The following is a 42,965-nucleotide window of genomic DNA, read 5'->3' on the forward strand; positions in this document are numbered from 1 at the left end:
CTTGAACGCACACCTGGCCGACAGGCTCGAGGCGTTTGGCAATGTCGTCATTCGTCGCAGCTTGAGCGCTGACAGCCCAGAGGGCCAGTACGGTTGCTGGTGCAGCCAGCATTTTCATAATTAGGTTCACGCGTTCACCCTCAATGGTGGCTATTCACGCCTGCGGCCACGGTTCGCAGGCGGGCGCAAGTATAGCGGGTAGCCCGCCACACTGAAACAACCCCATGATTAAAGGGGTCTTGTTGCGCATCGGTAAAACAGCTTGGGTGCCTTTGCCGTAGTGGCCTGGCGCCTCTTGGTTTAAAAGTTTGCCGGCGTGGCTGCGCTGATTAGTCGCGCAGGCAAGTCGAACGGATTACGGAAACGATGCGGCTTGGTACTTTCAAAGTAGTAGCTGTCGCCGGCTTCGAGAATAAAAGTTTCAAGGCCCACCACCAATTCCAGACGACCCTCCACCAGAATCCCGGTTTCCTCGCCTTCATGGGTGAGCATTTCTTCGCCGGTATCAGCGCCCGGCGGGTAGATTTCGTTGAGGAAGGCGATGGCGCGACTGGGGTGCGCGCGGCCGACCAGTTTCATGGTCACGGCGCCGTCGGAAATGTCGATCAGCTCGTTGGCCTTGTAGACGATCTGGGTCGGAACTTCCTGCAGGATTTCTTCGGAAAAGAACTCGACCATGGACATGGGAATGCCGCCCAGCACCTTTCTCAGCGAACTGATCGAAGGGCTGACGCTGTTCTTTTCGATCATCGAAATGGTGCTGTTGGTGACGCCCGCGCGTTTGGCGAGTTCACGCTGGGAAAGCCCTTTGAGCTTGCGGATCGATTGCAGTCGTTCACCGACGTCCAAGGCGCGAGCCTCCTGATGTTGTAAGAATATTGAGCGTTATCATGGCGACAGCGTTCAGTATTTACAACACTTGGCCCCCGCAGCGGCGTCAACCCTCGGAATAGAGCCTTGGCACTCGACGCAGGTTGCAGAAGATCTGGTACGGGATGGTGTCGGCCCACTTCGCCACTTCACTGGCGAGGATATTTTTCCCCCAGAGCTCAACAGTCGAACCGAGACCGGCTTCCGGCACATCGGTAAGATCGATGCAAAGCATGTCCATCGACACGCGACCGATAATGCGACTGCGTTTACCGGCCACCAAAACCGGGGTGCCGGTCGGCGCCTGACGCGGGTAGCCGTCGGCGTAACCCATGGCGACCACGCCGATGCGCATCGGTTTGTCGGTGATGAATTTGGCGCCGTAGCCCACCGGCTCACCGGCCGGCAATTCGCGCACGCTGATGACTTTCGATTCCAGGGTCATCACCGGTTGCAAACGATCGGCAACAGCATTGGCTTCTTCGAACGGGGTCGCGCCGTAGAGCATGATGCCCGGACGCACCCAATCACTATGAATCTGCGGCCAGCCAAGCACAGCGGGCGAGTTGCGCAGACTGACTTCAGCCGCCAGCCCCTGACGCGCCGCTTCAAATACCGCGACTTGCTCGATGCTGCTCTGCGCGTGCAGTTCATCGGCGCGGGCGAAGTGGCTCATCAACACAATTTTCGCCACTTTGCCGCTGGCCAGCAGACGCTGATAAGCCGCCGGATAATCCTTTGGATGCAACCCGACGCGGTGCATGCCCGAATCGAGCTTCAGCCACACGGTGATCGGTTTGCTCAGCGCGGCCTGCTCGATCGCTTCGAGCTGCCAGAGCGAGTGCACCACCGTCCAGAAATCATGCTCGACGATCAGCGCCAGCTCATCAGCTTCAAAAAAGCCTTCAAGCAACAACACCGGCGCACGAATGCCAGCGGCGCGCAGCTCCAAAGCCTCTTCGATGCAAGCCACGGCAAAACCGTCGGCCTCGGCTTCCAGCGCCTGGGCGCAGCGCACCGCGCCATGTCCGTACGCATCGGCCTTGATCACCGCCAGCGCCTTGGCGCCGGTGACTTCGCGGGCAATTCGGTAGTTGTGGCGCAGGGCTTCTAGGTCGATCAGGGCACGGGCAGGACGCATGGCGGCAGACTTCTAGGCGGTCATGGGAATAAAAACCGGCGCCGACTGACGACGTGAACCGCCAACAGCGCCGGGAGAGGGATCTTTACAACAGTTACGGCAGCGCGGCGACGATAGAGATCTCTACCAGAATGCTCGGCTTGGCCATTTTCGCCTCAACGGTCGCGCGGGCCGGGGCGGCGCCTTTTGGCAGCCACTGATCCCACACCGAGTTCATCCCGGCGAAGTGCTCATCGATGCCGTTCAGGTAAATCGTTGCCGACAACAGGTGTTGCTTATCGGTGCCGGCCAGATCAAGCAAGCGTTCGATATTGGCCAGAACGTCGCGGGTCTGCTGTTCAATCCCGGCATTGAAGTCGTCGCCGACCTGCCCGGCCAAATACACGGTGCCGTTGTGGCTGACGATCTGACTCATGCGCTCATTGGTGAGCTGGCGCTGGATTGACATGTTTTGCGGACTCCTGAATTTTGTTGCCGTAACGGGAAATATCGAGGCCTTCGGCACTGATCTGCGGCTTTTTCTTCGCCATCAGGTCGGCCAGCAAGCGACCGGAACCGCATGCCATGGTCCAACCGAGCGTGCCGTGACCGGTGTTGAGGAACAGATTCTTGAACGGCGTGGCGCCAACGATCGGCGTGCCATCCGGCGTGGTCGGACGCAGACCGGTCCAGAAACTCGCTTCGGCCAGATTACCGCCCTGAGGATAAAGGTCGTTGACGATCATCTCCAGGGTTTCGCGGCGGCGCGGGTTCAGCGACAGGTCAAAACCGGCGATCTCGGCCATGCCGCCGACGCGGATGCGGTTGTCGAAACGGGTGATCGCGACCTTGTAGGTCTCGTCGAGAATAGTCGAAGTCGGCGCCATCGCCGGGTTGGTGATCGGCACGGTCAGCGAGTAACCCTTGAGCGGATACACCGGGGCTTTGATGCCCAGCGGCTTGAGCAGTTGCGGCGAGTAGCTGCCAAGCGCCAGCACGTAGCGGTCGGCGGTTTCCAGCTTACCGTCGATCCACACGCCGTTGATGCGATCACCGGCGTAGTCGAGTTTCTGGATGTCCTGGCCGAAGCGGAATTCCACACCCAGTTTCACCGCCATTTCGGCGAGGCGCGTGGTGAACATCTGGCAGTCGCCAGTCTGATCGTTCGGCAGGCGCAGGGCACCGGCGAGGATGTCAGTGACACCCGCCAGCGCTGGCTCGACGCGGGCAATGCCGGCGCGGTCGAGGACTTCAAACGGCACGCCGGATTCTTTCAGCACGGCGATGTCTTTGGCGGCGCCATCAAGCTGAGCCTGAGTGCGGAACAACTGAGTCGTACCGAGGCTGCGGCCTTCGTAGGCGATGCCGGTTTCGGCGCGCAATTCGTCGAGGCAGTCGCGGCTGTACTCGGACAGACGCACCATGCGCTCCTTGTTCACCGCGTAACGGTTGGCGGTGCAGTTGCGCAGCATCTGCGCCATCCACAGGTACTGGTCGATGTCGGCGGTGGCTTTGATCGCGAGAGGGGCGTGGCGTTGCAGCAGCCACTTGATCGCTTTCAGCGGTACGCCCGGCGCGGCCCACGGCGAGGCGTAGCCCGGCGAGACCTGGCCGGCGTTGGCGAAGCTGGTCTCCATGGCCGCAGCCGGCTGCCGGTCGACCACCACTACTTCGAACCCGGCACGGGCCAGATAGTAAGCACTGGCGGTACCGATGACGCCGCTACCCAAGACCATTACGCGCATTTTTGTATCCCTCATCGCGGCGGGGCCGCGTACGTCTGTTGTTAGAGCAATGATGCGCGCAGTTTAAAAAAGAAATGCCAGTGCTTTTCACTATATAAGCGCCTATATTTGGCGACAATTCTCGGCAAAAACCCTTTTCACGGAGGCGCATCCCCTATGCGTACCAACACTCAGACCAAACGTGAGCTGGACAAGATCGACCGCAACATCTTGCGGATCCTGCAGGCGGACGGGCGGATTTCCTTTACCGAACTGGGCGAAAAGGTCGGGCTCTCGACCACGCCGTGCACCGAGCGCGTGCGGCGTCTGGAGCGCGAAGGGATCATCATGGGCTACAACGCCCGGCTCAATCCGCAGCACTTGAAGGGTAGCTTGCTGGTGTTCGTCGAGATCAGCCTCGACTACAAATCCGGCGACACGTTCGAGGAGTTCCGCCGCGCGGTGCTGAAGTTGCCGCACGTGCTGGAATGCCATTTGGTGTCAGGGGATTTCGACTATCTGGTGAAGGCGCGGATTTCCGAGATGGCCTCGTACCGCAAGCTGCTGGGCGACATTCTGCTGAAGCTGCCGCATGTGCGGGAGTCGAAGAGTTACATCGTGATGGAAGAGGTTAAGGAGAGCTTGAGCCTGCCGATTCCAGATTGAGCACCGCGACGATCGTTCCCACGCTCTGCGTGGGAATGCCTCTTCGGACGCTCCGCGTTCGGCATTTGGGACGCAGAGCGTCCCGGGCTGCATTCCCACGCAGAGCGTGGGAACGATCATGATGCATTTCTCTGTAGGAGCTGCCGAAGGCTGCGATCTTTTAAACCAGCACCTGCCGATTCGCCGTCATGTACTCGAATATCTGCTTCTCCACCCGTGGATGAATCAGCTCCACCGGCCGCCGCTCATTCGGGCAAGGCAAAGTCTTGGTCGTACCAAACAACCGGCAGATCAACGGCCGCTCTTCATACACCGTGCAGCCATTCGGCCCCAGGTGCACGCAGTTCAGCTCTTCCATCGCCGCATCCTGCTCAGCGCGGGTCTTGCGCGGCAGACGAGCCATTTCTTCCGGCGAGGTGGTCACCGGCCCACAGCAATCGTGGCAGCCGGGCACGCACTCGAACGAGGGAATCTGCTGGCGCAAGGTGCGGACTGTCTGGCTGTTGCAGCTCATCGAAACGGTAACCAAGGTGAAATAGGCGGCAATTGTGCCGCAAAAGCCGTGATCCAGACACCGCAGGCCGACCAGTGTTGCCCCCGTTCGGGCGTGCGGCTTATGCTCCGTCAAATTTTCTCGACACCCCCGCCTCAGGATGACGCCCATGACCGCCCGCGCCCACACCTCCGCGAGCCAACCTCACGTTGCCTCTTACTACGCCGCCAGCAGCTTGCCGCAGCCGGATCATCCGCTGCTGCAAGGCGACGTGGTGGCCGACGTCTGCGTGGTCGGCGGCGGTTTTTCCGGGTTGAACACGGCGCTGGAACTGGCTGAACGCGGACTCAGCGTGGTGTTGCTGGAAGCGCACAAGATCGGCTGGGGCGCCAGCGGTCGTAACGGCGGGCAGTTGATTCGCGGCGTCGGCCACGGTCTCGATCAGTTCGCCAACGTCGTCGGCAGCGACGGCGTGCGCGAAATGAAACTGATGGGCCTGGAAGCGGTGGAAATCGTCCGCCAGCGCGTCGAGCGTTTTCAGATCGCCTGCGACCTGACCTGGGGCTACTGCGACCTCGCCAACAAACCATCCGACCTCGAAGGTTTTGCCGAAGACGCCGAAGAGTTGCGCGGCCTCGGTTATCCCTACGAAACCCGTTTGCTGCAAGCCAACGAGATGCACACGGTGGTCGGCTCCAAGCGCTATGTCGGTGGTTTGATCGACATGGGTTCAGGGCATCTGCATCCACTCAACCTGGCGTTGGGCGAAGCAGCGGCGGCGCAGCAATTGGGTGTGAAACTGTTTGAACACTCGGCAGTGACCCGTATCGATTACGGCCCGGAAGTCAAAGTCCACACCGCCCAAGGTTCGGTGCGGGCGAAGACGCTGGTGCTCGGCTGCAACGCTTATCTGAATGATCTGAATCCGCAACTCAGCGGCAAGGTTCTGCCCGCCGGCAGCTACATCATTGCCACCGAACCGTTGAGCGAAGAGCAGGCGCACAACCTGCTGCCGCAGAACATGGCGGTCTGTGACCAGCGAGTGGCGCTGGATTACTACCGACTCTCGGCGGATCGTCGCTTGCTGTTCGGCGGTGCCTGCCATTACTCGGGGCGTGATCCGAAAGACATCGCGGCGTATATGCAGCCGAAGATGCTCGAAGTGTTCCCGCAACTGGCGGGCGTGAAGATTGATTATCAGTGGGGCGGGATGATCGGCATCGGCGCCAACCGTCTGCCGCAGATTGGCCGACTCAATGACCAGCCGAACGTGTATTACGCCCAGGCCTATTCCGGACACGGGGTGAATGCCACGCACCTGGCGGGCAAGTTGCTGGCTGAAGCGATCAGTGGGCAGCACGGCGGTGGCTTTGATCTGTTTGCCAAAGTGCCGCACATCACCTTCCCGGGTGGCAAGCATTTGCGCTCGCCGTTGTTGGCGTTGGGGATGTTGTGGCATCGCCTAAAAGAGTTGGTCTGAACCACCCCCTGTTGATCGTTCCCACGCTCTGCGTGGGAATGCATCCAGTGACGCTCCGCGTCACAGCGGACGCAGAGCGTCCGGGGCGGCGTTCCCACGCAGAGCGTGGGAACGATCGGTGTCGTTCAGATCTGCCAGAACGGCTTCAACCCCTCCTCCTGCGCCTGCTCACGCGTCAACCCGATGTCCTTGAGCTGATCCGCCGTCAGGTTCAGCAACGCCCTGCGCGTGTGCAGGCGATGCCACATCAGACCCCAGCGGCTCAGGCCGGACGGTGCGTTACGCATGATCTCATTGCGCGCACGTTCCTTCTGCCCTGCCGCCAGTTCCTGACTGTGTAACGTCAGCCGCACATCGCTCAAGCCGTTCATTTTTGTCGCTCCTGTTTACTTGGGTAGCCAGAGATTCCATGATGCGCGGGCGAGCAAAACCATTACAGATTCAAAGCGACTGTATTAACTCCATACAGATTTACCGCTTTGCAGACTGAATTGACGATTTTTCTCGCATCTGTACTGGTCTTCCGAATCACCTGCACCGAGGCAGCGCAATGACCCTCTACGTAAACCTCGCCGAATTGCTCGGCACGCGCATCGAACAAGGCTTCTATCGCCCCGGCGACCGCTTGCCGTCGGTGCGCGCCTTGAGCGTCGAACACGGGGTCAGTCTGAGCACGGTGCAGCAGGCCTATCGCATGCTCGAAGACAGTGGTCTGGCCACGCCGAAACCCAAGTCTGGCTACTTTGTGCCGGTCGGTCGCGAGCTGCCGGAGTTGCCCGCCGTCGGCCGTCCGGCGCAGCGGCCAGTGGAAATTTCGCAGTGGGATCAGGTGCTGGAATTGATTCGCGCCGTGCCGCGCAAGGACGTCGTGCAACTCGGTCGCGGCATGCCCGACATCAGCACGCCGACCATGAAACCGTTGTTGCGCGGCCTCGCCCGCATCAGCCGTCGCCAGGACATGCCCGGTCTGTATTACGACAACATCCACGGCACCCTCGAACTGCGCGAACAGATTGCCCGGTTGATGCTCGATTCCGGCTGCCAGTTGAGCGCCAGCGACCTGGTCGTGACTACCGGTTGCCACGAAGCTTTGTCCACCAGCATTCACGCGATCTGCGAGCCGGGCGACATCGTCGCGGTGGATTCGCCGAGCTTCCACGGCGCCATGCAGACCCTCAAAGGTCTGGGCATGAAAGCCCTGGAAATCCCCACCGACCCGCTCACCGGCATCAGCCTTGAAGCGCTGGAACTGGCGCTCGAACAATGGCCGATCAAAGCCATCCAGCTCACCCCGAACTGCAACAACCCGCTCGGCTACATCATGCCGGAGTCGCGCAAACGCGCGCTGCTCACCCTCGCCCAACGCTTTGACGTGGCGATCATCGAAGACGATGTCTATGGCGAACTGGCCTACACCTACCCACGTCCGCGCACGATCAAATCCTTCGACGAAGACGGTCGCGTGCTGCTCTGCAGTTCGTTTTCCAAGACTCTCGCGCCGGGGCTGCGCATCGGTTGGGTCGCGCCGGGGCGATACCTCGAGCGCGTGCTGCACATGAAATACATCAGCACCGGATCGACCGCGCCGCAGCCGCAGATCGCCATTGCCGAATTTCTCAAATCCGGCCATTTCGAACCACATTTGCGGCGGATGCGCTCGCAATACCAGCGCAATCGCGACGTGATGATCGATTGGGTGACGCGCTATTTCCCCGCCGGCACTCGCGCCAGCCGTCCACAGGGCAGCTTCATGTTGTGGGTCGAATTGCCGGAAGGTTTCGACACACTGAAACTGAATCGTGCGCTGCTTGATCAAGGCGTACAGATTGCCGTCGGCAGCATCTTTTCCGCCTCGGGCAAGTACCGCAATTGCCTGCGCATGAACTACGCGGCCAAACCGACAGCGCTGATTGAAGAGGCGGTGCGCAAGGTCGGTGCGGCGGCGATCAAACTGCTTGCCGAGTCCGAGCTCAGTCCAGTCTGAACACGCCTTCGCCGTCCAGTCGGGTCAGATCCGCGACCCGACTGGCCTCGTTGCTGATTTGCCCCTCAACCTCGAACTCGACCTCCAGACGCCTGCCGCTCGCCAGCAGCGGCAGAAGACGCTCGCTGGGCCGCAACACGTCGTGCTCCCCGGCCCTTTGCGTGACAACACCGTCGACGCGCACCGCCATCACCTTGAGCCGCAACGTGCCAATGCCGAAGCGATAACGCTCGGCGTCAGCCCCCGGCGCATCGAAGCGCAATGTCAGCGGTGACGCCTGCTCGCAGATAACCTGCACTTGCACCCGGCGACTGCCAAAACTCAGTTCATTGGCACCGGCACTTTGCTGCAACAACGCGCCCCGGTCGGTCAGGCCAAAATCAAACGCAGGCGGACTGACTCGCACCTCGCATGCTTGGCCCTGCGCCCACGCCGCCGTGCAGCACAGCCACAGCATTGCCACGCTCGAAACGTTGAAAACAGTCATCGGATAATTCCTCAATCATGCCTCGCTGCAACGCGCGGACGCAGATTCGTAAAGCTCATCGGGATCGGCTTCTTCAGCCAGTTCGAAGGTCAGATGACAGCGCGAGCCATCGGCCTTTTGCACATGTAGCGCAGCGTCCGCCTGAATGTCGGAAAGAAAAATCCGTCCGTCATCGAGCACGCTGGTGACGTAGCGGCCTAGCTCATCAAACACGCCAAAACCCTTGCCGACGACTTGATCATCGGCCGTGTGTGCGTGCAGTAAAACGCGCCGGGACGTAACCATGTGAAACTCCAGCCGCTGCACCGAGCCGCGCGCCGCTGCGATCTCGCGGTAGCCGTTGAGCACGTCGACATTGCGCGCCAGGCTCGCGGTGTCGATCTCCACCCGCGTGTTGCGATAGGCCGGCACGCTGGCCACCACCGCGCGCCCGGCGGCGTCCGTCCACACCGGCCCGTAAGGCGTGCGCAACTTGACCCCGGCGGCATCTCCGGCCTTGAGCAAGGCAAAGGTCTCGCGCACGGTGTAGGGCGATAAGGTCAGGCCTTCGCTGTGCAACGCGACGCCGCCGCGCGCGCCGAAGTCGTAACCGGTCGAACCGGAGCCGCGCTGCGAATAACCCAGATCAACCTGGGTGTAACGCGGCAGGAGGTTGAGCCGGCCACTGACATCCGCCTCGCCGTTTTCCGGGCGCTCGACCGTGGCGCTGTAGGCCACGGCGTCGTTGATCTGCTGATTCAGACGCAAGCCGCTGCGGGTGCCGCTGAGGTCGTCCTTGCGGACAAAACTGCGCAGCGCGCCGCTGCGACCCATCGGCACGCTGATCGTCAGATAGGTCGCAAAACCACGGCTGTCATGCGCCGAACCGCCCATGTCACGCTCAAGACTCAACGACACGCTGGTGCGCTGAAACATCCGTGACCACGAGGCGCTGAGACGCGAACTGGTGTCGTCTTCAAAATCGGTGAAGCGTGAAAATCCACCGGAAAACGAGCCCAGCAATAGGCTCGCGCCGCTGAGTCCAAGGGTCATCTGGTTGCGAATGCGTTGATCCGGTTGATCGGTGTCGCGATTCCACGTGGTATCGGACAACGTGCGAAAACCCTGCACTTGCTGAGTGACCGACAGGTTCGCCGAGACGCGCTCGGTCAGCGCCGTGCTCAGGCTGAACTGGAACTGCGCGCCCAACTGATCTTCACGACGGGCGCGGGACACCACCTGACGCAGTCCCAGCGCTGTGCGCGGCAACAACGGAATTTGCAGCGCCATCCCGGCCGATTGATAGTCGCTGCCGAGCATCGCGCCCGCCGTCAGTTGCTTGCCGGCGGCCAAACGCCAATCCTTGCTCGCCGCGACGAAATCAGGTGCGTCGCGATCATCGCGGGCATAGCGACGAACACGTCCCGCCGTCACCGCGAAACCCGGCTGGCGGCCCGGTGCCAAACCAGCAAGGCTGTCGCCGGGAACGATAAAACTACGCTGCTGGCCATCCTCTTCGTACACGGTGACTTCCAGATCCAGACTCTGGCTGAGCAGCGGCAACCCCACCAGCGAAAACGGCCCCGGCGGCACCAGCGTGGTGTAGATCAGCGCGCCGTTCTGCCGAACCTCGACCCGAGCGGCAGAATAAGCGATGCCCTCGACGTGGGCGCCTTCACTGTCCGCTGCCAGCTCCCCCAACGCGGCTTCAGGCTGCAATTGCACACCGGTGAAAGCCTCGCCGGCAAACAATGGCGAGGCCATGTTGAGCTGACCGAGTTGCAGGTTGGTTTGCAGCGACTCGAAGGTGCGCGAAGCGTAGGCATACAGATGCTCGGTCTGGCTGCTGCCATCGAACGCCGCGTAAGACTGACGGCTGCGCAGCGCCCAGTCGTTGATGTTCAAACCCAGCTCGGTGTTGAGGCTGCGGTAATGTGTGGTCTGGCCAACGTATTCGTTGCCCAGCACCAGCGCGTCGTAGTTGAACAGCGCAGCGCTACCACCGTGCGCGTAGTTGCGACGCGCCGTAGCCGTCGGCGCCACGAGCCCGGTGGGCAGCAGCAGATCGATCTGTTCCTTGCCCGGATCAAGCCGCGCGATCACGCCGTCGAAGCTGTCGACAAAGCGCTTGCACTCCAGGTTCGGCAGCGCCTCGACGCGCATGTTTGCCTGTTCGAGCAACGTCTCGGTGGTGCACAACTCGCCCTGCTCGTCGAACGTCGCCAGCACCCGTCCCTTGGGCACGCCGTTGACGCTGAGCAGCAGCGAATGCGTCCCCTGCTGAAAGCGCGGCGCGTCCTGAAAGTATTCCGCCAGTTGCAGATCGAGCCCACGGGCGCGCAACACGTACGGGTCGAAGGTGACCGAATCGGCCAAGCTGTTTGCCGACGCCAACAGGCTGAGCAGCGCAAGGCTGTGACGGTAATTCATTCACCGGTCACCAGTGGCGCATCGAAATTGCCGGCAGCGAAACCGTACATCGTCGCCGGGTACAGACGCACTTGAGTCGCCGTCGTGGGCAGCGGCGATGCGGACGTCAGGCGCAGCAGTTCGCCGGGCAAAATGTAGCTGCGGCCCAGATCCACCGAAGCATCGCCGGGCAGCAGATTGACGGTATTGGCCAGCCGCACCACGTAAGGGCTGGGATTGCTGACCTGCAGTTGGGTGTCCTGCACTGACCACTTCAGCAGCGTCCATGGCTGGCGTTCGATGGGCAGATTCTTCGGGCGCAGAATCGCGGGAATGTTCTGTTTTACGGTAAGGCTGACCCGCGCGTTGCTGCCCTTTTCCAGCGGCTGAATGCCTTCGAAAATCACCCGTTTCAGGCGCTCGGTTTGCAGCGGCTCAGCGCTGCGCAGAATGAATCGCACCAGTTGCGTGCCACCGCTTTCCACCCGAGCTACTGGCGGGGTCAGCAGCAACAGCAGCTCGGTGTCTTCCGGGACATTTTCAATGCTCGTGTGCAAGAGAGCCGGGAGCGGTTCAGTGTTGGTGATGTTGATACTGGCTTCACCAGTGGACTCTTCGAGAATCAGGATCGGCGTTTGCGGCACCATGCCGGCGGCGTCGGCCACGGATGTTGCGCTCGATAGAAGCAGCACCGCCATCAGGGCGGTGGTTGAAAAACGTTGAATTTGAGGCATGACGATTCCCTGGCGCCCCATTTTTCGCACCGTCGGCGCAAGGGCCCATCGTTGAAACACAAACGTAAAAAGGTGCGCCTGTGGCGCAGAAAAACGACGCACCGCAAGGACTGCGGCGCGTGTTTGATCAGGTCGAGAGTGTGCTCACGACATCCCTGGACTCAGAGGTAAACCAGCTCGAACGTCGCGGAGCCGTCCAGAGTGATGTCCGAGCCTGTAGGCAGCGCATTCGCCGGGCCGACGACTGGAACCAGTGTCATTGGAAGGGTGTGGATGCGGCCGTTGCTTGGGCCTTCAGCAATGCTACGTCCCCAGGAATAATGCAGATAACCACCGCTGGAAGCGTTTTTGCCGACAAGCGTCGAACTCGGCTGATTCCAGGTTGGCCCACCAATTCCGCCACCTTGTTGGTACATGAGGCTCATCGCTGCGCTGTCCACCGTTGGCGTGCCATGACGCAAGCCGTAACCACCAATTTTCACCCCACTGGCGGCGCCCATTCCGTAGATGTACATGTCTTCTGCACGGCCATCGATGGTGATGCCTTGTAACTGCGTCGCCGCCTGGTTGTCGTGCACTTTCACGGCGACCGGCACCTGCCCATTGCAGGTCATGCTCAGGGTGATGTTTTTCAGTCCCAGCTCTGTTTGTACATCGGCGTTCAGATCCGCCGCCGAAATCTTGCCCAGATCGACAATGCTGCCGCCAGCAAAACTCGGCGTGCACGCCGTAGGAATAATCGTGCCGCTAACCGTGAGGCTGGCACTTTCTGCGAGGGCAAGAGCAGGCAACAACGTAGCCACCACCGTGGCGCTGATGAAAAGCTTTTTCATGAGAAATTCTCGTTCCGTAAGAATTAAAAGGACGACAGCAAGTAGTGCTTTGTCTGGCGGAAAATAGCGAAATTTCCTGCCTGACAACGCCTAGCCATTATTGCGATTTGCCCCGATTTTCGATGTAAGACGAAGTTACAAAGCACCCAGAGAAAATTCGCCTGAGGCCGTAGCTGACAGGAGTAGGAGAAATGCCCTACTTCAAAAATTCTCTTTTCCTGCCCGTCGGCCATTGCCTACACAGCGCTCAACCCGGGCGGTTCCCCACGGCAGATTTTTCCTGAATCAAACGCCGCCGATGACGGTCATAACCCGTGCCATACTCCGATCCCTACTCACACGCGGAATGATCCGACTTGCGATCCAGCCCTCTCCTGCTTCTGATCTTCGTGTTGTCGCTCGCCGGCTGCGCCAGTGTCGATGTGCAACGCGAACCCAGCCAGGCCTTGCCGGCCAGCAGCTCGGCGTTTGGCCGTTCGATTCAGGCTCAGGCCGCGCCGTATGAAGGCCGCTCCGGCTTCCGCCTGCTGTCCAACAGCACCGAATCTTTCACTGCCCGCGCCGAGCTGATCCGCCACGCGCAGGTCAGCCTCGATTTGCAGTACTACATCGTCCACGACGGCGTCAGCACACGAATGCTCGTCGAGGAATTGCTCAAGGCTGCCGACCGTGGCGTGCGCGTACGCATCCTGCTCGACGACACCACCAGCGATGGTCTCGACCAGATCATCGCCACGCTGGCGGCGCATCCGCAGATCCAGATACGCCTGTTCAACCCGCTGCATCTGGGCCGCAGTACCGGCGTCACCCGCGCGGCCGGGCGCCTGTTCAACCTGTCGCTGCAACACCGGCGCATGCACAACAAACTGTGGCTGGCGGACAACAGCGCGGCCATCGTCGGCGGGCGCAATCTGGGCGATGAGTATTTCGATGCCGAGCCGAACCTGAATTTCACCGACATCGACATGCTCAGCATGGGGCCGGTTGCAGAGCAGCTCGGGCACAGTTTCGACCAGTACTGGAACAGCGCGCTGAGCAAGCCGATCGATGAATTTCTCTCCAGCAAACCGTCGGCCAAGGACTTGCAGAACACCCGCACGCGCCTGGAAGAATCGCTGGAAGAAACCCGCCAACAGAATCACGCGCTGTATCAGCAGTTGATGACTTTCACCACCGAGCCGCGCATGGACATCTGGCGCAACGAACTGATCTGGGCGTGGAATCAGGCGTTGTGGGACGCGCCGAGCAAGGTATTGGCCAAGGACGAGCCGGATCCGCACTTGCTGCTGACTACGCAACTGGCGCCGGAACTGAAGAACGTCAGCAAAGAGCTGATCATGATTTCGGCGTACTTTGTGCCGGGGCAACCGGGGCTGGTCTATCTGACCGGGCGCGCCGATGCCGGCGTCTCCGTGAGCCTGCTGACCAACTCACTGGAAGCCACCGACGTGCCGGCGGTGCATGGCGGTTACGCGCCGTATCGCAAGGCGCTGCTGGAACACGGTGTGAAACTATATGAGTTGCGCCGCCAGCCTGGGGATAACGATGGCAGCGGCCCGCATGTGTTTTACAGCAAGTCGTTCCGCGGCTCGGATTCGAGTTTGCACAGTAAGGCGATGATTTTTGATCGACAGAAATCGTTTATCGGGTCGTTCAACTTTGATCCGCGCTCGGTGTTGTGGAACACCGAGGTCGGGGTGTTGGTGGACAGTCCAGAGCTGGCTGAGCATGTGCGTGAGTTGGCGTTGCAGGGTATGGCGCCGGCGTTGAGTTATCAGGCGAAATTGCAGGACGGGAACATCGTCTGGGTCACCGAGGACAATGGCCAGATGCATACGCTGACCAAGGAGCCGGGGAGCTGGTGGCGACGGTTTAATGCGTGGTTCAGCACCAGCGTCGGCCTGGAACGCATGCTTTAAAAAGCAAAAGATCGCAGCCTTCGGCAGCTCCTACAGTTTGAAATGCATTCCCCTGTAGGAGCTGCCGAAGGCTGCGATCTTTTGATCTACGCAGGCTCGGTCACCGGGCCGAATGCCCCTTGGCGCAATAGCAAAATCACCAACCCAAACGCGCCGATCGCCATCAACAGCGGCAACGCATGCCCGCTGATCCACTGGCTACCCGCCCCCGCCGCCAACGGCCCGATCAAACAACCCACGCCCCACAGCTGCGCGATATGCGCATTCGCCCGCACCAGCGCATCGTCGCGATAACGCTCGCCAATCAAGATCAGCGACAGCGTAAACAACCCGCCAGCACTGGCACCAAACAGCACCCACAGCGGCCAGATCAGCAGCGTATCGAGCAACAGCGGAATCGCCAGACTCGACAACATCAACACCACCGCGCAACCCGCGAACAGCGTGCGCCGCGACAGGTAATCGGCCAATGCGCCAATCGGCAGTTGCAACAGCGCATCACCGACCACCACGGTGCTGACCATCGCCAAAGCGATCTCGGCGGTGAAGCCTTGTTGCAGGCAATACACCGGCAACAACGTCAAAATCATCGCCTCGAACGCTGCGAACAACGATACCGCCCAGGCAATCGCCGGCAGCTCACGCGCAAATCCCCATAGGTCGCGGAACGTCACGCTGCTCGCTTCACTGCTTGGCGCACCACTACGGCCCAGCAACAGCAGCGGCGAAACCAGCAGCAGGCCGACGCCAACCCAGAAACCGTAATCATCTTCGGTGCCGAGCGCGCCCAGCAGCAGCGGGCCAGACAACTGGCTCAACGCATAGCTGCTGCCATACAGCGCCACCAAGCGACCACGCCAGTTCTCGACCACCAGTTGATTGATCCAGCTCTCGCCGAGGATGAACACGATGGTCAGAATCACGCCGATCATCAGGCGCAGCACCAACCAGATCGGATAGCTCGGCAGCAGCGCCAGCAAGCCGATCGACAACGCGCCCGCCCACAAGCACAGGCGCATCAGGTTGGCCGTGCCGAAGCGCGCCGCCAGATGACTGGAAATCTTCGCGCCGAGCAACACGCCAATTGCCGGCATCGCTGCCATCACGCCAATGGCGAAGGCGCCGTAACCCCAGCCCTCCAGACGCAACGACACCAGCGGCATGCTGACCCCCAGGGCCAGGCCGACACTCAAGACAGACGCCAACACGGCGAAATACGTCGCCCAACGCATGTTCCACGCTCCTGTGGATTATTTTTATGTGCACCACAAAACCACTGTGGGAGCGAGCCTTTGTGGCGAGGGGATTTATCCCCGTTGGATCGCGTAGCGGCCCCAAAACCTGCAAGCGCGATGTATCAGGTACATCGCGTGCAACGATTTTGCGACTGCTTCGCAGCCGAACGGGGATAAATCCCCTCGCCACAAAAGCCCGCTCCCACAGGGGATTTCTGTTTGGCAGGAAGCCCGCTCTCACAGAGGGTCTCTGTTTCGTCAGGTAGCCCGGCGTGACCGGGCTTCCGTTAACGGCTTACAGCTTGATCCACGTCGCCTTCAGCTCGGTGTATTTGTCGAACGCATGCAGCGACTTGTCGCGGCCATTGCCCGACTGCTTGAAGCCACCAAACGGTGCAGTCATGTCGCCGCCGTCGTATTGGTTGACCCACACGCTACCGGCGCGCAGCGCTTTGGCGGTCAGGTGCGCCTTGGAGATGTCTTGCGTCCACACCGCAGCGGCCAGGCCATACGGCGTGTCGTTGGCGATCTGGATGGCTTCTTCAGCGGTATCGAAAGCGATAACCGACAGCACTGGCCCGAAGATTTCTTCCTGAGCGATCTTCATCGCGTTGCTCACGCCGTCGAAAATCGTTGGCTCAACGTAAGTGCCGCCGGTTTCCTGAAGAATGCGCTTGCCGCCGGCGACCAGTTTGGCGCCATCGGTGTGACCGGATTCGATGTACGACAGCACGGTGTTCATCTGCTGCGTGTCGACCAGCGCACCAACGTTGGTGGCCGGATCCAGCGGATTGCCCGGCTTCCAGGTTTTCAGTGCCTCGATCACCATCGGCAGGAATGTGTCCTTGATCGAACGCTCGACCAGCAGACGCGAACCGGCAGTGCAGACTTCGCCCTGGTTGAAGGCGATGGCACTGGCAGCGGATTCAGCTGCAGCTTGCAGATCCGGCGCATCGGCAAAGACGATGTTCGGGCTCTTGCCACCGGCTTCGAGCCAGACGCGCTTCATGTTCGATTCGCCGGAGTAGATCATCAATTGCTTGGCGATCTTGGTCGAACCGGTGAACACCAGCGTGTCGACATCGTTATGCAGGGCCAGCGCCTTGCCAACGGTGTGACCGTAGCCCGGCAGCACGTTGAGCACGCCTTTCGGAATGCCGGCTTCAACGGCCAGCGCGGCGATGCGGATGGCGGTCAGCGGGGATTTTTCCGACGGCTTGAGGATCACCGAGTTACCGGTCGACAGCGCCGGGCCGAGCTTCCAGCAGGCCATCATCAGCGGGAAGTTCCACGGCACGATGGCGCCGACCACACCGACGGGCTCGCGGGTTACCAGACCGAGCTGATCGTGCGGCGTCGCTGCCACTTCGTCGTAAATCTTGTCGATCGCTTCACCGCTCCAGCTCAGCGCTTGCGCCGCGCCCGGAACGTCGATGTACAGCGAATCGCTGATCGGCTTGCCCATGTCGAGGGTTTCGAGCAGGGCCAGTTCTTCGGCATGCTGCTTGAGCAGGCCGGCGAAACGGATCATGGTGGCTTTGCGTTTGGTTGGCGCCAGGCGCGACCAGACGCCGGAATTGAAGGTGGCGCGGGCGTTTTCCACGGCGCGCTGGGCGTCGGCGGCGTCACAGCTGGCGATCTTGCCAAGCAGACGGCCATCGACCGGGCTGATGCACTCGAAGGTCTCGCCGGAGACGGCGTCGGTGTATTCGCCATTGAGATAGGCGCGGCCTTCGATTTTCAGGTCGCGGGCGCGTTGTTCCCAGTCGGCACGAGTCAGGGTGGTCATTTCGAGTGTCCTCCGCTTATTGAATACGAGCGCCGCGCGATCTTCGCCAGCGCCCTCAAGAATTCTGCCCGGCCAGCCGGTTTTTCGGCCAGAGGCACCCGCCACCCTAAACCAGCGGCCGGGGTTGTTTCAATATATTTGACATAAGGTGGCCATACGGCCTTGCGGTGTTGATTTTAATCAACATAGACTTTGGCCCTTTCCAGCCAATCGCGCCGTATTCACAGGGGATAACAACAATGAACATCCAGAACGTCGTCGACATCAGCCTGACCAGCAGCGAAGCCGAACGCTATCGCCCGGATCCGGCGAAAGTGCTCAAGGGTGATCCGGAACAAGCTGTGTTCCATCAGTACGACAGTCCGTGTGGGCAGATGGGCGTTGGCGTGTGGGAAGGTGCGGTTGGGCAGTGGACGGTGAATTACACCGAGCACGAATACTGCGAGATTTTGCAGGGTGTGTCGGTGCTGCGTGACAGCGATGGCAATGCCAAGACGTTGCGGGTTGGCGACCGATTTGTGATCCCGGCGGGGTTTCGTGGCACTTGGGAAGTGCTGGAGGCTTGCCGCAAGATTTATGTGATTTTCGAACAGAAGGCTTGATCCATACCCCTCCCCTGTAGGAGCTGCCGAAGGCTGCGATCTTTTGATCTTATTTTTAAGGATCAAGGTCAAAAGATCGCAGCCTTCGGCAGCTCCTACACAGACAGCCTGCAAATATTCGAGGCAACAAAAAAGGCCCGCATCGTGAGATACGGGCCTTTTTTGTAAGTCGGGAAAAATCAATTACTTGATTTTGCCTTCCTTGTAGATCACGTGCTTGCGAACAACCGGATCATATTTCTTGATCTCGATTTTGTCCGGGGTAGTACGCTTGTTCTTGTCGGTAGTGTAGAAGTGACCAGTACCGGCGCTCGAGATCAAACGAATCAATTCACGCATGATTAGCTCCCTTAAATCTTGCCATCGCGGCGAAGTTCGGCGAGCACGACAGTGATGCCACGCTTGTCGATGATACGCATGCCTTTGGCAGATACGCGCAGACGCACAAAACGTTTCTCTTCTTCAACCCAGAAGCGGTGATGCTGCAGGTTCGGCAGGAAACGACGACGGGTTTTGTTGTTTGCGTGGGAAATGTTATTCCCAGTCACCGGACCCTTACCGGTAACTTGACATACTCTCGACATGCCTCAGCCCTCTAAAACCACATGCCCAACCCGGCATGGGTTGGCCGCTTAATCTCTCAGTCATTTGGCGCCAGGCGCCGCGTTTCTTTAGAGGTCTTACCGGCTACACCTACAGTGAAGGAACCGGGCCCCTAGAAAAGAGCGCTGCTTTATACCAGAAAGACCGGGGTGCAACAACTTTCCGTGTGCAATCAATCCACAAAAAGGCGCTTTTTCGACCTGCGAACGCTTTGGATAAAGGCCGGCACCGGTTTTTACCACTCGTCGAAGAAAATCGTCTGCACACGGCTTTCAGACTTTTTGCGCAGCGCCGTGGTCTGAAAAACCGCCATCACTGTGCCCTTAAAATGCAAAAAGGGGATAGTCATTTGTAATCCAGCCCTCTAGGGTAGGCCTTTTCCAGACTGCACTTGCAGATGGGCCTTCGATCTGTAAAAGGAAACCGACCATGCGCCTCGCTGCCCTACCCCTGTTGCTCGCCCCGCTCCTGCTGAGCCCTCTGGCCCAGGCCGCCGCGCTGAGCGTCTGCACCGAGGCCAGCCCGGAAGGGTTCGACGTGGTGCAATACAACTCGCTGACCACCACCAACGCCTCGGCCGACGTGCTGATGAACCGTCTGGTGGATTTCGACACCGCCAGCGGCAAAGTCGTGCCGAGCCTGGCCGACAGCTGGGAAGTCAGCACCGATGGCCTGACGTATGTGTTCAAACTGCATCCGCAGGTGAAATTTCACACGACCGACTACTTCAAACCCAGCCGCGAGCTGACCGCTGAAGACGTCAAATTCAGCTTCGACCGCATGCTCGACCCGGCCAACCCTTGGCACAAAGTCGCCCAGAGCGGTTTCCCGCACGCGCAGTCGATGCAACTGCCGGCGCTGATCAAGAAGATCGACGCCCTCGATCCGCTAACCGTGCGCTTCACTCTTGATCACCCGGACTCGACGTTCCTGGCGACCCTGAGCATGGGCTTCGCCTCGATCTATTCCGCTGAATACGCCGACAAACTGATGAAGGCCGGCGCGACGGACAAGCTCAATAGCCAGCCGATCGGCACCGGCCCGTTCGTGTTCAATCGTTTCCAGAAAGACGCGGCGATCCGCTACAAGGCCAACCCGGACTACTTCGGTGGCAAGCCTGCGGTCGATCCGCTGATCTTCGCCATCACCCCGGACGCCAACGTGCGCCTGCAAAAGCTGCGACGCAATGAATGCCAGATCGCCCTGTCGCCGAAACCACTCGACGTACAAGCCGCGCTGAAAGAGCCGACGTTAAAAGTCGAAAAAACTGACGCGTTCATGACCGCTTTCGTTGGCATCAACAGTCAGCATCCGCCGCTCGACAAGCCGGAAGTGCGTCAGGCGATCAACCTCGCGTTCGACAAGGCCAACTACATCAAGGCTGTGTTTGAAGACACCGCCGAAGCGGCCAACGGCCCTTACCCGCCGAATACCTGGAGCTACGCAAAGAGCCTGCCGGGCTATCCTCATGACATCGCCAAAGCCAAGGCGCTGATGGCCAAGGCTGGTTTGAAGGATGGTTTCCAGACCACTATCTGGACACGTCCGTCGGGCAGCCTGCTCAATCCGAATCCAAGCCTCGGCGCACAGATGTTGCAGTCGGATCTGGCAGAGATCGGTATTCAGGCGGAAATCCGCGTGATCGAGTGGGGCGAGCTGATTCGTCGCGCCAAGGCTGGCGAGCATGATCTGTTGTTCATGGGCTGGGCGGGCGATAACGGCGACCCGGATAACTTCCTCACGCCGCAATTTTCCTGCGCGGCGGTCAAGTCGGGCACCAACTTCGCGCGCTACTGCAATGCCGATCTGGACAAGCTGATCAGCGCCGGCAAGACCACCAGCGAACAAGGTGTACGCACCAAGCTGTACGAGCAGGCGCAGGCGCAGATTCAGCAGCAGGCGTTGTGGTTGCCGCTGGCGCACCCGACCGCTTACGCGCTGACGCGCAAAGACGTGCAGGGGTATTCGGTGAGCCCGTTCGGCCGCCAGGACTACTCCAAGGTCAACCTCAAATAACCGATCCCCCTGTAGGAGCTACCGCAGGCTGCGATCTTTTGATTTTGTTTTTTAAGATCAAAAGATCGCAGCCTGCGGCAGCTCCTACAGGGATTGGAAGTTACATCCAGCCACATTCCGCCATCGACAGTGGCTCGCCGTCACCGATGATGAAGTGATCGAGCACCCGCACATCAATCAAATCCAAAGCTTTCTGCAGTCGCTTGGTCAGCAACCGATCTGACTGACTCGGATCCGTGTTCCCCGACGGATGGTTATGGCAGAGGATCACCGCCGCCGCGTTGTTAGCCAACGCACGCTTCACCACTTCCCGGGGATGCACACTGGTGTTGTCGATCGAGCCGCGAAACAAGGCCTCGAAATTCAGCACCTGATGTTTTGAATCGAGAAACAGACAGCCGAACACCTCATGCGGCTCATGCCTCAGCATGGCTTTGAGATAATCACGAACGACCTGTGGATTTTCCAGCGCAGGTTTCTCGCGCGAGCGTTCGGCCAGATGCCGCTTGCCCATTTCTTGCGCCGCTTGCAGCTGCGCGTACTTTGCGGGGCCCAAACCCAATTGTTTGCTGAATGCGTCCTGATCGGCCTCAAGCAACAAACGCAGGCTGCCGAACTGACTCAACAAATGCCGCGCCAGATCCACCGCACTTTTCCCCGGCACGCCGGTACGAAGGAAAATCGCCAGCAGTTCCGCATCCGAAAGACTCGCCGCACCTTGTTCCAACAACCTTTCCCGCGGGCGTTCCGCCGCAGGCCAATCACGAATACTCATAGCACTTCCCTGTCTGTGGGCGCCGCTGTTCCGTAGCGGTCGCTGTGATATCTTAGCCCATCTTTTTTGCGGGCGGATTCACCCTGGGGAGGGGGTTTCGCCACGTATGTCACCCACGAAATGAAAGGCAGACCTATGCAGCGGCTGTATCGGAAACGCATCGTTCTGGGCGTCGGCGGCGGCATCGCGGCCTACAAGAGCGCCGATCTGGTTCGTCGCCTGATCGATCAGGGCGCCGAAGTGCGCGTGGTCATGACCCACGGCGGCGCCGAATTCATCACCCCGCTGACCATGCAGGCGCTGTCCGGCCACCCGGTGCACCTCGACTTGCTCGACCCGGCCGCCGAAGCCGCGATGGGCCACATCGAGCTGGCCAAGTGGGCCGATCTGGTGCTGATCGCCCCGGCCACCGCCGACCTGCTCGCGCGTCTGGCGCAAGGCATTGCCAATGATTTACTGACCACGCTGGTACTCGCCACTGACGCTGTCGTCGCTGTCGCGCCGGCCATGAATCAGGCGATGTGGCGCGATCCGGCGACCCAGGCCAACCTGCAACTCCTTGAAAGCCGTGGCCTGAAGACCTTCGGCCCGGCCTCGGGCAGTCAGGCCTGCGGCGACGTCGGCATGGGCCGGATGATGGAAGCCACCGACCTCGCACAGTGCGCGGCGGACTGCTTCCAGCGCCAGGCACTGACCGGCAAACACGTCGTCATTACCGCCGGCCCGACTCAGGAAAACATCGATCCGGTGCGCTACATCACCAACCACAGCTCCGGAAAAATGGGCTTTGCCCTCGCCGAAGCAGCGGTTGAAGCCGGCGCCCGCGTCACGCTGATCAGCGGCCCGGTGCATTTGCCGACGCCGGATCGCGTCACGCGTATCGACGTGGTCAGCGCCCGCGACATGCTCGCGGCGTGTGAAGCCGCGATCCCGTGCGACGTGTTCATTTCCTCGGCAGCGGTTGCGGACTACCGCCCGGAAGTCATCGCCCCGCAAAAACTCAAGAAAGATCCTACGAGCGGTGATGGCTTCGTCCTGCAAATGGTGCGCAATCCAGACATTCTGGCCACCATCGCGACCCGTCCCGACCGTCCGTTCAGTGTCGGCTTTGCCGCCGAGACCGAACACCTGCTCGACTACGCTGCACGCAAGCTGAAGGACAAGAATCTCGATTTGATCGTCGCCAACGACGTCGCCAACCCGAGCATCGGTTTCAACAGCGAAGAAAACGCCTGCAGCGTGATTGACCGTGAGCTGCACGCCACGGTTTTCGCCCAGACCAGCAAGAGCAAGATCGCTCGCCAACTGGTCACTTTTATCGCCGAACGTCTGAACCAGGTTTAATTTACATGCACGCTTTGCAAGCCAAGATCCTCGACCCACGCATCGGCACCGATTTCCCGCTGCCGCAATACGCCACCCCGGGCTCCGCCGGCCTCGACCTGCGCGCCATGCTGGAGCAGGACATCGTGATCAAGCCGGGTGAAACCGTGCTGATCCCCACCGGTCTGTCGGTTTACATCGGCGACCCGAACCTTGCCGCACTGATTCTGCCGCGCTCGGGCATGGGCCATAAGCACGGCATCGTGCTGGGCAACCTCGTCGGCCTGATCGACTCCGACTACCAGGGCCCGCTGATGGTGTCCTGCTGGAACCGTGGCCAGAGCGATTTCACCATGACCGTCGGCGAACGTCTGGCGCAACTGGTGCTGGTACCGGTGGTACAGGCGCACTTCGAAATGGTTGAAGAGTTCGTCGAAACCGAGCGCGGCACCGGCGGTTTTGGCCATACCGGCACCAAATAACCGAACACATCTCCTGTAGGAGCTGCCGCAGGCTGCGATCTTTTGATCTTGATCTTAAAAAACAAAGTCAAAAGATCGCAGCCTTCGGCAGCTCCTACAGGGGAAAATTTCAGGCAGATCAGCTGATAGGTTTAACACCGTAAATCAAGGTTTTGCCGGCCGAAAGCCACGCCAGCCGAGGCGTCATGGCCCTTTCATACCACGAACTCTCTGTGGAAAACGCCGTCATACCCTTCAGTTTGAGCCTGCCGTCGAACGATTCGTCGGTCTGTCCCGCCACTTTCGAGATGGAGCATTTCCGTAGATGAGCACCCCAGCCAAGATCGCCCCGAAGCTGCCCGACAGCATTTTCCGCGCCTATGACATTCGCGGCACCGTGCCGGAATTCCTCAATGCCGAAACCGCTTACTGGATCGGTCGCGCCATCGGTTCGCAGAGCCTCGCTCAAGGTGAGCCGAATGTGTCCGTCGGTCGCGACGGCCGCTTGTCCGGCCCGGAGCTGGTTGCCGAGCTGATTCGCGGTATCGCCGAAAGCGGCTGCCATGTCAGCGATGTCGGCCTGGTGCCGACGCCGGCGCTGTACTACGCCGCCAACGTGCTGGCCGGCAAGTCGGGCGTGATGCTCACTGGCAGCCACAACCCGTCGAACTACAACGGTTTCAAGATCGTCATCGCCGGCGACACCCTCGCCAACGAACAGATTCAGGTGCTGCATGAGCGCATCAAGACCAACAATCTGAGCAGCGGCACCGGCAGCGTCAGCCAGGTCGAAATCCTCGACCGCTACAACACCGAAATCGTCCAGGACATCAAACTGGCGCGGCGCATGAAAGTCGTGGTCGACTGCGGCAATGGCGCGGCCGGCGTGATCGCCCCGCAACTCATCGAAGCGCTGAACTGCGAAGTCATCCCGCTGTTCTGCGAAGTCGACGGCAACTTCCCGAACCATCACCCGGATCCGGGCAAGCCTGAAAACCTCGTCGACCTGATCGCCAAAGTAAAAGAAACCAACGCCGACATCGGCCTGGCTTTCGACGGCGACGGCGACCGTGTCGGCGTGGTGACCAATACCGGCAGCATCGTTTACCCGGATCGTCTGCTGATGCTGTTCGCCCGTGACGTGGTTGCGCGCAACCCGGACGCGGAAATCATTTTCGACGTCAAATGCACCCGTCGACTGGTACCGCTGATCAAGGAATACGGCGGCCGTCCGCTAATGTGGAAGACCGGTCATTCGTTGATCAAAAAGAAAATGAAACAATCCGGTGCGCTACTGGCCGGTGAAATGAGCGGGCACATCTTCTTCAAGGAGCGCTGGTTCGGTTTCGACGATGGCATCTACAGCGCCGCGCGGCTGCTGGAGATCCTCAGCAAGGAAAAATCTACTGCGGAAGAGCTGTTTGCGACCTTCCCGAACGATATTTCTACGCCGGAAATCAATATCCATGTGACCGAAGAGAGCAAATTCAGCATCATTGATGCACTGCACGACGCACAGTGGGGCGCAGGCGCTGACCTGACCACCATCGACGGCGTGCGAGTCGATTACGCCAAAGGCTGGGGCCTGGTGCGCGCGTCCAACACCACACCGGTGCTGGTGCTGCGCTTCGAGGCCGATGACGAGGCTGAATTGCAACGCATCAAGGATGTGTTCCACGCCCAACTGAAACGCGTTGCACCTGATCTCCAACTACCGTTCTGATCCACCCGGAGCCCTGAATGACCCTCGAACGCGATGCCGCCGCCAACACTGCCAAGGTCCTGTCCGAAGCGCTGCCTTACATCCGACGCTATGTCGGCAAGACCCTGGTGATCAAATACGGCGGCAACGCGATGGAAAGCGAGGAGCTGAAAACCGGCTTCGCCCGCGACATCGTGCTGATGAAAGCCGTGGGCATCAACCCGGTGGTCGTGCACGGCGGCGGCCCGCAGATCGGTGATCTGCTCAAGCGCCTGTCGATCGAAAGCCACTTCGTCGATGGCATGCGCGTCACCGACGCCGCGACCATGGACGTCGTCGAAATGGTCTTGGGCGGTCAGGTCAACAAAAGCATCGTCAACCTGATCAACCGTCACGGCGGCAGCGCCATCGGCCTGACGGGTAAAGACGCCGAGCTGATTCGTGCGAAAAAGCTCACCGTTACCCGCCAGACCCCGGAGATGACCCAGCCGGAAATCATCGACATCGGCCACGTGGGCGAAGTCATCGGCATCAACACCGACTTGCTCAACCTGTTGGTCAAAGGTGATTTCATCCCGGTGATCGCGCCAATCGGCGTCGGCGCCAACGGTGAGTCGTACAACATCAATGCTGACCTGGTGGCTGGCAAAGTCGCCGAAGCGCTGAAAGCTGAAAAGCTGATGCTGCTGACCAACATCGCCGGCCTGATGGACAAGTCGGGCACCGTGCTGACCGGCCTGAGCACGCAGCAGGTCGACGATCTGATTGCCGACGGCACCATCTACGGCGGCATGCTGCCGAAGATCCGTTGCGCGCTGGAAGCGGTTCAGGGCGGCGTCGGTAGCTCGTTGATCATCGACGGTCGTGTGCCGAACGCGATCCTGCTGGAAATCTTCACTGATACCGGTGTGGGTACGCTGATCAGTAATCGCAAGCGTCACTGATTGCTGAAAGGCAAAAGATCGCAGCCTGCGGCAGCTCCTACAAAAAGCGAATTTCGTTTGTATGAAATTTCTGTAGGGGCTGACGAAGACTGCGATCTTTTTTATGCGCGCAAGAAATGTCTGACACAACTCAGCGAAACGTCCGACATTCCAACCGAACAAATCTCCCTAGGATCTTCCCTTCATCCACCGGAGATTTACCCATGCAAAAAGACAGCGTTCCTTACGGCAGTGACATTTCGGCTGGCACCTACGCCTGCGTGGACTGCGGCCGAGAGTATTCGGGCCCGTCGCAATCATCGATGCCGCCCTGCCCTGACTTCACGGAAGCCTCGCACCCGCTCAAGGGCTGGAAAGTCCTCAGCGGCCAAGGCGATGCACCACAGGATCCATACCCGGAAACCAGCGGGAAATAAATCGGAGCGCCTGAGCCATGCAGATCTCGTTCACGATCGACGCCGCCGCTTTCGAGCTGGAACAAAAGGAACCGGTCAAGAAAACCTTGCGCATTGGTGACGCGGAAATCACCCACGCGTTGCAGCGCATTGCCAAGGCCAGCCTGACCGAATACCTGAAAATGCTGGTCGAGGGCGGCATGCCCAGCCGCGCTGACGAGGCCAAGCAGGATCGTCTGCTCTACCTGATTCAGAGCTATTTCGGGCAGACCTTGCCGACTGAATCGCAGATCTCGACGATCTTTCAGCTGACTCAAAGCCAAAGCAAAACCCTGCTGAAAAACACGGTGTCGCGCTTTCGCAATCAGCTCGACGACATCCTCCAGCACAGCATGCGTGCGGTGATCGAGACGGCTGAATACGCGCAAACCGTGTTTCTGGTGGTCATCAGCTCGGACGTGATCCGCGATGAGCTGAACATGTTGATCACGCAGAACGAGCCAACCTTCAAACCCATCACCAAGCGCAAGGGCAGCGCCGGGCAGTTCGAGATCAGCGAGGACAGCCACGCCTTGCTCTGCGCAACGCTGGGCCTGAATGCCGTTCAGTGACATCGTCGCGGTCAGTGGCTTGCTGCTGACCCTGACCACCTTCCTGTTCAACCTGGCGTGGCCGGCGCTCAGTGAAGCGCTGACGCTGGATGAGCACCAGTCGGGGCCGCTGAACAGAAAGCGCAGCAGGGACAAGGTTCGCGAAGCTTTTTTCGGGCGGGCGCTGCCGTTGACGTGCGCATTTGCGGCGCTGTTCTACGTCAACTTTCCGGCTGCGGTGGGGATTATTCGCAGCAGCACACTGGATCTGTGGGATTTTGATGTGGATCGCACGTTGTACGTGATGGTGGTTCTGGCGCTGCTGGCGTTTGCGCTGATCAACGCAGGATTGACCCTGAAACTGCTGAAGAAATGGAGAAACCTGCGCTGAATCGAAACCCCTGTAGGAGCTGCCGAAGGCTGCGATCTTTTGATTCTGTTTTTAAGATCAAAAGATCGCAGCCTCCGGCAGCTCCTACAGAATGATGTCGTATCAGACGCCAAACTGGGCGCGGTACGCTTCCACGGCTGGCAGATGCTGCTTGAGCTGCGGATCATCCGCGAGGAACTCCAGCACCTGATTCAGCGAAACAATGCTGATCACCGGGATACCGAAATCACGCTCGACCTCCTGAATCGCCGACAACTCGCCGTTGCCACGTTCCTGACGGTTCAGCGCGATCAGCACGCCGGCAGCCTTGGCGCCGTCCTGCGAAGCAATGATTTGCATCACTTCACGGATCGCGGTGCCAGCGGTGATCACGTCGTCGATGATCAGCACGTCGCCGGTCAGCGGCGCGCCGACCAGGCTGCCGCCTTCGCCGTGGGCCTTGGCTTCCTTGCGGTTGAAGCACCATGGCAGATCACGGTCGTGATGCTCGGCCAGCGCGACGGCGGTGGTGGCCGCCAGCGGGATGCCTTTGTAGGCCGGGCCGAACAAAACGTCGAAGGGAATGCCGCTTTCGGCGATGGCTGCGGCGTAGAAACGCCCCAGCTGCGCCAGGGCCGAGCCCGAGTTGAACAGGCCGGCGTTGAAGAAGTAAGGACTGGTGCGCCCGGACTTCAGGGTGAACTCACCGAAGCGCAAAACGCCGCGATCGATGGCAAAACGAATGAAATCGCGCTGATACGCTTGCATGAAAAAAACCCCAAATACCACGGATTTAGCTAATTAGCTTGACGCCGTGTATCATACACGCACGCGATTTTTGGGGCCATTTATGCGGATCATCAGTGTGAACGTCAATGGTATTCAGGCGGCAGTCGAGCGCGGTTTGCTCAGTTGGCTGCAAGCTCAGAATGCCGACGTCATCTGCCTGCAGGACACCCGTGCCTCCGCCTTTGAACTGGATGACCCAGCCTTCCAACTGGATGGCTACTTCCTTTATGCCTGCGATGCTGAAGTCCCTGCCCAAGGCGGCGTGGCTTTGTATTCGCGGTTGCAACCGAAGGCTGTCATCAGCGGTCTCGGTTTCGAGACGGCCGACCGCTACGGGCGCTACCTGCAAGCAGATTTCGACAAAGTCAGTATTGCCACCTTGCTGCTCCCTTCGGGGATGAACGGCGATGAGGACTTGAACCAGAAGTTCAAGCTCATGGACGACTTCGGCAAGTACCTGGACAAACAGCGACGCAAACGCCGCGAGTACATTTATTGTGGCTCGCTGTACGTGGCGCAGCAGAAGCTCGACATCAAGAACTGGCGCGACAGCCAGCAATCCCCGGGCTTCCTGGCGCCGGAACGCGCCTGGATGGACGAGATTGTCGGCAACATGGGTTATGTCGATGCCTTGCGCGAAGTCAGCCGTGAAGGCGACCAGTACAGCTGGTGGCCGGATAACGAACAGGCCGAGATGCTCAATCTGGGCTGGCGCTTCGACTACCAGATCCTGACCCCGGGCCTGCGCCGCTTTGTACGCAGCGCACGCCTGCCACGTCAGCCACGGTTTTCGCAGCACGCGCCGCTGATCGTCGACTACGACTGGACGCTGACCATCTAAGCGTCGAATCGCAGTCAAAAAAATGCCCGTATCGCGAGATACGGGCATTTTTTGTGCGCCAGCCTAAAGCGGGCTGAACCTCAGAGCGCAACAAACATCGGCAGGGCCAGGTACAGCTTGATCACGATGACGTTAATGATGTCGATGAAGAACGCACCAACCATCGGCACCACCAGAAACGCCATCTGCGAAGGCCCGTAACGCTGCGTCACCGCCTGCATGTTGGCGATCGCCGTCGGCGTGGCACCGAGACCAAAACCGCAATGCCCTGCGGCCAGCACCGCCGCATCGTAGTTGCGGCCCATCATGCGGAACGTCACGAAAATCGCAAACAGCGCCATGACCAAGGTCTGCACCGCCAGAATGATGAAGATCGGTAACGCCAGCGCCGCCAGATCCCACAGCTTCAGCGACATCAAGGCAATCGCCAAGAACAGCGACAGGCTGACATTGCCCAGCACCGACACTTCCCGCTCGAACACCTGATACAGGCCCAGCGCCGAGAGGCCGTTGCGCAGCAACACACCGACAAACAGCACACAAACAAAGGTCGGCAACTCGAGCGCACTGCCTTGCAGCCAACCGTTCAGCAGATTGCCGACCAGAAGGCTGACCGCGATCAGGGCCAGTGTTTCGATAAACGAAAACGGCGTAATCGAGCGCTCTTTGTTCGGCTGCTCAAAACCCTTGGGCAGCCGTGGTGCTTGCTGATTCTGGCAACCGGGCACCTCAACCCGTTTGATCAACAGGCGAGCCACCGGCCCACCAATCAAACCGCCCAGCACCAGACCAAAAGTCGCCGAGGCGATCGCCAGTTCAGAGGCAGAAGCCAAACCGTATTTCTCACTGAACACCGTGCCCCACGCAGCGCCGGTGCCGTGACCGCCCGCCAGAGTGATCGAACCGGTGAGCAGGCCCATCAGCGGGTCAAGCCCGAGCATTGTCGCGAGGCCGATGCCCATCGCGTTCTGCACCACCAGCAGCCCGGCGACCGCCAACAGAAATATCCCCACCACGCGCCCGCCCTTTCTCAGGCTGGCGAAGTCTGCACTCAAACCAATGGTGGCAAAGAACGCCAACATCAAAGGCGTTTGCAGCGAAGTATCGAAGCGCACTTCAATATCCAGCGTTCGCATTAACAACAGAACCAATGCGACTACCAGACCGCCGGCAACCGGTTCGGGAATATTGTAATTGCGCAGAAATCCAACGCGAGTAACTAAACCACGCCCCAGCAAAAGTACTAAGGAAGCGGCCACGAGTGTTCCGTAAAAATCGAGCTGAATCATTTTGATTATTCTTGGCTATATTCAGGGACGAGCTCTTTTCCTGAGCGCGCGCCGTGAATCGGCTGATTGTCTCAACACTGATTGCTGTGGAATTCAAGAACCTTCGATGGCTTGAATATATCGAAATATTTCAAGAGAAACATAACGCCGGGCAACTTTAACAATCGTCGATTGCCGATGCCAAGGACGGAGCCAGCACCAAGGCAGCGCAGTTGTGACTAAACATGTAAGAGCGAAAAATATATAACTAGATGACTACCATTCATCGGCAATAGATTATTCCTACATCCCAAAGAAACTAATCCCGTTGCATTCATGTAAATGCCCGTAGGTGAAACACGGGCATTTTTATCAATCAGAGAATTGTCTGACTGGAGATGTCTCGGGGCGCGCGCGTCAGGATGTCTGGCGTGTCGCCAATCACCACCGTGTCGTCGATCCGAAAGCCACCCAGCCCCCACTGAAAAATCCCCGGCTCAGCCGAATACACTTCGCCACTCATCAGCGGTCGCGTATTGAACGCCATGTCGTGGGGAAACTCATGGCCGACCAGCCCAAGACCATGGCCCGTGCGATGGATGATCAAGTCCGCCACTCCATGCCGCTCGAAAACCCCTTGAGCCGCCGCATCAATCGCGCAAACCGGATTGCCCGTCACCGCCGCTTCGCACGCCGCTTCATTGGCTTCCCGCGCCGCCTCATACAACTGAACCTGCCGCGCCGATGGCTTGCCGCAAAACCAGGTGCGCTCGTTCTCGATGATCAGACCGTTGATGCGCGGAATAATGATGTTCACTAGACCATGACCCTTTTCGATGCGTGCGCCGCACTGCCGACCATCGCCGTGGGGTGCACAGCTCGCCGGGCCGGACAGGGTGAAAAACTCGATGCACTGCACATCCTCTCCGGGGAATCGATTGGCCGCTTCTTCGACAAACAGTGCCGCCATGCTCATGTCCAGCTCCTGAACCAGCCGTCCGGGGCGGATGTTTTCCCGGTAGCGATCCTGCAACCAATCCGTCAACGCACAGGCTTCGCGCATCAGTTGGATCTCTTCGGCATGCTTGACTAGCCGCAACGTGCGGCACTCTTCGGTCGCGTTTTGCAGCACCAACGATGGCAGCAAAGTACCGACGCGAGCCAACGGCGCCGTGATCGCGTCGACGCCAATGCGCGACCGATGCAGCCCGGCATCGCGCAAAGATTGTGCGACCAGCTCACTCCACTGACTGACCAAGGGCAGGCGATTTTGCACACGCGGATGCTCGGCATAGAAACGCGCATCCTCGATCCAAAGATGCCCGGCTTCTTTGGTGAAACGCCAATGATGCGTCGATAGCTCATGAGCGATCACAAACGGCGCGCCGTTCCTCGGTACGACGCACAGAATTGGCCGTTCCCACGTCTCGACGTCGGTATTGAAGTTGGTCGCAAACTGGAAGAAGTCGGCCTGGGTGAACAGCAAAGCATCAAAGCCTTCGCGATCCATCAGCGAGTACATCAGTTGCAGTCGATAGTCGCGCACAGCGTGTCCGAGGTGTGCCATTGGCTGGCTCCGTGTCGTTGAAGTGCGGACAGTGTTCAACGAGGGCGTTGCAGGCGTCGCGCCGATCCTTGCTCAATTGCCGGTACTTTCTTGCTCACGAGTTTTACCGGGACTGGCGAAAATCCGTCGGGCTGATGCCATAGGCTTTACGAAAGACTCGGGCGAAATGGCTGGAGTCGGCAAACCCGGATTCCAAGGCAATTTCCAAAATAGTCTTGGCGGAGTTTTCCAAAGCGTTGCGCGCCCGTTGCAGGCGCACAACCAGTACATGGGCATGCGGTGAAGTGCCAAAGGCGCGTTTGAATTCACGAGCGAAGTGGAATTCACTCATCGCCGCAATTGCCGCCAACCGGGCAATGCAGAGCTTTTCGCAGGGGTGACGCTCGATGTAGCGCAAGGCATCCATCAGGCCTTGGCTGGCAACTCTTGGCTGGGTGCTCGAAAGCTCATAACTGTTCAATAAATGAGCAATCAATACCTGAACGCTTAGATCCGCCTGCTCACGGGCGCCCCGACTGTTGTCACCGATGGACAGCGCCAATTGCCGGGCCAGCAAATGGGCAACTTTGTCATTTTGATACAACGGCTGATGCGTTCCGCGAAATCCGGCGAAGCTCAATCCTTGCTCCTGCGCCGCAGCGGTCAACGCCGGCATTGGCAAATGCACATGAAGGATGTCGAAAGCGCTACGCGTGTCCCAGCTCGCGGACTGGCTGGGCTGCAGCAATCGCACCTGACCACTGTGAATCTGCCCATCCCACACCTGCCGGCCGCCAACAGCGGCGCGCGACTGCATGGGCGCAAGCATCACGCTGAGCAAAACATGCTCGCGCGGTTCAGTGCGTTCAAAGTGATAGCTGTCTGTGGATGAACGCTGCCAGCGGAACACCGCAGCGCCGGTCGATTGCAGATCCGTCAGCACGGCGGCGGGTTTCATCCGCCATTCCTCGGTCTGCTGCTCGATAGAAGGAAAGACCGGCTGAGCCATTGCGCACTCCGCCCGTCAGGCCCGCGAGCCTACTTGATCAACCGCCAGGTAAACGGATACCGGTACGGATAGCCTTCGTTGGCCTTCACCCCGGCAATGATCGTCAGCACCAGTGCACCGATGCCCAGTATCACGATCAGGACGAAGCCAATGAGCAGCAGCATCAGCAGGAAGCAGATCAACGACGCAATCGCGACAGTGATCTGAAAATTCAGCGCCTCTTTGCCCTGGGCATCGATAAACGGATCCTTTTCACGCTTCATCTGCCAGAGAATCAATGGCCCGATCAGGTTGCCGAACGGAATCCAGATCCCCAGCAAAGCGGACAAGTGACAAAACATCGCCCATTGACGAACCTCCTGGCTCGGTTTGGGCAGCAGCGCTTGCTCGTCACTCATCGCACTCTCCTTGCGGTTAGGAACCTGCTCAGTCAGCCAGTGCGGCCTTCTGCAGTTCGAAAATCTCGTTCATGCCTTGTTTGGCCAGTTCCAGCATGGCGTTAAGGTCTTCCGGCTGGAACGGCGCGCCTTCAGCGGTGCCCTGCACTTCGATGAAACCACCGGTGCTGGTCATCACGACGTTGAGGTCGGTCTCGGCAGCGGAATCTTCAAGATAGTCCAGATCCAGTACCGCTTCGCCCTGATACATGCCGACCGACACCGCGCCGATCATTTGCTTGAGCGGATCGCCGCCTTTCAGGCCGCCGCGCTTCTTGATCACTTTCAGTGCATCAACCAGAGCAACCATGGCGCCGGTGATGGATGCAGTGCGGGTGCCGCCGTCAGCCTGGATCACGTCGCAGTCGACGTACAAGGTGACATCGCCCAGCTTGGACATGTCCAGCGCAGCGCGCAGGGAACGGCCGATCAGACGCTGGATTTCCAGGGTGCGACCGCCCTGCTTGCCACGGCTGGCTTCACGCTGGTTACGCTCGCCGGTGGCGCGCGGCAGCATGCCGTACTCGGCGGTCAACCAACCCTGGCCCTGACCTTTAAGAAAACGCGGCACGCCGTTTTCGACGCTGACGGTGCAGATGACTTTGGTATCACCGAATTCGACCAGCACCGATCCTTCGGCGTGTTTGGTGTAGTTGCGGGTAATGCGGATCGAGCGGAGCTGATCGGCAGCGCGACCACTTGGACGTTTCATAGGAGATACCTGTACTGAGGACGGAAAACTGCCGAGCATTATAGAGCGGTGCACCGCGACTGGGCACGGGTTAAAAATTCGAGCCGACGACCGAAGGCCCTGAAACACGCATTACCGACGGGCTGCAGCCCTTTGTCACACCGTGTGTTTGGGCGCATTCGCCGCACTGCGCTACAATCCTGCGCCTTTGCTGCCAGTCGGCATAAATTCATTGATATCGTGCTTGCGGAACCCAGGTTTCGCGCCGATCTGCATTGCGAGGTTACCGCCATGGTGCACAGCATGACCGCCTTCGCCCGCGTCGAGAAAGCCGGCGTACAGGGCACCCTGAGCTGGGAACTGCGCTCGGTCAACAGTCGCTATCTGGAACCGCACCTGCGCTTGCCGGAAACCTTTCGCGACCTCGAAGGCGCGGTGCGTGAAGCGCTGCGTCAGGGCCTGTCGCGGGGCAAACTGGAATGCACCCTGCGTTTCACCGAAGAAAGCACCGGCAAAGCGCTGCAAATCGACCGCGAGCGCGCCGCGCAACTGGTTGCTGCCGCGGAAACCATCGCGGGTCTGATCAAAAACCCGGCAGCGCTGAACCCGCTGGAAGTCCTGGCCTGGCCTGGCGTGCTGGTCGGCGATGCAACCGATCCGCAGGCGCTGAACGCCGAAGCGCTGGCCCTGTTCAATCAAGGTCTGAAAGAGTTGAAGGCTGGCCGCGAGCGCGAAGGCGCGGAGCTGGCCCGGTTGATCAACGAGCGCCTGACATCGATCGAAGCAGACGTCGTGACCCTGCGTGAACTGGTGCCGCAGATGCTCGCGACCCAACGCCAGAAAGTCCTCGACCGCTTCGCCGACATGAAGGCCGAGCTGGATCCGCAGCGTCTGGAACAGGAAATGGTCATCCTCGCGCAAAAGAGCGACGTGGCCGAAGAACTGGATCGCCTGAGCACCCACATCATCGAAGTGCGCCGGGTGCTCAAGTCCGGCGGTGCAGCCGGGCGTCGCCTGGACTTCCTGATGCAGGAGCTCAACCGCGAAGCCAACACATTGGGCTCCAAGGCCTTTGATCCGCGCAGCACCCAAGCCGCCGTCAACCTCAAGGTGTTGATCGAGCAGATGCGCGAACAAGTGCAGAATATTGAGTAAGGCAACCCCGACATGACCCACAGCACCGGCACCCTGTACATCATTTCCGCCCCTTCGGGCGCGGGCAAGAGCAGTCTGGTCAAGGCTTTGACCGACGCCAACGCGGAGATCCGCGTTTCGGTTTCGCACACCACCCGCGCCATGCGTCCGGGCGAAGTCGACGGCGTGAACTATCACTTCGTGACGCGCGAAGCGTTTGTGAAGATGGGCGAACACGGCGATTTCCTTGAGCGCGCCGAGGTTTTCGGCAACCTCTACGGCACCTCCCAAAGCCATCTGCAGCAAACCCTCGACGCAGGTCACGACCTGATTCTGGAAATCGACTGGCAAGGCGCCGAGCAAGTACGCAAGCTGATGCCGCAGGCGCGCTCGATCTTCATTCTGCCGCCGTCGCTGCAAGCACTGCATTCGCGTTTGACCAACCGTGGTCAGGACAGCGACGAAATCATCGACGGCCGTATGCGTGAAGCGGTCAGCGAGATGAGTCACTACGTCGACTACGACTACCTGATCATCAACGACGATTTCGCCCACGCGCTGGACGATCTGAAGGCGATTTTCCGCGCCAATCAGCTCATTCAGAAGCGTCAGCAACAGCTTCACGGCAAATTGCTGGCCGAATTGCTCGGTTAATCAGCACTTCCCAAAAGGCCTGCAAGCGCTTTACATTGGCACTCGCAGCGCGTTGAAGGGCTTGGTTAAAAAATCAGCGCTTCCCTAATCGCTGGTGATTTTTTAAACTGTTGAGTCCGCTCGCCCAACCGGGCAGCGCGCATATTTGCATTCGCTCCGAGGAATACCATGGCCCGCGTAACCGTTGAAGACTGCCTGAACCACGTGGAAAACCGTTTTGAGCTGGTCATGCTCTCTACCAAACGTGCCCGTCAACTGGCCACCGGCGGCAAAGAGCCACTGGTTCAGTGGGAAAACGACAAGCCTACCGTTGTAGCGCTGCGTGAAATTGCTGAAGGCCTGATGAGCTACGAGTTCATCGCCGAGCAAGAAATCGTCCAGGATGAGCCGCTGTTCGCAGCGTTCGAGGACGAGTCCAACGAGGCCGTCTAAGCCTATGCCTGGTCGACGTAGCACGGCGCGGGATCACAGCTTACGGCAGGAATCATCATGCCGAGCATAGACGCCCTCGCCGATCGCTTATCGACCTACCTCGGCAACGACCAGGTCAACCTGGTCCGCCGAGCGTATTTCTACGCCGAACAAGCCCATGACGGTCAACGCCGTCGCAGCGGCGAGGCGTACGTCACGCATCCTCTTGCCGTGGCCAATATTCTTGCCGACATGCACATGGATCATCAGAGCCTGATGGCCGCGATGCTGCATGACGTGATCGAAGACACCGGTATCGCCAAAGAAGCGCTGCAAGCGCAGTTCGGTGAAACCGTGGCCGAACTGGTCGACGGGGTCAGCAAACTGACCCAGATGAATTTCGAGACCAAGGCCGAAGCCCAAGCCGAAAACTTCCAGAAAATGGCCATGGCCATGGCGCGCGACATTCGCGTGATCCTGGTCAAACTCGCCGACCGCCTGCACAACATGCGCACGCTGGAAGTGCTGTCCGGCGAAAAACGCCGGCGCATCGCCAAGGAAACCCTCGAAATCTACGCGCCCATCGCCAACCGGCTGGGCATGCATGCGATCCGCATCGAATTCGAAGACCTCGGCTTCAAGGCCATGCACCCGATGCGTTCCGCGCGGATCTACCAGGCGGTCAAGCGCGCCCGGGGCAACCGCAAGGAAATCGTCAACAAGATCGAAGAATCCCTTGGCCATTGCCTCGCTATCGACGGCATCCAGGGCGAAGTCAGCGGTCGTCAGAAACATCTCTACGGCATCTACAAGAAAATGCGCGGCAAGCGTCGGGCCTTCAACGAGATCATGGACGTCTACGCGTTCCGGATCATCGTCGACAAGGTCGATACCTGCTATCGCGTGCTAGGCGCTGTACATAATTTGTACAAACCGTTGCCGGGGCGCTTCAAGGATTACATCGCGATCCCTAAAGCCAACGGCTATCAGTCGCTGCATACCACGCTGTTCGGCATGCACGGTGTACCGATCGAGATTCAGATCCGTACCCGCGAAATGGAAGAGATGGCCAACAACGGCATCGCCGCCCATTGGCTGTATAAATCCAGTGGTGACGAGCAGCCGAAAGGCACTCACGCCCGCGCCCGTCAGTGGGTCAAAGGCGTGCTGGAAATGCAGCAACGGGCCGGCAACTCGCTGGAATTCATCGAGAGCGTGAAGATCGACCTGTTCCCGGACGAGGTCTACGTGTTCACGCCGAAAGGCCGGATCATGGAGCTGCCGAAAGGCTCCACGGCGGTCGACTTTGCTTACGCGGTACACACCGACGTCGGCAACAGCTGCATTGCCTGCCGGATCAACCGTCGTCTCGCACCGCTGTCCGAACCGCTGCAAAGCGGCTCCACGGTCGAGATCGTCAGCGCACCCGGCGCTCGTCCAAATCCGGCGTGGCTGAATTTTGTGGTGACCGGCAAGGCGCGTACGCACATCCGCCATGCGCTGAAACTGCAGCGCCGTTCCGAGTCCATCAGCCTCGGCGAACGCCTGCTGAACAAGGTGCTCAACGGTTTCGACAGTTCGCTGGAGAAAGTCCAGGCCGAACGCGTCAAAGCGATGCTCACCGAGTACCGCCTCGAACTGATCGAAGATTTGCTTGAAGACATTGGCCTGGGCAACCGCATGGCCTACGTCGTCGCCCGCCGACTGCTCGGCGAAGGCGAACAGTTGCCAAGCCCGGAAGGCCCGCTGGCGATTCGCGGCACCGAAGGTCTGGTACTCAGCTACGCCAAGTGCTGCACGCCGATCCCGGGCGACCCGATTGTCGGGCACCTGTCGGCGGGCAAAGGCATGGTCGTGCACCTCGACAACTGCCGCAATATCAGCGAAATCCGGCACAACCCGGAAAAATGCATCCAGCTCTCGTGGGCCAAGGATGTCACCGGCGAATTCAACGTCGAACTGCGCGTCGAGCTGGAACACCAGCGCGGCCTGATCGCTCTGCTGGCCAGCAGCGTCAACGCAGCCGACGGCAATATCGAGAAAATCAGCATGGACGAACGCGATGGTCGCATCAGCGTTGTCCAGTTGGTGGTCAGCGTCCACGACCGAGTGCACCTGGCCCGCGTGATCAAGAAACTGCGCGCCTTGACCGGGGTGATCCGCATCACCCGCATGCGTGCATAACGCAACCCTAACAAGGAGTCCTACATGACCAAGACTGTTATCACCAGCGACAAGGCCCCGGCCGCCATCGGTACTTACTCCCAGGCGATCAAGGCAGGCAACACTGTTTACATGTCGGGTCAGATTCCTCTGGACCCAAAAACCATGGAACTGGTTGAAGGCTTCGAAGCCCAGACCGTCCAGGTGTTCGAGAACCTCAAAGCCGTGGCCGAAGCCGCTGGTGGTTCGTTCAAGGACATCGTCAAACTGAACATCTTCCTCACCGACCTGAGCCACTTCGCCAAGGTCAACGAGATCATGGGCAAATACTTCGACCAGCCGTACCCGGCCCGCGCCGCCATCGGCGTTGCTGCCCTGCCAAAGGGTTCGCAGGTTGAAATGGATGCCATTCTGGTCATCGAGTGATGCGCACGGCGCGGCCTTCAAACGCCGCGCCGACTGCTCTGCAAGAAAAGGTTTTGAAAGGATTCCACCATGCGCAAAGCGCTAGCTCTTCCGCTGCTCGCCCTCCTCCTCGGCGGCTGCGCCAGCAACCCTGCCGACCGTGACATCAGCGGCACCTGGATCAATCAGGTGGCGATCAACGCTGCAGCCAAGGGCGGCCCCCTGCGCGAAGCACTTCAGGCTTACGGCCCGAACCTTGAGTGGGACGTCAACACCAAGGCCAGTCAGGCCCGCTACACCAACGGTTTTGAGAACGTCGAAGGACGGCTGCTGGGCGAAGAGTCCGGCACCTGGAAAGTCGACTTCTATGGCAGCTCCGCCAGCGCGTTGAAACGCGACGGCAGCCAACTGCAACAGGCCGCCGGCGATAACGAACCTGAGCAACTGTTCGATCGCGCACCGATTCCGGTACCGGAAGGCGCGCCGATTGGTGCGAGTTTCGAGCGTGCGCTGTATTCCGCCTACATGGGCGGCAGCTGGAAAATCACCAGCGGTGAAGGCGAAGGCGCCACCGTGCAATTCCAGGCCGACGGCCAGGTGTCCGGTTTACCGGGTGCCGATCGATATGCGCTGTGCCTGGCGGGCGATTGCGCGTCGATGAGCAACGGCAACGACAGCATGTGGCTGCAGCAGAACGGTCAGGGTAATAACTGGATCTTTGTGCGCAAGGGCAAAGAGCTGGAAATCCTGCAAGCGGTGAACTCCGCGCTGGCGGATGAACAGCCGCAGTTCACACCGGGTGCTCGCAAGTGGTTGCTGGAAAAACAGTAATCACCTGAAAAGATCGCAGCCTTCGGCAGCTCCTACAGGAAACGCATTCCAAGTAGGAGCTGCCAAAGGCTGCGATCTTTTGCTTTTAGCGGCCTTCGAGGATCGCGGCGTAGCCTTCGCGGTAGCTTGGGTATGTTGGCGTCCAGCCGAGGGCCTTCGCCCGGGCATTGCTGCAGCGCTTGCTGCCTGTGCGCCGCACGCTCGCCTCTGCCGCCCACTCGGTCACACCCAGATACTCGCGTAACCAGTCGACCACTTCGGCCAACGGTGCCGGTGCATTGTCGACGCCGATGTAGATGTTCTCCAGCGCAGTCCCCTGCCGATCCGCCTCGAGCAAAAACTTCAGCAGACCCGCCGCGTCGTCCGCGTGAATGCGATTGCCATATAGCGGTGGTTCGACGGCGACGCGATAACCCTCGCGAACTTGCGTCAGCAGACGCTCGCGGCCAGGGCCGTAAATACCGGTCAGGCGCAGGATGCTCGCCGGGATGCCGCTCTTGAGCGCGACTTGCTCAGCCTCAAGCATCAATCGTCCGGAGAAACCGCTGGCCACTGTCGCAGAGGTCTCGTCCACCCACTCGCCATCCATCTGCCCATAAACACTGCTGCTGGATACAAACAACAGCCGCTCCGGCACCTGCCCGTAGTCATCCAGCCAGCTCAACACATTCTGCAAACCCTGCACGTAAGCCGCGCGATACCCGGCTTCATCGTGATTCGTCGCAGCAGCGCAATACACCAGGTAATCCACCGCACCGATCGGCCAGGTGTCCGGGCAATCTTCATTAAAGAGATCCCCGGCAACACCAATGACACCCTCAGGCAGACGTGACACATCCCGGCGCAAGCCATGGACTTCCCAGCCAGCGGCCAGCAATTGCGTGGCCAGACGACTACCAATATCGCCACAACCGGCAATCAGAACAGAAGGCGCAGACATCAGAAAACTCCCATCGGAAAGCGACAGACTAGGCCCGGCGAGTGACGAGCGGCTAGCAATCAAGGAAAAAAAGATACTCTATTACTTTTGTTAACAAGAATTACTTGCAATAATGCCTGCCACTTTTGTTCTCGGCCTCACGAGGCCTGGAAGAGCATCATCGTTTTTCTATCTCAGGTCCGGCCAGCATGACACGTAATCAAATCCCCGCTTCGCCAACCCAACGACCTCGCGCCTGGAGCGCAGTGGCGGCTCTGCTGCTCAGCCTGATGCTGGCACCGACCGCCGCCTTCGCCGACGCGCAAGCGCCAGCCGCACCGGCCGCGACCGAACAGCACGCTCCTGCTGCTGACGCGCCTGCCACCGCCCCGGCTGCTGCACCGGCTGCAACCGATCCAGTGCAAGCGGTAGACGCTGCCGACGTTCCTGAAGTTCTCGAAGCCGACAACACGCTGGGCATGGCCCACGACCTGTCGCCGTGGGGCATGTACCAGAACGCTGACATCATCGTCAAAATCGTGATGATCGGTCTGGCCATCGCGTCCATCATCACCTGGACCATCTGGATCGCCAAAGGCTTTGAGCTGATGGGCGCCAAGCGTCGTCTGCGTGGCGAAATCGCCGCCCTGAAGAAAGCCACCACCCTTAAAGAAGCCAGCGCCACGGCCGGCAAGGAAGGCACCCTCGCCAACCTGCTGGTGCACGACGCACTGGAAGAGATGCGCCTGTCGGTCAACAGCCGCGAGAAAGAAGGCATCAAGGAACGCGTCAGCTTCCGTCTTGAGCGTCTGGTTGCAGCCTGCGGTCGCAACATGAGCAGCGGCACCGGCGTCCTCGCCACCATCGGTTCCACCGCGCCGTTTGTCGGTCTGTTCGGTACCGTGTGGGGCATCATGAACTCCTTCATCGGCATCGCCAAAACCCAGACCACCAACCTCGCCGTTGTGGCGCCAGGTATCGCCGAAGCGCTGCTGGCCACCGCACTGGGTCTGGTTGCAGCGATTCCAGCGGTTGTGATCTACAACGTCTTCGCCCGCTCGATCGCCGGTTACAAGGCGCAGGTTTCCGATGCTTCGGCAGAAGTCCTGTTGCTGGTCAGCCGCGACCTCGACCACCAGCCTGAGCGCAGCTCGCAGCCGCACATGGTTAAAGTGGGGTAATCGGCCATGGGCCTGCATTTGAAAGAAGGCGCAGACGACGATCTGGCCGAGAACCACGAAATCAACGTCACGCCGTTTATCGACGTGATGCTGGTGCTGTTGATCATCTTCATGGTGGCCGCTCCGTTGGCCACCGTGGACATCAAAGTCGACCTGCCTGCCTCGACCGCCAAACCGGCGCCGCGGCCAGAGAAACCGGTGTTCCTCAGCGTAAAAGCTGATCAGCGCCTGTTCCTCGGCGAAGACGAAGTGAAGCCCGAAGCACTGGGTGCCACACTCGACGCCAGAACCAAGGGCAAGAAAGACACCACCATCTTCTTCCAGGCTGACAAAGGCGTGGATTACGGCGACCTGATGAGCGTGATGGATAACCTGCGTTCCGCCGGTTACCTGAAGGTCGGCCTGGTAGGACTTGAGACGGCAGCCAAGAAATGATCACGACGCGCCATAAGCTGACGCGTTACAGCGGTAGTCTGGCCGTGGTGCTGGGCGTTCATGCGCTGGCCATCGCGCTGGCGCTGAACTGGACCGCCCGCCCGCCCATCGAATTGCCGCCGCAGGCAATGATGGTCGAGCTGGCCCCGGTTCCGGCCCCGCCACCGCCTGCTCCGCCGAAAGTCGTCACACCGCCGCAGCCACCGGCTCCGGTTGAAGAGTTGCCGATTCCGAAACTGGCCGAAGCCCCGAAAGCTGAAATCGCGGTGCAGAAACCTAAACCGAAGCCCAAACCTAAACCGCCGAAGCCGGTCGAGAAGAAGCTGCCCGATCCGCCGAAGGAAAAACCTTCCGAGGAAAAACCGGCCGACACCCAGCCGACTCAGGCACCAACGGAGAAATCCGCCCAGCCTGCACCAGGCCCGTCGCCGGCCCAGATGGCTGCCAAAGCCAGCTGGCAAGGCACCCTGCTCGCGCATTTGGCCAAGTACAAAAAGTACCCGGCCAGTGCTCAGGCACGCGGCAAGGAAGGCTTGAACCGTCTGCGTTTCGTGGTGGATGCCGAAGGTAACGTGCTGTCATTCGAACTGGTGGGCCGCTCTGGCAACGCTGATCTTGACCGGGCTACCCTGGAAATGATCCGCCGCGCACAACCGCTGCCCAAGCCACCGGCTGACATGCTCAACAACGGCTCGATCGAAATTGTTGCACCGTTTGTTTATTCCCTCGAGAGACGCCGCTGATCCAA

General features: G+C 59.7%; 45 protein-coding genes and 1 pseudogene (1 of these 46 cut by a window edge). 23 read left to right on the forward strand and 23 right to left on the reverse strand.

The genetic code is table 11. The features are described 5' to 3' along the window. From KFS80_RS24310 to dadA, 5 genes are all read right to left on the reverse strand, one after another. Positions 1-118 carry the 5' end (the start) of a c-type cytochrome gene (locus KFS80_RS24310; RefSeq protein WP_159814952.1) on the reverse strand. It extends 299 nt beyond the left edge of the window, so 118 of the gene's 417 nt are visible here — the first part of the coding sequence; the start codon lies at positions 116-118; its stop codon lies off the left edge, out of view. A gap of 182 nt (positions 119-300) precedes the next feature. After that, on the reverse strand, positions 301-849 hold the full coding sequence (locus tag KFS80_RS24315; RefSeq protein ID WP_008086779.1) for a cupin domain-containing protein: 549 nt from the start codon (positions 847-849) through the stop codon (positions 301-303). A gap of 88 nt (positions 850-937) precedes the next feature. Next, positions 938-2,011: an alanine racemase gene (alr, locus tag KFS80_RS24320; protein ID WP_212546217.1), complete on the reverse strand. Its 1,074-nt coding sequence runs from the start codon at positions 2,009-2,011 to the stop codon at positions 938-940. Between the two features lie 94 nt (positions 2,012-2,105). After that, complete coding sequence (locus KFS80_RS24325) at positions 2,106-2,459, reverse strand: RidA family protein (protein ID WP_053125004.1); 354 nt, start codon at positions 2,457-2,459, stop codon at positions 2,106-2,108. Beyond that, positions 2,431-3,735 (reverse strand): D-amino acid dehydrogenase, encoded by a 1,305-nt coding sequence (gene dadA / locus KFS80_RS24330; protein ID WP_064389549.1) that lies wholly within the window; start codon positions 3,733-3,735, stop codon positions 2,431-2,433. Before dadA ends, KFS80_RS24325 begins: the two co-directional genes overlap by 29 nt. A gap of 156 nt (positions 3,736-3,891) precedes the next feature. On the opposite strand from dadA, the gene KFS80_RS24335 reads away from it, so the two are divergent. Then, positions 3,892-4,380: an Lrp/AsnC ligand binding domain-containing protein gene (locus KFS80_RS24335; RefSeq protein WP_003177284.1), complete on the forward strand. Its 489-nt coding sequence runs from the start codon at positions 3,892-3,894 to the stop codon at positions 4,378-4,380. A 160-nt stretch (positions 4,381-4,540) separates the two neighbouring features. Here KFS80_RS24335 and KFS80_RS24340 read toward each other — a convergent pair whose 3' ends face one another. Beyond that, positions 4,541-4,894 carry a YkgJ family cysteine cluster protein gene (locus tag KFS80_RS24340; RefSeq protein ID WP_212546218.1) on the reverse strand — a complete coding sequence of 118 codons (354 nt, stop codon included), beginning with the start codon at positions 4,892-4,894 and terminating at the stop codon, positions 4,541-4,543. Between the two features lie 148 nt (positions 4,895-5,042). Here KFS80_RS24340 and KFS80_RS24345 point away from each other — a divergent pair, with 148 nt between their 5' ends. Continuing rightward, positions 5,043-6,353 carry an NAD(P)/FAD-dependent oxidoreductase gene (locus tag KFS80_RS24345; RefSeq protein WP_212546219.1) on the forward strand — a complete coding sequence of 437 codons (1,311 nt, stop codon included), beginning with the start codon at positions 5,043-5,045 and terminating at the stop codon, positions 6,351-6,353. A gap of 125 nt (positions 6,354-6,478) precedes the next feature. On the opposite strand, the gene KFS80_RS24350 is transcribed toward KFS80_RS24345, so the two are convergent. Then, a complete protein-coding gene (locus tag KFS80_RS24350) occupies positions 6,479-6,724 on the reverse strand; it encodes a DUF1127 domain-containing protein (RefSeq protein ID WP_053125010.1) in 246 nt (81 codons plus the stop codon). A gap of 179 nt (positions 6,725-6,903) precedes the next feature. Between KFS80_RS24350 and KFS80_RS24355 the strand changes: the two genes are divergently transcribed. Then, a complete protein-coding gene (locus tag KFS80_RS24355) occupies positions 6,904-8,337 on the forward strand; it encodes an aminotransferase-like domain-containing protein (RefSeq protein ID WP_053125012.1) in 1,434 nt (477 codons plus the stop codon). Here the strand turns inward: KFS80_RS24355 and KFS80_RS24360 are convergent. From KFS80_RS24360 to KFS80_RS24375, 4 genes are all read right to left on the reverse strand, one after another. Further along, positions 8,324-8,824: a DUF1120 domain-containing protein gene (locus KFS80_RS24360; protein ID WP_212546220.1), complete on the reverse strand. Its 501-nt coding sequence runs from the start codon at positions 8,822-8,824 to the stop codon at positions 8,324-8,326. The genes KFS80_RS24355 and KFS80_RS24360 overlap by 14 nt on opposite strands. A 15-nt stretch (positions 8,825-8,839) precedes the next feature. Continuing rightward, positions 8,840-11,233 carry a fimbria/pilus outer membrane usher protein gene (locus KFS80_RS24365; protein ID WP_212546221.1) on the reverse strand — a complete coding sequence of 798 codons (2,394 nt, stop codon included), beginning with the start codon at positions 11,231-11,233 and terminating at the stop codon, positions 8,840-8,842. Continuing rightward, on the reverse strand, positions 11,230-11,946 hold the full coding sequence (locus KFS80_RS24370) for a fimbria/pilus chaperone family protein (RefSeq protein WP_212546222.1): 717 nt from the start codon (positions 11,944-11,946) through the stop codon (positions 11,230-11,232). Before KFS80_RS24370 ends, KFS80_RS24365 begins: the two co-directional genes overlap by 4 nt. Positions 11,947-12,107: 161 nt before the next feature. Then, entirely contained in the window at positions 12,108-12,779 is a 672-nt protein-coding gene (locus KFS80_RS24375; RefSeq protein ID WP_212546223.1) for a DUF1120 domain-containing protein, read from the reverse strand. A 356-nt stretch (positions 12,780-13,135) separates the two neighbouring features. Here KFS80_RS24375 and KFS80_RS24380 point away from each other — a divergent pair, with 356 nt between their 5' ends. Beyond that, positions 13,136-14,698 carry a phospholipase D family protein gene (locus KFS80_RS24380; RefSeq protein ID WP_212546224.1) on the forward strand — a complete coding sequence of 521 codons (1,563 nt, stop codon included), beginning with the start codon at positions 13,136-13,138 and terminating at the stop codon, positions 14,696-14,698. Positions 14,699-14,784: 86 nt separating this feature from the next. Here KFS80_RS24380 and KFS80_RS24385 read toward each other — a convergent pair whose 3' ends face one another. After that, positions 14,785-15,930 carry an MFS transporter gene (locus KFS80_RS24385; RefSeq protein ID WP_212546225.1) on the reverse strand — a complete coding sequence of 382 codons (1,146 nt, stop codon included), beginning with the start codon at positions 15,928-15,930 and terminating at the stop codon, positions 14,785-14,787. A 298-nt stretch (positions 15,931-16,228) separates the two neighbouring features. After that, on the reverse strand, positions 16,229-17,722 hold the full coding sequence (locus KFS80_RS24390) for an aldehyde dehydrogenase (RefSeq protein WP_016985821.1): 1,494 nt from the start codon (positions 17,720-17,722) through the stop codon (positions 16,229-16,231). A 239-nt stretch (positions 17,723-17,961) separates the two neighbouring features. On the opposite strand from KFS80_RS24390, the gene KFS80_RS24395 reads away from it, so the two are divergent. After that, positions 17,962-18,324 (forward strand): cupin domain-containing protein, encoded by a 363-nt coding sequence (locus KFS80_RS24395; protein ID WP_150649022.1) that lies wholly within the window; start codon positions 17,962-17,964, stop codon positions 18,322-18,324. A gap of 183 nt (positions 18,325-18,507) precedes the next feature. On the opposite strand, the gene rpmG is transcribed toward KFS80_RS24395, so the two are convergent. Both rpmG and rpmB read right to left on the reverse strand, forming a co-directional pair. Continuing rightward, positions 18,508-18,663 carry a 50S ribosomal protein L33 gene (rpmG, locus tag KFS80_RS24400; RefSeq protein ID WP_003177274.1) on the reverse strand — a complete coding sequence of 52 codons (156 nt, stop codon included), beginning with the start codon at positions 18,661-18,663 and terminating at the stop codon, positions 18,508-18,510. 11 nt (positions 18,664-18,674) lie between these two features. Next, positions 18,675-18,908, reverse strand: a complete 234-nt coding sequence (gene rpmB / locus KFS80_RS24405) for a 50S ribosomal protein L28 (RefSeq protein WP_007920377.1) — start codon at positions 18,906-18,908, stop codon at positions 18,675-18,677. Positions 18,909-19,356: 448 nt separating this feature from the next. On the opposite strand from rpmB, the gene KFS80_RS24410 reads away from it, so the two are divergent. Further along, positions 19,357-20,943 carry an ABC transporter substrate-binding protein gene (locus KFS80_RS24410; RefSeq protein ID WP_212546226.1) on the forward strand — a complete coding sequence of 529 codons (1,587 nt, stop codon included), beginning with the start codon at positions 19,357-19,359 and terminating at the stop codon, positions 20,941-20,943. A 100-nt stretch (positions 20,944-21,043) separates the two neighbouring features. Here KFS80_RS24410 and radC read toward each other — a convergent pair whose 3' ends face one another. Then, on the reverse strand, positions 21,044-21,718 hold the full coding sequence (radC, locus tag KFS80_RS24415) for a RadC family protein (protein WP_053125027.1): 675 nt from the start codon (positions 21,716-21,718) through the stop codon (positions 21,044-21,046). Positions 21,719-21,853: 135 nt separating this feature from the next. On the opposite strand from radC, the gene coaBC reads away from it, so the two are divergent. The 7 genes and pseudogenes from coaBC (at position 21,854) to KFS80_RS24450 (ending at position 27,524) form a co-directional block, all read left to right on the forward strand. Further along, positions 21,854-23,062: a bifunctional phosphopantothenoylcysteine decarboxylase/phosphopantothenate--cysteine ligase CoaBC gene (coaBC, locus tag KFS80_RS24420; RefSeq protein ID WP_187680377.1), complete on the forward strand. Its 1,209-nt coding sequence runs from the start codon at positions 21,854-21,856 to the stop codon at positions 23,060-23,062. A 5-nt stretch (positions 23,063-23,067) separates the two neighbouring features. After that, the gene (gene dut / locus KFS80_RS24425) at positions 23,068-23,523 is read left to right on the forward strand and encodes a dUTP diphosphatase (protein ID WP_008086463.1); all 456 of its coding nucleotides are present in this window, start codon (positions 23,068-23,070) and stop codon (positions 23,521-23,523) included. Between the two features lie 325 nt (positions 23,524-23,848). Beyond that, a pseudogene (locus KFS80_RS24430) lies at positions 23,849-25,225 on the forward strand (phosphomannomutase/phosphoglucomutase); the annotation flags it as partial. A gap of 17 nt (positions 25,226-25,242) precedes the next feature. After that, positions 25,243-26,148 carry an acetylglutamate kinase gene (gene argB, locus KFS80_RS24435; RefSeq protein ID WP_053125034.1) on the forward strand — a complete coding sequence of 302 codons (906 nt, stop codon included), beginning with the start codon at positions 25,243-25,245 and terminating at the stop codon, positions 26,146-26,148. Between the two features lie 203 nt (positions 26,149-26,351). Continuing rightward, a complete protein-coding gene (locus KFS80_RS24440) occupies positions 26,352-26,564 on the forward strand; it encodes a hypothetical protein (RefSeq protein ID WP_159814945.1) in 213 nt (70 codons plus the stop codon). A 17-nt stretch (positions 26,565-26,581) separates the two neighbouring features. Beyond that, positions 26,582-27,154 (forward strand): hypothetical protein, encoded by a 573-nt coding sequence (locus KFS80_RS24445; protein WP_053125037.1) that lies wholly within the window; start codon positions 26,582-26,584, stop codon positions 27,152-27,154. Beyond that, the gene (locus tag KFS80_RS24450; RefSeq protein ID WP_212546228.1) at positions 27,141-27,524 is read left to right on the forward strand and encodes a hypothetical protein; all 384 of its coding nucleotides are present in this window, start codon (positions 27,141-27,143) and stop codon (positions 27,522-27,524) included. Before KFS80_RS24445 ends, KFS80_RS24450 begins: the two co-directional genes overlap by 14 nt. Before the next feature lie 102 nt (positions 27,525-27,626). On the opposite strand, the gene pyrE is transcribed toward KFS80_RS24450, so the two are convergent. Further along, positions 27,627-28,271: an orotate phosphoribosyltransferase gene (gene pyrE, locus KFS80_RS24455; RefSeq protein ID WP_008078597.1), complete on the reverse strand. Its 645-nt coding sequence runs from the start codon at positions 28,269-28,271 to the stop codon at positions 27,627-27,629. A gap of 82 nt (positions 28,272-28,353) precedes the next feature. On the opposite strand from pyrE, the gene KFS80_RS24460 reads away from it, so the two are divergent. Beyond that, positions 28,354-29,133, forward strand: coding sequence for an exodeoxyribonuclease III (locus KFS80_RS24460; protein WP_007920349.1), 780 nt, complete (start codon positions 28,354-28,356; stop codon positions 29,131-29,133). 80 nt (positions 29,134-29,213) lie between these two features. Here the strand turns inward: KFS80_RS24460 and gltS are convergent, their stop codons facing one another. The 5 genes from gltS to rph form a co-directional block, all read right to left on the reverse strand. Next, positions 29,214-30,422, reverse strand: coding sequence for a sodium/glutamate symporter (gene gltS, locus KFS80_RS24465; RefSeq protein WP_212546229.1), 1,209 nt, complete (start codon positions 30,420-30,422; stop codon positions 29,214-29,216). A gap of 355 nt (positions 30,423-30,777) precedes the next feature. Next, positions 30,778-31,968, reverse strand: a complete 1,191-nt coding sequence (locus KFS80_RS24470) for a M24 family metallopeptidase (protein WP_212546230.1) — start codon at positions 31,966-31,968, stop codon at positions 30,778-30,780. 103 nt (positions 31,969-32,071) lie between these two features. Continuing rightward, a complete protein-coding gene (locus KFS80_RS24475) occupies positions 32,072-32,956 on the reverse strand; it encodes a helix-turn-helix domain-containing protein (protein WP_212546231.1) in 885 nt (294 codons plus the stop codon). A 29-nt stretch (positions 32,957-32,985) separates the two neighbouring features. Continuing rightward, a complete protein-coding gene (locus KFS80_RS24480; protein ID WP_053125048.1) occupies positions 32,986-33,354 on the reverse strand; it encodes a DUF4870 domain-containing protein in 369 nt (122 codons plus the stop codon). A 28-nt stretch (positions 33,355-33,382) separates the two neighbouring features. Beyond that, positions 33,383-34,105: a ribonuclease PH gene (gene rph, locus KFS80_RS24485; RefSeq protein WP_016985814.1), complete on the reverse strand. Its 723-nt coding sequence runs from the start codon at positions 34,103-34,105 to the stop codon at positions 33,383-33,385. A 270-nt stretch (positions 34,106-34,375) separates the two neighbouring features. Here rph and KFS80_RS24490 point away from each other — a divergent pair, with 270 nt between their 5' ends. The 6 genes from KFS80_RS24490 to KFS80_RS24515 all read left to right on the forward strand — a co-directional run bounded on the left by KFS80_RS24490 (position 34,376) and on the right by KFS80_RS24515 (position 39,682). Beyond that, positions 34,376-35,239: a YicC/YloC family endoribonuclease gene (locus KFS80_RS24490; RefSeq protein WP_053125050.1), complete on the forward strand. Its 864-nt coding sequence runs from the start codon at positions 34,376-34,378 to the stop codon at positions 35,237-35,239. Between the two features lie 12 nt (positions 35,240-35,251). After that, a complete protein-coding gene (gene gmk / locus KFS80_RS24495) occupies positions 35,252-35,872 on the forward strand; it encodes a guanylate kinase (protein WP_053125052.1) in 621 nt (206 codons plus the stop codon). 168 nt (positions 35,873-36,040) lie between these two features. Then, positions 36,041-36,304 (forward strand): DNA-directed RNA polymerase subunit omega, encoded by a 264-nt coding sequence (rpoZ, locus tag KFS80_RS24500; RefSeq protein ID WP_016985812.1) that lies wholly within the window; start codon positions 36,041-36,043, stop codon positions 36,302-36,304. Positions 36,305-36,361: 57 nt separating this feature from the next. Beyond that, positions 36,362-38,467 (forward strand): bifunctional GTP diphosphokinase/guanosine-3',5'-bis pyrophosphate 3'-pyrophosphohydrolase, encoded by a 2,106-nt coding sequence (spoT, locus tag KFS80_RS24505; RefSeq protein ID WP_016985811.1) that lies wholly within the window; start codon positions 36,362-36,364, stop codon positions 38,465-38,467. Positions 38,468-38,491: 24 nt separating this feature from the next. Next, complete coding sequence (locus KFS80_RS24510) at positions 38,492-38,872, forward strand: RidA family protein (protein ID WP_003229509.1); 381 nt, start codon at positions 38,492-38,494, stop codon at positions 38,870-38,872. Positions 38,873-38,941: 69 nt separating this feature from the next. Beyond that, entirely contained in the window at positions 38,942-39,682 is a 741-nt protein-coding gene (locus KFS80_RS24515) for a hypothetical protein (RefSeq protein ID WP_159814951.1), read from the forward strand. 85 nt (positions 39,683-39,767) lie between these two features. Here the strand turns inward: KFS80_RS24515 and KFS80_RS24520 are convergent, their stop codons facing one another. Continuing rightward, entirely contained in the window at positions 39,768-40,622 is an 855-nt protein-coding gene (locus tag KFS80_RS24520; protein ID WP_212546232.1) for an SDR family oxidoreductase, read from the reverse strand. A 188-nt stretch (positions 40,623-40,810) separates the two neighbouring features. Between KFS80_RS24520 and exbB the strand changes: the two genes are divergently transcribed. From exbB to KFS80_RS24535, 3 genes are read left to right on the forward strand one after another with little or no spacing between them, the layout of a single operon-like run. After that, positions 40,811-41,782 carry a tonB-system energizer ExbB gene (gene exbB / locus KFS80_RS24525; protein ID WP_053125058.1) on the forward strand — a complete coding sequence of 324 codons (972 nt, stop codon included), beginning with the start codon at positions 40,811-40,813 and terminating at the stop codon, positions 41,780-41,782. 6 nt (positions 41,783-41,788) lie between these two features. Then, positions 41,789-42,217: a TonB system transport protein ExbD gene (gene exbD / locus KFS80_RS24530; protein WP_053125060.1), complete on the forward strand. Its 429-nt coding sequence runs from the start codon at positions 41,789-41,791 to the stop codon at positions 42,215-42,217. Continuing rightward, positions 42,214-42,960 (forward strand): TonB family protein, encoded by a 747-nt coding sequence (locus tag KFS80_RS24535; protein ID WP_038359287.1) that lies wholly within the window; start codon positions 42,214-42,216, stop codon positions 42,958-42,960. The genes exbD and KFS80_RS24535 overlap by 4 nt, the downstream gene beginning before the upstream one ends. The last annotated feature ends 5 nt before the right edge of the window (positions 42,961-42,965 follow it).

It is taken from the genome of Pseudomonas rustica, from assembly GCF_018336155.1.
GTDB lineage: Bacteria > Pseudomonadota > Gammaproteobacteria > Pseudomonadales > Pseudomonadaceae > Aquipseudomonas > Aquipseudomonas rustica.

Bases quoted from the DNA above. Each gene is read 5' to 3' on its own strand.
- alr (WP_212546217.1), bottom strand. From the start codon at position 2,011: ATGCGTCCTGCCCGTGCCCTGATCGACCTAGAAGCCCTGCGCCACAAC.
- KFS80_RS24325 (WP_053125004.1), bottom strand. From the start codon at position 2,459: ATGTCAATCCAGCGCCAGCTCACCAATGAGCGCATGAGTCAGATCGTC.
- dadA (WP_064389549.1), bottom strand. From the start codon at position 3,735: ATGCGCGTAATGGTCTTGGGTAGCGGCGTCATCGGTACCGCCAGTGCT.
- KFS80_RS24335 (WP_003177284.1), top strand. From the start codon at position 3,892: ATGCGTACCAACACTCAGACCAAACGTGAGCTGGACAAGATCGACCGC.
- KFS80_RS24340 (WP_212546218.1), bottom strand. From the start codon at position 4,894: ATGAGCTGCAACAGCCAGACAGTCCGCACCTTGCGCCAGCAGATTCCC.
- KFS80_RS24345 (WP_212546219.1), top strand. From the start codon at position 5,043: ATGACCGCCCGCGCCCACACCTCCGCGAGCCAACCTCACGTTGCCTCT.
- KFS80_RS24350 (WP_053125010.1), bottom strand. From the start codon at position 6,724: ATGAACGGCTTGAGCGATGTGCGGCTGACGTTACACAGTCAGGAACTG.
- KFS80_RS24355 (WP_053125012.1), top strand. From the start codon at position 6,904: ATGACCCTCTACGTAAACCTCGCCGAATTGCTCGGCACGCGCATCGAA.
- KFS80_RS24360 (WP_212546220.1), bottom strand. From the start codon at position 8,824: ATGACTGTTTTCAACGTTTCGAGCGTGGCAATGCTGTGGCTGTGCTGC.
- KFS80_RS24365 (WP_212546221.1), bottom strand. From the start codon at position 11,233: ATGAATTACCGTCACAGCCTTGCGCTGCTCAGCCTGTTGGCGTCGGCA.
- KFS80_RS24370 (WP_212546222.1), bottom strand. From the start codon at position 11,946: ATGCCTCAAATTCAACGTTTTTCAACCACCGCCCTGATGGCGGTGCTG.
- KFS80_RS24375 (WP_212546223.1), bottom strand. From the start codon at position 12,779: ATGAAAAAGCTTTTCATCAGCGCCACGGTGGTGGCTACGTTGTTGCCT.
- KFS80_RS24385 (WP_212546225.1), bottom strand. From the start codon at position 15,930: ATGCGTTGGGCGACGTATTTCGCCGTGTTGGCGTCTGTCTTGAGTGTC.
- KFS80_RS24390 (WP_016985821.1), bottom strand. From the start codon at position 17,722: ATGACCACCCTGACTCGTGCCGACTGGGAACAACGCGCCCGCGACCTG.
- KFS80_RS24395 (WP_150649022.1), top strand. From the start codon at position 17,962: ATGAACATCCAGAACGTCGTCGACATCAGCCTGACCAGCAGCGAAGCC.
- rpmG (WP_003177274.1), bottom strand. From the start codon at position 18,663: ATGCGTGAATTGATTCGTTTGATCTCGAGCGCCGGTACTGGTCACTTC.
- rpmB (WP_007920377.1), bottom strand. From the start codon at position 18,908: ATGTCGAGAGTATGTCAAGTTACCGGTAAGGGTCCGGTGACTGGGAAT.
- KFS80_RS24410 (WP_212546226.1), top strand. From the start codon at position 19,357: ATGCGCCTCGCTGCCCTACCCCTGTTGCTCGCCCCGCTCCTGCTGAGC.
- radC (WP_053125027.1), bottom strand. From the start codon at position 21,718: ATGAGTATTCGTGATTGGCCTGCGGCGGAACGCCCGCGGGAAAGGTTG.
- coaBC (WP_187680377.1), top strand. From the start codon at position 21,854: ATGCAGCGGCTGTATCGGAAACGCATCGTTCTGGGCGTCGGCGGCGGC.
- dut (WP_008086463.1), top strand. From the start codon at position 23,068: ATGCACGCTTTGCAAGCCAAGATCCTCGACCCACGCATCGGCACCGAT.
- argB (WP_053125034.1), top strand. From the start codon at position 25,243: ATGACCCTCGAACGCGATGCCGCCGCCAACACTGCCAAGGTCCTGTCC.
- KFS80_RS24440 (WP_159814945.1), top strand. From the start codon at position 26,352: ATGCAAAAAGACAGCGTTCCTTACGGCAGTGACATTTCGGCTGGCACC.
- KFS80_RS24445 (WP_053125037.1), top strand. From the start codon at position 26,582: ATGCAGATCTCGTTCACGATCGACGCCGCCGCTTTCGAGCTGGAACAA.
- KFS80_RS24450 (WP_212546228.1), top strand. From the start codon at position 27,141: ATGCCGTTCAGTGACATCGTCGCGGTCAGTGGCTTGCTGCTGACCCTG.
- pyrE (WP_008078597.1), bottom strand. From the start codon at position 28,271: ATGCAAGCGTATCAGCGCGATTTCATTCGTTTTGCCATCGATCGCGGC.
- KFS80_RS24460 (WP_007920349.1), top strand. From the start codon at position 28,354: ATGCGGATCATCAGTGTGAACGTCAATGGTATTCAGGCGGCAGTCGAG.
- gltS (WP_212546229.1), bottom strand. From the start codon at position 30,422: ATGATTCAGCTCGATTTTTACGGAACACTCGTGGCCGCTTCCTTAGTA.
- KFS80_RS24470 (WP_212546230.1), bottom strand. From the start codon at position 31,968: ATGGCACACCTCGGACACGCTGTGCGCGACTATCGACTGCAACTGATG.
- KFS80_RS24475 (WP_212546231.1), bottom strand. From the start codon at position 32,956: ATGGCTCAGCCGGTCTTTCCTTCTATCGAGCAGCAGACCGAGGAATGG.
- KFS80_RS24480 (WP_053125048.1), bottom strand. From the start codon at position 33,354: ATGAGTGACGAGCAAGCGCTGCTGCCCAAACCGAGCCAGGAGGTTCGT.
- rph (WP_016985814.1), bottom strand. From the start codon at position 34,105: ATGAAACGTCCAAGTGGTCGCGCTGCCGATCAGCTCCGCTCGATCCGC.
- KFS80_RS24490 (WP_053125050.1), top strand. From the start codon at position 34,376: ATGGTGCACAGCATGACCGCCTTCGCCCGCGTCGAGAAAGCCGGCGTA.
- gmk (WP_053125052.1), top strand. From the start codon at position 35,252: ATGACCCACAGCACCGGCACCCTGTACATCATTTCCGCCCCTTCGGGC.
- rpoZ (WP_016985812.1), top strand. From the start codon at position 36,041: ATGGCCCGCGTAACCGTTGAAGACTGCCTGAACCACGTGGAAAACCGT.
- spoT (WP_016985811.1), top strand. From the start codon at position 36,362: ATGCCGAGCATAGACGCCCTCGCCGATCGCTTATCGACCTACCTCGGC.
- KFS80_RS24510 (WP_003229509.1), top strand. From the start codon at position 38,492: ATGACCAAGACTGTTATCACCAGCGACAAGGCCCCGGCCGCCATCGGT.
- KFS80_RS24515 (WP_159814951.1), top strand. From the start codon at position 38,942: ATGCGCAAAGCGCTAGCTCTTCCGCTGCTCGCCCTCCTCCTCGGCGGC.
- KFS80_RS24520 (WP_212546232.1), bottom strand. From the start codon at position 40,622: ATGTCTGCGCCTTCTGTTCTGATTGCCGGTTGTGGCGATATTGGTAGT.
- exbB (WP_053125058.1), top strand. From the start codon at position 40,811: ATGACACGTAATCAAATCCCCGCTTCGCCAACCCAACGACCTCGCGCC.
- exbD (WP_053125060.1), top strand. From the start codon at position 41,789: ATGGGCCTGCATTTGAAAGAAGGCGCAGACGACGATCTGGCCGAGAAC.
- KFS80_RS24535 (WP_038359287.1), top strand. From the start codon at position 42,214: ATGATCACGACGCGCCATAAGCTGACGCGTTACAGCGGTAGTCTGGCC.